58 protein-coding genes and 1 riboswitch (1 of these 59 cut by a window edge) are annotated in these 54,554 nt (G+C 62.8%); of the genes, 27 read left to right on the top strand and 31 right to left on the bottom strand.

Features of this window, described 5'->3' with window-relative positions; translation table 11 throughout:
* Positions 1 to 953 carry the start of an Ig-like domain-containing protein gene (locus J7I86_RS13105; protein ID WP_214820468.1) on the bottom strand. 2,566 nt of this gene lie to the left of the window's left edge, so only the first 953 of its 3,519 coding nucleotides appear in the window; it begins with the start codon at positions 951 to 953; the stop codon falls past the left edge of the window.
* Positions 954 to 1,237: 284 nt separating this feature from the next.
* On the opposite strand from J7I86_RS13105, the gene J7I86_RS13100 reads away from it, so the two are divergent.
* Together J7I86_RS13100 and J7I86_RS13095 are read left to right on the top strand one after the other, a co-directional pair.
* Positions 1,238 to 1,903, top strand: coding sequence for a GntR family transcriptional regulator (locus J7I86_RS13100; protein ID WP_214820466.1), 666 nt, complete (start codon positions 1,238 to 1,240; stop codon positions 1,901 to 1,903).
* A complete protein-coding gene (locus J7I86_RS13095) occupies positions 1,900 to 3,072 on the top strand; it encodes an MFS transporter (protein WP_214820464.1) in 1,173 nt (390 codons plus the stop codon). The genes J7I86_RS13100 and J7I86_RS13095 overlap by 4 nt, the downstream gene beginning before the upstream one ends.
* A gap of 49 nt (positions 3,073 to 3,121) precedes the next feature.
* Here J7I86_RS13095 and J7I86_RS13090 read toward each other — a convergent pair whose 3' ends face one another.
* On the bottom strand, positions 3,122 to 3,820 hold the full coding sequence (locus J7I86_RS13090; protein WP_214820462.1) for a YafY family protein: 699 nt from the start codon (positions 3,818 to 3,820) through the stop codon (positions 3,122 to 3,124).
* Between the two features lie 73 nt (positions 3,821 to 3,893).
* Here J7I86_RS13090 and J7I86_RS13085 point away from each other — a divergent pair, with 73 nt between their 5' ends.
* Entirely contained in the window at positions 3,894 to 4,634 is a 741-nt protein-coding gene (locus J7I86_RS13085) for an alpha/beta fold hydrolase (protein ID WP_214820460.1), read from the top strand.
* Positions 4,635 to 4,658: 24 nt separating this feature from the next.
* Here J7I86_RS13085 and J7I86_RS13080 read toward each other — a convergent pair whose 3' ends face one another.
* Complete coding sequence (locus J7I86_RS13080; RefSeq protein ID WP_214820457.1) at positions 4,659 to 8,114, bottom strand: DEAD/DEAH box helicase; 3,456 nt, start codon at positions 8,112 to 8,114, stop codon at positions 4,659 to 4,661.
* A 165-nt stretch (positions 8,115 to 8,279) separates the two neighbouring features.
* Between J7I86_RS13080 and J7I86_RS13075 the strand changes: the two genes are divergently transcribed.
* From J7I86_RS13075 to J7I86_RS13055, 5 genes are all read left to right on the top strand, one after another.
* Positions 8,280 to 9,128 carry a hypothetical protein gene (locus tag J7I86_RS13075; protein ID WP_214820456.1) on the top strand — a complete coding sequence of 283 codons (849 nt, stop codon included), beginning with the start codon at positions 8,280 to 8,282 and terminating at the stop codon, positions 9,126 to 9,128.
* 167 nt (positions 9,129 to 9,295) lie between these two features.
* The gene (locus J7I86_RS13070) at positions 9,296 to 10,090 is read left to right on the top strand and encodes an ABC-2 family transporter protein (protein WP_214820455.1); all 795 of its coding nucleotides are present in this window, start codon (positions 9,296 to 9,298) and stop codon (positions 10,088 to 10,090) included.
* A complete protein-coding gene (locus J7I86_RS13065; protein WP_309476729.1) occupies positions 10,083 to 10,937 on the top strand; it encodes an ABC-2 family transporter protein in 855 nt (284 codons plus the stop codon). The genes J7I86_RS13070 and J7I86_RS13065 overlap by 8 nt, the downstream gene beginning before the upstream one ends.
* Position 10,938: 1 nt before the next feature.
* The gene (locus tag J7I86_RS13060) at positions 10,939 to 11,916 is read left to right on the top strand and encodes an ATP-binding cassette domain-containing protein (RefSeq protein WP_214820454.1); all 978 of its coding nucleotides are present in this window, start codon (positions 10,939 to 10,941) and stop codon (positions 11,914 to 11,916) included.
* Between the two features lie 448 nt (positions 11,917 to 12,364).
* Positions 12,365 to 13,312: a type IV toxin-antitoxin system AbiEi family antitoxin domain-containing protein gene (locus tag J7I86_RS13055; protein ID WP_214820453.1), complete on the top strand. Its 948-nt coding sequence runs from the start codon at positions 12,365 to 12,367 to the stop codon at positions 13,310 to 13,312.
* A gap of 101 nt (positions 13,313 to 13,413) precedes the next feature.
* On the opposite strand, the gene J7I86_RS13050 is transcribed toward J7I86_RS13055, so the two are convergent.
* Entirely contained in the window at positions 13,414 to 13,953 is a 540-nt protein-coding gene (locus tag J7I86_RS13050; protein WP_214820452.1) for a hypothetical protein, read from the bottom strand.
* Positions 13,954 to 14,098: 145 nt separating this feature from the next.
* On the opposite strand from J7I86_RS13050, the gene J7I86_RS13045 reads away from it, so the two are divergent.
* Positions 14,099 to 14,596 (top strand): sigma-70 family RNA polymerase sigma factor, encoded by a 498-nt coding sequence (locus J7I86_RS13045; RefSeq protein WP_214820451.1) that lies wholly within the window; start codon positions 14,099 to 14,101, stop codon positions 14,594 to 14,596.
* Positions 14,593 to 15,267, top strand: coding sequence for an anti-sigma factor (locus J7I86_RS13040; RefSeq protein WP_214820448.1), 675 nt, complete (start codon positions 14,593 to 14,595; stop codon positions 15,265 to 15,267). Before J7I86_RS13045 ends, J7I86_RS13040 begins: the two co-directional genes overlap by 4 nt.
* A 3-nt stretch (positions 15,268 to 15,270) precedes the next feature.
* On the opposite strand, the gene J7I86_RS13035 is transcribed toward J7I86_RS13040, so the two are convergent.
* From J7I86_RS13035 to J7I86_RS13020, 4 genes are all read right to left on the bottom strand, one after another.
* Positions 15,271 to 15,765, bottom strand: a complete 495-nt coding sequence (locus J7I86_RS13035) for a type II toxin-antitoxin system RatA family toxin (protein ID WP_214820446.1) — start codon at positions 15,763 to 15,765, stop codon at positions 15,271 to 15,273.
* Complete coding sequence (locus tag J7I86_RS13030) at positions 15,766 to 16,158, bottom strand: hypothetical protein (protein ID WP_214820443.1); 393 nt, start codon at positions 16,156 to 16,158, stop codon at positions 15,766 to 15,768.
* Between the two features lie 21 nt (positions 16,159 to 16,179).
* On the bottom strand, positions 16,180 to 17,085 hold the full coding sequence (gene trmB, locus J7I86_RS13025) for a tRNA (guanosine(46)-N7)-methyltransferase TrmB (protein ID WP_214820441.1): 906 nt from the start codon (positions 17,083 to 17,085) through the stop codon (positions 16,180 to 16,182).
* 155 nt (positions 17,086 to 17,240) lie between these two features.
* Complete coding sequence (locus J7I86_RS13020) at positions 17,241 to 17,654, bottom strand: hypothetical protein (protein ID WP_214820439.1); 414 nt, start codon at positions 17,652 to 17,654, stop codon at positions 17,241 to 17,243.
* Between the two features lie 135 nt (positions 17,655 to 17,789).
* Between J7I86_RS13020 and J7I86_RS13015 the strand changes: the two genes are divergently transcribed.
* The gene (locus J7I86_RS13015) at positions 17,790 to 19,067 is read left to right on the top strand and encodes an MFS transporter (RefSeq protein ID WP_214820437.1); all 1,278 of its coding nucleotides are present in this window, start codon (positions 17,790 to 17,792) and stop codon (positions 19,065 to 19,067) included.
* A 72-nt stretch (positions 19,068 to 19,139) separates the two neighbouring features.
* Here J7I86_RS13015 and J7I86_RS13010 read toward each other — a convergent pair whose 3' ends face one another.
* Positions 19,140 to 20,432, bottom strand: a complete 1,293-nt coding sequence (locus J7I86_RS13010) for an MFS transporter (protein WP_214820435.1) — start codon at positions 20,430 to 20,432, stop codon at positions 19,140 to 19,142.
* 30 nt (positions 20,433 to 20,462) lie between these two features.
* Entirely contained in the window at positions 20,463 to 21,680 is a 1,218-nt protein-coding gene (locus tag J7I86_RS13005; protein ID WP_214820433.1) for a M20 family metallopeptidase, read from the bottom strand.
* Positions 21,681 to 21,821: 141 nt separating this feature from the next.
* Between J7I86_RS13005 and J7I86_RS13000 the strand changes: the two genes are divergently transcribed.
* Positions 21,822 to 22,853 (top strand): Lrp/AsnC family transcriptional regulator, encoded by a 1,032-nt coding sequence (locus J7I86_RS13000; RefSeq protein WP_214820431.1) that lies wholly within the window; start codon positions 21,822 to 21,824, stop codon positions 22,851 to 22,853.
* Between the two features lie 28 nt (positions 22,854 to 22,881).
* Here the strand turns inward: J7I86_RS13000 and J7I86_RS12995 are convergent, their stop codons facing one another.
* Positions 22,882 to 23,595, bottom strand: coding sequence for an SAM-dependent methyltransferase (locus tag J7I86_RS12995; RefSeq protein WP_396019875.1), 714 nt, complete (start codon positions 23,593 to 23,595; stop codon positions 22,882 to 22,884).
* A gap of 45 nt (positions 23,596 to 23,640) precedes the next feature.
* Positions 23,641 to 24,096, bottom strand: coding sequence for a redox-sensitive transcriptional activator SoxR (gene soxR, locus J7I86_RS12990; protein WP_214820429.1), 456 nt, complete (start codon positions 24,094 to 24,096; stop codon positions 23,641 to 23,643).
* Between the two features lie 68 nt (positions 24,097 to 24,164).
* Here soxR and J7I86_RS12985 point away from each other — a divergent pair, with 68 nt between their 5' ends.
* Together J7I86_RS12985 and J7I86_RS12980 are read left to right on the top strand one after the other, a co-directional pair.
* A complete protein-coding gene (locus J7I86_RS12985) occupies positions 24,165 to 25,559 on the top strand; it encodes an MFS transporter (RefSeq protein WP_214820428.1) in 1,395 nt (464 codons plus the stop codon).
* A 350-nt stretch (positions 25,560 to 25,909) separates the two neighbouring features.
* Positions 25,910 to 27,631, top strand: coding sequence for a DEAD/DEAH box helicase (locus J7I86_RS12980; protein ID WP_214820427.1), 1,722 nt, complete (start codon positions 25,910 to 25,912; stop codon positions 27,629 to 27,631).
* Positions 27,632 to 27,698: 67 nt separating this feature from the next.
* Here the strand turns inward: J7I86_RS12980 and J7I86_RS12975 are convergent, their stop codons facing one another.
* The 5 genes from J7I86_RS12975 to J7I86_RS12955 all read right to left on the bottom strand — a co-directional run bounded on the left by J7I86_RS12975 (position 27,699) and on the right by J7I86_RS12955 (position 31,089).
* Entirely contained in the window at positions 27,699 to 28,349 is a 651-nt protein-coding gene (locus tag J7I86_RS12975; RefSeq protein ID WP_214820426.1) for an MBL fold metallo-hydrolase, read from the bottom strand.
* 9 nt (positions 28,350 to 28,358) lie between these two features.
* Positions 28,359 to 29,366: an aldo/keto reductase gene (locus J7I86_RS12970; protein WP_214820425.1), complete on the bottom strand. Its 1,008-nt coding sequence runs from the start codon at positions 29,364 to 29,366 to the stop codon at positions 28,359 to 28,361.
* Positions 29,367 to 29,616: 250 nt separating this feature from the next.
* On the bottom strand, positions 29,617 to 30,000 hold the full coding sequence (locus tag J7I86_RS12965; RefSeq protein ID WP_286179733.1) for a multidrug efflux SMR transporter: 384 nt from the start codon (positions 29,998 to 30,000) through the stop codon (positions 29,617 to 29,619).
* A 2-nt stretch (positions 30,001 to 30,002) separates the two neighbouring features.
* The gene (locus J7I86_RS12960) at positions 30,003 to 30,317 is read right to left on the bottom strand and encodes a multidrug efflux SMR transporter (protein ID WP_211713729.1); all 315 of its coding nucleotides are present in this window, start codon (positions 30,315 to 30,317) and stop codon (positions 30,003 to 30,005) included.
* Between the two features lie 10 nt (positions 30,318 to 30,327).
* Positions 30,328 to 30,393, bottom strand: a riboswitch (guanidine-III (ykkC-III) riboswitch).
* Positions 30,394 to 30,450: 57 nt separating this feature from the next.
* Positions 30,451 to 31,089, bottom strand: coding sequence for a HutD family protein (locus tag J7I86_RS12955; RefSeq protein WP_214820424.1), 639 nt, complete (start codon positions 31,087 to 31,089; stop codon positions 30,451 to 30,453).
* Positions 31,090 to 31,186: 97 nt separating this feature from the next.
* Here J7I86_RS12955 and J7I86_RS12950 point away from each other — a divergent pair, with 97 nt between their 5' ends.
* From J7I86_RS12950 to J7I86_RS12940, 3 genes are all read left to right on the top strand, one after another.
* Positions 31,187 to 31,783 (top strand): phosphoribosylanthranilate isomerase, encoded by a 597-nt coding sequence (locus tag J7I86_RS12950; protein ID WP_214820725.1) that lies wholly within the window; start codon positions 31,187 to 31,189, stop codon positions 31,781 to 31,783.
* Positions 31,784 to 31,892: 109 nt separating this feature from the next.
* Positions 31,893 to 32,345 (top strand): SRPBCC domain-containing protein, encoded by a 453-nt coding sequence (locus J7I86_RS12945; RefSeq protein WP_214820422.1) that lies wholly within the window; start codon positions 31,893 to 31,895, stop codon positions 32,343 to 32,345.
* A 135-nt stretch (positions 32,346 to 32,480) separates the two neighbouring features.
* Positions 32,481 to 32,882 carry a YccF domain-containing protein gene (locus tag J7I86_RS12940; RefSeq protein ID WP_214820420.1) on the top strand — a complete coding sequence of 134 codons (402 nt, stop codon included), beginning with the start codon at positions 32,481 to 32,483 and terminating at the stop codon, positions 32,880 to 32,882.
* Positions 32,883 to 33,021: 139 nt separating this feature from the next.
* On the opposite strand, the gene J7I86_RS12935 is transcribed toward J7I86_RS12940, so the two are convergent.
* Together J7I86_RS12935 and J7I86_RS12930 are read right to left on the bottom strand one after the other, a co-directional pair.
* Positions 33,022 to 33,891 carry a DUF4031 domain-containing protein gene (locus J7I86_RS12935; protein WP_214820418.1) on the bottom strand — a complete coding sequence of 290 codons (870 nt, stop codon included), beginning with the start codon at positions 33,889 to 33,891 and terminating at the stop codon, positions 33,022 to 33,024.
* A gap of 131 nt (positions 33,892 to 34,022) precedes the next feature.
* Positions 34,023 to 34,172, bottom strand: a complete 150-nt coding sequence (locus J7I86_RS12930; protein WP_214820750.1) for a hypothetical protein — start codon at positions 34,170 to 34,172, stop codon at positions 34,023 to 34,025.
* A gap of 270 nt (positions 34,173 to 34,442) precedes the next feature.
* Here J7I86_RS12930 and J7I86_RS12925 point away from each other — a divergent pair, with 270 nt between their 5' ends.
* The 4 genes from J7I86_RS12925 to J7I86_RS12910 are packed head-to-tail and all read left to right on the top strand — an operon-like array spanning position 34,443 to position 37,549.
* On the top strand, positions 34,443 to 34,853 hold the full coding sequence (locus J7I86_RS12925) for a molybdopterin-binding protein (RefSeq protein WP_214820416.1): 411 nt from the start codon (positions 34,443 to 34,445) through the stop codon (positions 34,851 to 34,853).
* Entirely contained in the window at positions 34,850 to 35,650 is an 801-nt protein-coding gene (gene modA / locus J7I86_RS12920) for a molybdate ABC transporter substrate-binding protein (protein WP_214820415.1), read from the top strand. Before J7I86_RS12925 ends, modA begins: the two co-directional genes overlap by 4 nt.
* Positions 35,651 to 35,666: 16 nt before the next feature.
* Complete coding sequence (locus J7I86_RS12915; protein ID WP_214820414.1) at positions 35,667 to 36,479, top strand: ABC transporter permease; 813 nt, start codon at positions 35,667 to 35,669, stop codon at positions 36,477 to 36,479.
* Complete coding sequence (locus J7I86_RS12910; RefSeq protein WP_214820413.1) at positions 36,476 to 37,549, top strand: sulfate/molybdate ABC transporter ATP-binding protein; 1,074 nt, start codon at positions 36,476 to 36,478, stop codon at positions 37,547 to 37,549. Before J7I86_RS12915 ends, J7I86_RS12910 begins: the two co-directional genes overlap by 4 nt.
* A 40-nt stretch (positions 37,550 to 37,589) precedes the next feature.
* On the opposite strand, the gene J7I86_RS12905 is transcribed toward J7I86_RS12910, so the two are convergent.
* A complete protein-coding gene (locus J7I86_RS12905; protein WP_214820412.1) occupies positions 37,590 to 38,207 on the bottom strand; it encodes an MSMEG_1061 family FMN-dependent PPOX-type flavoprotein in 618 nt (205 codons plus the stop codon).
* Between the two features lie 150 nt (positions 38,208 to 38,357).
* On the opposite strand from J7I86_RS12905, the gene clpB reads away from it, so the two are divergent.
* Entirely contained in the window at positions 38,358 to 41,021 is a 2,664-nt protein-coding gene (gene clpB / locus J7I86_RS12900; protein ID WP_214820411.1) for an ATP-dependent chaperone ClpB, read from the top strand.
* Positions 41,022 to 41,025: 4 nt separating this feature from the next.
* On the opposite strand, the gene J7I86_RS12895 is transcribed toward clpB, so the two are convergent.
* Entirely contained in the window at positions 41,026 to 41,967 is a 942-nt protein-coding gene (locus J7I86_RS12895; protein ID WP_286179732.1) for a septum formation family protein, read from the bottom strand.
* Positions 41,968 to 42,210: 243 nt separating this feature from the next.
* On the opposite strand from J7I86_RS12895, the gene J7I86_RS12890 reads away from it, so the two are divergent.
* From J7I86_RS12890 to J7I86_RS12880, 3 genes are all read left to right on the top strand, one after another.
* Positions 42,211 to 42,435: a DUF3073 domain-containing protein gene (locus tag J7I86_RS12890; protein ID WP_214820409.1), complete on the top strand. Its 225-nt coding sequence runs from the start codon at positions 42,211 to 42,213 to the stop codon at positions 42,433 to 42,435.
* Positions 42,436 to 42,619: 184 nt separating this feature from the next.
* Complete coding sequence (locus tag J7I86_RS12885; RefSeq protein ID WP_214820407.1) at positions 42,620 to 43,402, top strand: VOC family protein; 783 nt, start codon at positions 42,620 to 42,622, stop codon at positions 43,400 to 43,402.
* Positions 43,399 to 44,169 (top strand): VOC family protein, encoded by a 771-nt coding sequence (locus J7I86_RS12880; protein ID WP_214820405.1) that lies wholly within the window; start codon positions 43,399 to 43,401, stop codon positions 44,167 to 44,169. The genes J7I86_RS12885 and J7I86_RS12880 overlap by 4 nt, the downstream gene beginning before the upstream one ends.
* Positions 44,170 to 44,240: 71 nt before the next feature.
* Here the strand turns inward: J7I86_RS12880 and purM are convergent, their stop codons facing one another.
* From purM to J7I86_RS12845, 7 genes are all read right to left on the bottom strand, one after another.
* Entirely contained in the window at positions 44,241 to 45,389 is a 1,149-nt protein-coding gene (gene purM / locus J7I86_RS12875) for a phosphoribosylformylglycinamidine cyclo-ligase (RefSeq protein ID WP_214820403.1), read from the bottom strand.
* Positions 45,386 to 47,017 carry an amidophosphoribosyltransferase gene (gene purF, locus J7I86_RS12870; RefSeq protein WP_214820401.1) on the bottom strand — a complete coding sequence of 544 codons (1,632 nt, stop codon included), beginning with the start codon at positions 47,015 to 47,017 and terminating at the stop codon, positions 45,386 to 45,388. The genes purM and purF overlap by 4 nt, the downstream gene beginning before the upstream one ends.
* 135 nt (positions 47,018 to 47,152) lie before the next feature.
* The gene (locus tag J7I86_RS12865) at positions 47,153 to 47,485 is read right to left on the bottom strand and encodes a hypothetical protein (RefSeq protein WP_214820399.1); all 333 of its coding nucleotides are present in this window, start codon (positions 47,483 to 47,485) and stop codon (positions 47,153 to 47,155) included.
* A 91-nt stretch (positions 47,486 to 47,576) separates the two neighbouring features.
* The gene (gene uraH, locus J7I86_RS12860) at positions 47,577 to 47,918 is read right to left on the bottom strand and encodes a hydroxyisourate hydrolase (RefSeq protein ID WP_214820398.1); all 342 of its coding nucleotides are present in this window, start codon (positions 47,916 to 47,918) and stop codon (positions 47,577 to 47,579) included.
* Entirely contained in the window at positions 47,915 to 48,424 is a 510-nt protein-coding gene (gene uraD, locus J7I86_RS12855; protein WP_214820397.1) for a 2-oxo-4-hydroxy-4-carboxy-5-ureidoimidazoline decarboxylase, read from the bottom strand. The genes uraH and uraD overlap by 4 nt, the downstream gene beginning before the upstream one ends.
* Before the next feature lie 155 nt (positions 48,425 to 48,579).
* Positions 48,580 to 49,410: a phosphatase PAP2 family protein gene (locus J7I86_RS12850; RefSeq protein WP_214820396.1), complete on the bottom strand. Its 831-nt coding sequence runs from the start codon at positions 49,408 to 49,410 to the stop codon at positions 48,580 to 48,582.
* Between the two features lie 80 nt (positions 49,411 to 49,490).
* Entirely contained in the window at positions 49,491 to 49,952 is a 462-nt protein-coding gene (locus J7I86_RS12845; RefSeq protein ID WP_214820395.1) for a helix-turn-helix domain-containing protein, read from the bottom strand.
* 64 nt (positions 49,953 to 50,016) lie between these two features.
* On the opposite strand from J7I86_RS12845, the gene J7I86_RS12840 reads away from it, so the two are divergent.
* Together J7I86_RS12840 and J7I86_RS12835 are read left to right on the top strand one after the other, a co-directional pair.
* The gene (locus J7I86_RS12840; RefSeq protein WP_214820394.1) at positions 50,017 to 51,258 is read left to right on the top strand and encodes an MFS transporter; all 1,242 of its coding nucleotides are present in this window, start codon (positions 50,017 to 50,019) and stop codon (positions 51,256 to 51,258) included.
* 26 nt (positions 51,259 to 51,284) lie between these two features.
* The gene (locus tag J7I86_RS12835; protein WP_214820393.1) at positions 51,285 to 52,379 is read left to right on the top strand and encodes an alanine--glyoxylate aminotransferase family protein; all 1,095 of its coding nucleotides are present in this window, start codon (positions 51,285 to 51,287) and stop codon (positions 52,377 to 52,379) included.
* A 125-nt stretch (positions 52,380 to 52,504) separates the two neighbouring features.
* On the opposite strand, the gene J7I86_RS12830 is transcribed toward J7I86_RS12835, so the two are convergent.
* The 3 genes from J7I86_RS12830 to J7I86_RS12820 all read right to left on the bottom strand — a co-directional run.
* Entirely contained in the window at positions 52,505 to 52,777 is a 273-nt protein-coding gene (locus J7I86_RS12830) for a hypothetical protein (RefSeq protein ID WP_214820392.1), read from the bottom strand.
* Between the two features lie 8 nt (positions 52,778 to 52,785).
* On the bottom strand, positions 52,786 to 53,871 hold the full coding sequence (locus J7I86_RS12825; protein WP_214820391.1) for a C2 family cysteine protease: 1,086 nt from the start codon (positions 53,869 to 53,871) through the stop codon (positions 52,786 to 52,788).
* Positions 53,872 to 54,554: hypothetical protein (locus J7I86_RS12820; RefSeq protein WP_286179730.1), on the bottom strand; the 683-nt coding region annotated here is incomplete at its 5' end. It abuts the gene before it with no gap.

Raw genomic sequence — 54,554 nt, 5'->3', positions numbered from 1 at the left:
GTGGGATCGGTCTCGTCCATCGCGGAGATGACGGCGTCCGTGCTGCCCTTTTCGAGTTCCGCGGCCAGCAACTTGGTCACGCGATCCTGGGCGGCGGGATAGATCAGCGCGCCCTCCTGTTTTTGCGTGTACGTGGTGGGCGGCTTGCCGGTGGCGGCGTCAATGTCCGTACCCCAGTAACCCGAGTTCGGCTCGTTGAACGGATCAACGGTGTCCACTTTGATGCCGCTGCCTTTTTCGAGAAGCTCGACGGCGTTCCTCATGTAGGCGGCGAACTTCGCCTCGGCTTCGGGCAGCAGATTCTCGCCCTTATTGGTGTTCACTTGGCCGGACACGTAACCGCTCTTGGTCATGAACCACGGAGGGGAGTTGCTGAAGGCTTCCCAGTGGGTGATCTGCTGGTCCGCGGCGAGGCGTTCCACCCACCAACGCTGATTCTCGTCGGCGTCGGGGTTGTAGGAGGCGGGGTCGTCCGGATCCCACTCGTTCAGGAACGCGAGCTTGTTGGCCTGCGTCTTGTCTACGGTTCCGTCCGGGTTGTAAAGGTTCGACGCCGGCTGACCGGGTTGCGCTTCAGCCACCGGCTTCCACCATCCCTCCACAGCGCTGCCGTCATTCAGGTAGTCGGCGACGTCCGAGGCGTTGCCACCACCCACGTTGTACCGGGCGATGTTGAGGTTCAGCCCGTTCTCGCCAAAGACCTTCTGGTACAGCTCCTCACGCAGCTCAGGCGAGTAACCCGCCGTCGCATTCGCGAACCAGACCAGGCTGGTGCCCCAACCTTCGAACGCTTCGCCACGGCTGGCCGGGTTCGGAGTGATGGTGACGGCGGTTGTATCGGCCGCGTGTGCTTGCGGTGTAATTGCGGGCATGAGCGCAAGGCCGGCCGCTGCAGTGACAGCTGCCGCCAGCACTGCCACAGGCCTTCGGATTCTTCGAGCGGTAAACGCCATGGGTGGACCTCATCGTCGCGGGTTTCATCGGGTGCTGCCCGGTTTCCGGGAAGGCCGGGCAAGCCGAGACTATGAGGCTCTTGGCGCGGCAACAAGGCATTCGAACAGGCTCGTTCGTGGTCAGTCAGAAGTGGTCACCTCCATTCAAGCAACGCGGGGTCACTTATGGCCCCTTTTGGGCGCTGGAAGGGGCCATAAGTGACCCCGCGTTGCTGTGGTTGCGGGGCGCTCAGGAGATAGTGGATACTTGTATACAAGTACACTTCTTTGACGGGCGGCCCAGCATGGCGGATACACAGCCAAGAAACACAGGGGCACACGTTGTCTACGGCGAGCTGAAGCGCCAGATCCTCAGCCTCGAACTCAAACCTGGTGAGCGAATCTACGAGCCCGTCATGGCCGCAGCCCTGCAGGTCAGCCGCACCCCGCTACGGGAAGCCATCCGGCGGCTCATTTCGGAGAGCCTGCTCGAGCAACAAGCCACCGGCGGTGTCATTGTTCCGGTGCTGGACGAGACGGCGATTTCGGAGCTGTACGACGTCCGTGCTGCCTTGGAGTCGCTGATGGCACGGGAAGCGTGCGCCAACGCGAGCCCGGCAGACCTTGAAGAACTTCGGGGAATTGTTGCGCGCAATGCCGCACTGGTGGAGTTCGCCGATGAAGCCATGAAATATGGGGTAGCCCTCCACGCAGCCATCGCCAGGATCGCTCGAAACTCTTGGGCCCAGCGCTTTCATGAGCAGATCACCAGCCAGGTTGAACGCTACAGATACTTCACCAACAACGCCCCCGAACGACGCGATGAAGCACTCGCCAATCACCGGCTCCTGGTCGAAGCCATCGCTTCGAAAGATGCGGAGAAGGCAGCCAAGGTCGCTTTCGATCACGTGATCGGCGCACGTGATGAGACCTTGCGCGTCATCTCAAGCACGGGCCTCGTGGTCGAATGATCGGCGAACTCGGACGGCGTTCGTCCACAGCACTCCTGATTCACTCCGCACTCATTCAGGCTGTCACTTTCCTGGTCCGGCCCGCCACCACGTACCGGGCGCTTGAACTGGACGTTCCCGGGTTCGCGTTGGGTCTTCTCGCCGCGAGCTACGCAGTGTTTCCCCTGTTGCTTGCCCTGCCCATCGGCGGACTGGTGGACCGCCTGGGTGAGCGCAGGCTCATGGCGATCGGGGCCGCCGTCGTACTGGGCTGTTCCGCGTTTCTGCTGTTCTGGGGGACCTCGGTTCCGGCGCTCGTTGCCGGAACAGCGCTTCTAGGCGCGGGTCAGCTGGCCTGCGTGGTGGGGCAGCAGGCGGTGGTGGCGAACAACGCTGCTTCCTCGCGCTTGGACTCTGCTTTCGGGTACCTGACCTTCGCCGCATCGCTGGGCCAAGCCTTGGGACCGTTGGCCATTTCCGTAGTGGGTGGTGCCTCTGTTCGCCCGAACACGCAGGCCATCTTCCTGCTAGCGACGGTCATGAGCTTGGTGCTGTTCCTGACCACGTTCGTGATTTCTTCAAGGGTCAGCCAGGGGAGGCGCACCGCCAAGGGAGGACCGAAGGGCAGCGCTGTGGCTCTCCTCCGGACCCCGGGGGTGGTCCGTGCGTTGGCAACCAGCGCCACCGTCCTGGCAGTAGTAGACCTGACCGTTGTCTACCTGCCGGCACTAGGCGCGGAGCGGGGCCTGACCGCAGCCACAGTGGGCCTCATGCTGACCGTTCGAGCCCTGTTCTCCATGGTTTCGCGGCTGGGGCTGGGCAGCATGTCCCGCAAACTGGGCCGGATGAAGCTGTTGGTCCTCAGCCTGGCCATCTCCACAGTTGCCCTGGGTGTCGCGGCCATTCCGATGCCGGAGTGGTTGTTGTTCATCGTCATGGCGTTCCTCGGCTTGGGCCTGGGAATCGGTCAACCCCTCACCATGTCCTGGCTCTCGGCTCAAGCCCCCGAAGGCCAACGCGGGCGTGCGCTCGCCCTGCGGTTGGCCGGAAACAGGGTGGGACAAGTGATCCTGCCCAGCGCAATCGGTGTTGTGGCGGTGGGCCTTGGCGCGGCGGGCGTGTTCCTGGCCTCCGCAGTTGCCGTGGGCGGAACCATGTTGCTGCTGCGGGGCGTGCGGCTGGACGACTAGGTGCACTGACCTGACAGAGTGATTGAGCCGGAGAGATTGTTTGAGCGACTCACACGCCCTGACCATGCACAGGTTTGGCGTTCGCCGGGGGTTCTCCGACCTCGTGGATAGTATGGCCGCCGCAAGCCGCCTTGGTTACGCTGGCTCGCTCGATGTGCGACACGATGAACCATCGGATGGCGTTGCGGAGTCGACACCACCCGACCAAGTACCACTGGCCGTTCGTTGAGGCGAACAGCACGGGTTCGACGTCGCGGATGGTGCTGTTCCCATCTTTGGAGGTGTAGCGGATGCGGACTACACGCTGCTCAGACATCGCCTCCTCCAGGGCCGATCTGATGGTCCGCGAGGAGGGGGAAGGCGCATTGACCCAGACGCGGCCGGCCAGTTCGTCGGCTCTGGCCCGGGTCCTGGGATCGAGTACATCTACGATCTTCCGGATCCCGGCTGCTGCCAGATCGGCATAGGGGGCATCGGGTGCAGCGGACACGGCTGCCATGAGCGCTACGGCCTGCGCTGGGGACAGGCTGACAGGCGGCAGGGAAGCGCTGGCGGCCAATCCGTAGCCGCCACCAGGTCCTGGGCGCGACCATAGGGGCGCACCGCTGTTTTCGAGCGCAGCGAGGTCCCTCTTGACGGTGCGCACGGAAACGCTGAACTCTCTGGCCAGCCGATCGGCGGAGCACCCCCGGGATCCGTGACGACGCAGCATCTCGGAGAGGGCAAGAAGTCGTTCTGCTCGCTTCACCGTTCAGTGCCCACAAAATTCATGACATAAATAGTGACATACACCTGCCCATAGGACCTACAAAGGTAGTGATATGACAACTACTACGAGCAGTCAGCCCATCATTCTCATCGCCGGCCACTGGCTGGGCGCTTGGGCGTGGGATGAAGTCCTTGAACACCTGGAAACCGACCACTCCCGTGCAGTTGCAGTGACGCTCCCTGGGCTCGATAGGGATGATCCTGAGCGGGCGACGAAGACCCTCGACGATCAAGTTGCATCGGTCCTGGACATCTTTGCCCGACTCGGCGTTTCCGAAGAACAGCCCGCGATGATCGTCGCTCACAGTGGTGCCAACGCCCCTGTCAGCCTGGTCCTTGACCGACACCCTGAGCTTGTTCACCAGGTGGTGTGGGTCGACTCCGGCCCTGTGTCCACAGGAAACGCGTTCGCTCCGGATCTCCCGAAAGAAGTGGAGGAGCTTCCGCTGCCATCCCTTGAAGTACTCGCACAGCAGGCAAGTCTAGAAGGCCTGACCCCAGAGATCCTTGAGCGTTTTCGGGCCCGCGCAGTGCCTGAGCCCGGCCCGGTGCTTCGTCAGCCCGTCGAGCTGCGGAATGATGCCCGCCGCAAGGTCCGGACCACCCTGGTGTGCTGCTCGATCTCTGGCGCGCAGGTGCTGGAGTTGGCCCACACCGGCCACGCCATGTTTGCCGAGGTGGCGAATATCGAGCAGCTCGAGGTCATTGACCTCCCCACGGGACATTGGCCTATGTGGAGCCGCCCCCGGGACCTGGCCAAGATCATCCAGTCCAGTTCCTCACGAGCGAACTGAACCAGTGCGGGCTGTTCGGGGAGATTACTCCGCGAACAGCGCCGCCAGGTCGTCCGCCGTCAACGAGCCGCCGGTCAACGCATCGCCTTCCATCACGTCCGCGAACAGCTGTGACTTCTTCGCCTTCAACGCCATGACCTTCTCTTCGATGGTGTCCTTCGCCACCAGTCGGTAGACCATAACGTTCCTGGCCTGCCCAATGCGGTGCGTGCGGTCCACTGCCTGCGCTTCGGACGCCGGGTTCCACCAAGGATCCAGCAGGAACACGTAGTCGGCCTCGGTCAGGTTGAGCCCGAAGCCACCGGCTTTCAACGAGATCAGGAACACCGGAGCGGCGCCGTTTTTAAACTCACTGACAACATCGCCGCGGTTCCGGGTGCTGCCATCGAGGTAGCAATACTCCACGCCCTCGGCATCCAAACGCTCCCGCACTTTGCCCAGGAACCCCGTGAACTGGCTGAAAATCAACGCCCTGTGTCCCTCGGAAATGAGGTCCTCCAGTTGTTCGAACAGCACGTCCAGCTTGGAGGAACGAACCCCGGACAGTGACGAGTCCACCAGCGACGCATCCAGACTCAGCTGCCGCAGCAACGTCAGCGACTGGAAGATCGTGAACCGGTTCTTGTTCACATCGTCAATCAGCCCCAGGATCTTCTGCCGTTCGCGCTGCAGGTGAGTTTGGTAAACCTTTTGGTGCCTCGGGTTCAGCACTACTTCCAGGATCTGCTCCTGCTTGGGCGGCAGGTCCTTGATGACTTGCTCTTTGGTGCGGCGCATCATGAGCGGACGCACACGACGCCGGAGCTTGCCCAGCTGCGCCGAGTCACCATTCTTTTCCACCGGCTTTTGGTAGTTCTCCGCGAAGCGTTTGGGGCTGGGGAACAGTCCCGGAGCCACAATCGAGGTCAGCGCCCAGAACTCCATGAGGTTGTTCTCCAACGGCGTGCCCGTGATGGCCAATTTGAAACGGGCCGGCAGTTTCCGCGCGCACTGGTACGCCTTGGACTGGTGGTTCTTCACGAACTGCGCCTCATCGAGCATCAGCCCCGCCCACTGGAAGGAGGCGTAGGCGTCGTAGTCAATGCGGAACAAGGCATAGGAGGTAATAACGACGTCGGCACCCGCCAACGCTTCGGACGGTGCCAGGCCGCTCTTGGCAAAGGTCTCACCGACGGTCCGCACCGCGAGGCCCGGTGCAAAACGCTCAGCTTCGGCCGCCCAGTTGCTCACCACACTGGTGGGCGCCACAACAAGGAAGGGTGCCCGGGGCGTCACCTCGGAAGAGTCACCCTGTGCTGCGGCAGCGGTGGATGCCGCCAGGTCCTTCGCCGCACAAATCAGCGCGATAGCCTGCACGGTTTTACCCAGGCCCATGTCGTCAGCCAGAACACCGCCGAGGCTGTGCTTGTACAAGAAGCTGAGCCAGTTGAAACCCTCGAGCTGATACGGACGCAGCTCAGCGTTAAGTCCCGCCGGGAGCGGAAGCCCGGTCACGCCGTCGTCGAGCAGTCCACCCACGGCCTCACGCCATGCGGCGGCTTGTTCGTCCACGATTCCCAGCTGCGCCAACTCGTCCCAGAGCCCGGCCTGGAAGCGGCTGATCTGCAGGGTGCCGTCCTTGTTGTCCGGGTTGTCCTGCAGGGAGCGGGCTTCATCGATCAGTGCGCGGAGCTGGTGAAGTTCGGGAAGGTCCAGCGAGAAGTAGGCGCCGCTTGGCAGCAGCATGCGGCTCATTCCGGCGGCAAGCGCGGAGAACACAGCTGCGAAGGAGACGGGTTCGCCTTCCAGCGTGATCACGATGCCAAGGTCAAACCAGTCGCCGCTTGCCGTTTCTTTCGTGGAAATGGACACCACCGGCGCTTCGGCGGCCTCACGGTAATCGGCGATGTCGCCGGACGTTTCAACCACGACGTCGGGCAGGTCCTTGAGCGCGGGCAGCACCTCTTCGGTGAACGCCAGCGTGTCCAGGCCGCTGAGCTCAGCTGAGGCAGCGATGCGGGGCGCACCCCAGCCGCCCGTTGCCGATTCGGCCAGTGCAGGCACCATGTCCCACGGCCGCCCGAGCGACTCCAGGATGCGTGCTTCCTCGAGGTCGTCCCGATAGCCCCGATCGTCCGGGTGCCGCCACAACGGCTGTGCGGTGACCAGGGTGCCCGATTTGTAGTGCCACTCCCAGTGCAGCCGGACCTTGTGATCGTTGCCGTAATTGGCCAGCAGGGACAGTGTGGGGACGGCCAGCGTGGGCAGCTCCACCGATTCATCCGCGGCCTGCACGGGTGTCGACTGCCGCAGCTTTGGGTAGAACGAGGTCAGGAACCGGCTTTCATCTTCGGCCGGGATCTGAAGTGTGTCGCCGTCCATGACGAACTCCAGCAACTCGTCACTGATGCCCCCCTCAATGGGCGCTAGGGTGATGAGGTTCTTTTGCTGGGGCACTCCGGGCAGGGTTTCGCCGGAGTGCGTGAAGAAGATTCCGTTGGCCGGCTTGCCCAGGAAACCCACTGATCCGGGATCCACGGGCTCCCCGGCGATGGTTACCGACGGCGCAAGCTGCAGGCCGCCGTCGGGCCCTTCCGGCGCGGTGGTCTCCGGAGCAGCGTCCAAGCGCGCCAAACTGAGTCCGACGACGGCGGGTTGCGTCTCTACGCGGACAGGCTCGGTACCAGCGGAATGAATGAGCGGGATGCCGGCCTTGGTGGCGTCGGCGAGAAGGGTCCAGAGGTTTTTGGCCGCGAAGTCGTTCAGGCTCAACCACATGGCACCGGAAGGTTGTTGCCGGCCGTTGCTTGAACCGTGTGCGGCCAGGAAAGTCTGAAGCCATTCAACGTGGACCTCGTTGAATTCACGCCGGAAGCTGACGTAGCTGAGGTTGTTCCAAGAGACGTCGCCGCGGATCCACTTGCCCTTGGCACCCATCATGACCGGGCGGGCCTTGAGTTGACGGACGCTGCGCATGGGATCGCGGCGGCCTGTATAGGAGAAGTGCGCCGCCGGCTCTTCCACCTCGAACTGAAGCGCCAGCTGGATACCCGCAGCGCTGGGCGCCGTGCCTGGCTTGGCGATCAGCCTGTTGAGGGCTTGTTCCCAGGCAGGACGTGCCGACCCGCCCTGCTGGCCCGAGCCAACCCTTGAGGTTTGAACTCCGGGGGCTTGGGAGAGGAGCTGGGCGCGGATGGTGGGATGGTCCTCGGCAGTGAAGAGCAAGGCGGCCACGTGCTTGCAGTCCTTACGGACCGGGCAGCTGCAGATACCCACGGTGCAGCTCCAGCCGCTGGGCTTACGAACCAGTTTTGCCGACGTCGAATACGGCTGCGGACCGGTGCCGCGAACCTTGCCCATCAAGAGGCCCGTGGCCGCGTCAAAAGTAATCCCGTTCACGCGGCTGCCCATGGCATAAGCCAGTCCGGCCGCGAGCGAGCGGTCCGTGATGGCTGGAGTCTGAATGGCCAGTTCCCAGTTTTCGTCTGTGTGGGACGGCATGCGCAGGGCTACTTTCGGCAGGAGGATATCTGTTCAATCTTAGTCAGCAGAAAACGGCTCCCAAACTTCGCCCTCCGTTAACCTCATCCTCGATTGCCGCGCCGCTCCCGCGCGTACGTTGAAAGTGTCCGGAGCACCATCAGCTTTCAGCAGTGAGGATTTCCCATGACTACCAACGAGTACCCCGTTGTCCTGAACAAGACCAGCTTCGAAACCGGCAACGCGGATGTGGTGGATTCCAACGTCAACGTGGTGAACCATATGTACCAAGAGCTCCTCAACAGCGACGAAATCGCGACCCCTGCGCTCAACAGCTACTTTGTGGATTTCTACCTCACCCAGGCACTGTCCGGCGGCTTCGCCCAGTACGTCTTCACCGCACCCGAGCGTGAAGAAGTGGACGCCTACATCCGCGCTGGTCTCGAGGGCATGGGGGCCACACGGCACCTCGACCTCTTCAACCGCACCGCCGCCGCGTACGACGCTCTCACGGAAGAAGAAGCCGAGGCCTACCTCGACGGCGAACTGGACGAGTCCGAAACTCCGCCAGCTTCCCTTGTCGCCTTGGACGAGCTCGACGGCGAATTTGAAGCACTGGTCGAAGAAGAGGACATCATCGAACTCAACGCTGCCTACCTCCGCGAACAGTCAGCGCTGCTTGCTCTCACCGACGATGAAATCGACGAGCACATTGCACAGCGCGTCGCCCTCATCCCGGACCTCGCCGAGCGCCAAGCCGAAGCCGACGAAGAAGCCCTTGCCAACGCTCCCGAGTTCGAGGTCATCATCCGCGAGCTGTGCGACGTTGCCGGCTACGCCCTCGAAAAGATCACCATGGGCGACCCCAACTACGAGCACGACGGCGTCAAAACCCTCGCCTGGCACTTCTCCACCGACCACGGCGACTACCTCATGATCGAAGACGACGACGAGGCCTACATGATCCACCCGGCGACCAAGGAAATCATCGCGGCCGTAGAGTTCGAGGAATCCGAGGAATTCGCCGACGCGTAAGCCTTGTTGGCTGGCCGGCCGGCAGACATCCTCCGCGTGCTGCTCCTTCGTCGCTTTGACGCACGCTTCCGGATGTCTGCCGGCCGGCCGCTGGGCCGCGAACACGCCGTGTCGACGAATTCACGGCCTTTGTTAGTTGGGTTGGTGTCCGTGAGTAGACTCGACCAGTGCGTGCGTATTGGGAACTGGCCAAGTCATCATTCCGCCGCCATTCCACGTACCGTACTGCCGCCGTCGCCGGTGCTTTCACCAACTCGGTGTTCGGGCTCATCCGGGCGTCGCTACTTCTGAGTGCAATTACGACGGCGGGTGGCGCCATTGGGGGATACTCGGCCATGGAGGCGGCCACTTATGTGTGGCTGGGCCAGGCGCTGCTGGCACCTTTAGGGCTCTTCGGGACCGCTGAGTTGGCCAATCGCGTGAAGTCGGGGGACATCGCCGTCGACCTTTCCCGGTCCGTGAACCTGACCGCGTCCTATTGGGCGCAGGACCTGGGCCGCGCCGCGTTCGACGTTCTGCCGCGCGGGTTACCGCCGCTCATCGTCGGCGCCTGGGTGACGGGGCTGGCGATGCCCGGAACTCCCGGGCCCTACCTGTTGGGATTCGTGTCCATCCTCGCTGCCGTATCCCTGAACTTCCTGGGCTTCTTCGCCATCAACCTGCTGTCCTTCTGGGTGCTCGAAATTCGGGGATTCTGGATGCTGTACATGGTGGTGATGAACCTGTTGTCCGGGTTCCTGGTGCCCGTGACCTGGTTCCCGGGGTGGCTGCTCGATTTCGCCCGGGCCACCCCGTTCCCGTCGATGCTTCAGACCCCGGTGGACATTCTTGCTGGAAGGACCGACGGCGGTGAGAGCCTCGCGATGGTGGGCCTCCAAATCCTCTGGTTGGCGGTGCTGCTGGTAGTTGTGCAGATGATGGTCCGCTTCGGTTCGCGGCGGTTGGTGGTGCAAGGTGGCTAGCTCCCGCGCAATCCGTTCTGGTGCAGGCCGCGATCCCCAGGCTCCGGTCACCAACCTGGTGCTTCTCAGGCTGTTGGTCTCCGCGAGATTGCGCTCGCAGCTCGCCTACCGGGGCAGCTTCCTGTCCGACGTCGCGGGCCAGATCCTCCTGGGCCTGACGGAGTTTGTTGAGCTGTACGCGATTGTGCACAACGTCTCCTCGTTCGGCGGCATGACGTTTGCGCAGACACTTCTGGTGTTCGGGCTCGCATCCGTAGCGTTCGCGCTGGGTGACTTGCTCCTAGGGGAGACGGACTCCATGTCCGAGACCATCCGGTCCGGGAAGTTGGAGGTGCTCCTGGTGAGGCCGCTTCCCGTGCTGCTTCAGCTCGCCACGTCCGACTTTCAGCTGAGACGCGTGGGCCGTCTGATCTTCGCTCTGGCGGCCTTGGCTGCGGCCTTGCTGTTCGCCGACATCACGTGGGATCCAGTCAAAGTGCTGCTCGCCCTGATCACGCCGCTGGCTGGCGCGGCAATCTTCTGTGCTCTCTTCCTTGGGGCTGGAGCCATGCAGTTCTGGATTCTCGATGGCAGGCAATTCGCCAACGCGTTCACCTACGGGGGCCGGTATGTTGCCTCCATGCCCGGGGCGGCATTGTTCTTCCCCATCCAGATCTTCTTCACGTTCGTCATCCCCGCAACATTGGTGGCCTACGCTCCCAGCCTGGTCATCCTCGACCTCGACGGCCCCGCTGGAATCCCGGTCTGGACCGGTTGGCTGGGACTGCCGGCCGCCGTCGTCCTCAGCGGACTCATGCTGCTCCTTTGGCGGGCGGCCATCAAAAAGTACACCGGCGCAGGAGGCTGACATGCCCATCATCAACGTGGAAAATCTGAGTCGCGAGTTCCAGGTCATGGAGCCCATGGGCCGGTTCCGGCGACGCAAAAAGACCGTTCACGCAGTCCGGGGGATCCACTTCAGCGTGGAACCGGGGGAGGCAGTGGGCTACATCGGAGCCAACGGTGCCGGAAAATCCACCACCATCAAGATGCTGACCGGCGTGCTGGTGCCAAGCTCGGGACAGGTGAGCGTTTGCGGGTTCAACCCGGTGCCGCAGCGTAAAGCGCTGGCCCGGAAGATCGGCGTCGTGTTCGGGCAGCGCTCGCAGCTCTGGTGGGATCTGCCGCTGCAGGATTCATACCCGATCCTCGGAGCCATGCACCGCATGCCTGAGGCGGATTGGAGGCCCAGGTTCCGCGAACTTGCCGAGCAGATGGATTTGGGGGCGTTCCTCACCACGCCCGTGCGGCAGCTCTCGCTGGGGCAGCGTATGCGCGGCGAGGTTGCCGCTGCCCTGCTGCATCGGCCGGAGTTGGTGATCCTGGACGAGCCCACCATTGGCTTGGACATGATCAGCAAGGAGAAACTCCGGCAGTTCCTGGACGCCGAGCGCCGGAAAAACGGCACCACGCTGCTGCTGACCACCCACGACATGAGCGACATCCAACGTTTGTGCCAACGCGTCCTGGTAGTCGACGACGGCGCCATCGCCTACGACGGTCCGCTTACCGGTTTGGCTGACGTCGCCGGAGCGGTGCGCACCATGGTGGTTGACCTCGCCGCCCCCGTGCACTCGGCTGATCTATTTTTGCTGCCTGACGGCGCGGTCCACGAGGGCATTGAGGCCGATGGCATCCGGCACAGCGTTTCCTTCGACCCCCGCAGGCTCTCAGCGGCCACAGTCCTGGCGGCCATCTCGAACACTGCCGAGGTAGCTGACCTCTCCCTCCACGAGCCGGACATCGAGCACTTGGTCCGCGAGCTTTATGGGAGTGCGCGGCGGTAGGGTCGGGCCTTCACTGCCGAGATCGGCGCTAGCTTGCTCGGGTTCTCCGCAACTTGACGAAGCCCCAAATGATGGACGTTTGCCAGCCGACAAGCAAGAAGATCCAAATCCAGTCGAAGCCACGGTTGCTTGAGTTGAGAAGCATGGCTGTGACCCCCAAGCACCATGCGATCTCTTGGCTGACAAGAAACGCCAAGTTGGGCGGATTCTTCGTTTTTGTCTTCTGTGCCATCGTCTCTCCCCCTGAGTGGCTTGCAGTCTAGCGGATCGGGTCCAACGCCGTGGTCTGCCACGTCTTCGCAGCTTCGCGTGACTTCGCGGGAACCCCGCGAACGCGTGCGCAAACTTCCGGCGTATTCGCACCGTTCCCGCAGTCTCGGCGCTCTGGTTTCCACATAGCGGGGCAGCCCCCTTCAGCGACTCGATGTGTTGTCGCCATGCTGAAACGATGGATCCAACATCAACTGAAACTGCCGTCATGACAGTCTCCGCGCTACCTTTGCGCGGGTACATGTGGAGAACCGACGAGTTACTCCGGTTCGGTCTCAACAGTCGAAATATCAAGGCGCTAGTGGACTCCGGCGAACTGCATCGCTTGAGATATGGCTGTTACATCAGGGCCAACACGTGGAACGCCCTGGGCCCGAGGAGGCAGGCCAAAGAGCGGATTGTGGCGCATGCCCATGGCACGCTGACAACGTCAACGGGTGGTTTCGTCTATAGCCATTTGTCGGCGGCGCGACTCCATGGTCTATTCGTGTGGGGTGTTGATGACAAGGTTCATGTCCTGCACCGGGCCAGGCCTTCCTCCGACCGTTGGGGCAAGGATGTTCGGGGACACACAGAAAGCTTCACTGAGGACGATGTCGTGGTGATTCAGGGTCTGCGGGCGACCACACTTGATCGCACGGTGTTTGACTGTGCCAGGATGCTTAGCTATCCGAAAGCGCTGGTGATCATGGACCATGGTTTGCGTGTCGGTGCCGATATCAGCGTACTTGCTGACTTGGCAGCGGTCTCGGCGGGCAAGCGGGGTGTCCGCACGCTGCGCAAGGCCTTGGACAACGCGGATCCGCGCTCCGAGTCCGCCGGCGAGACGCTGACCCGGGAGTTGATGCAGAGGCTGCGCATCAAGCCCCCGCAGCCACAATTCGAGGTGCAGTCCCGCTTGGGTCGTCATCGCATGGATTTCGCTTGGGAAGAGGAGAAACTGGCTCTGGAGTTCGACGGGCGAACAAAATACTTCGATTTCAACCCTACAGATGAGGTCATCTTTCAAGAGCGGCGACGAGAAAAGGCGCTCGTCGAGGAGGGCTGGCGGTTTATCCGAGTCGAGTGGAAGGATCTGTTTCAAGAGCGCGCCTTCAAGGAGCGCATCCTTCGGGCGTTCAGGTGATGTCGCCTAAGCGCGAGTTCGCGGGAACCCTGCGTGCTCGCACGGAACCTTTCGGCGATGCGGCAGGCTTCCCGCGACCTCGGCGGCTCTCAGCGGCAGGCCTACTTGATCATCTCCCCGGTAGGGCTGACCAAGTACCAGACGCCGCCCACGCCCTGCCCTGTGACATCCCCGGGAGCTTTGTCCTTGGCGTAGTAGTAGAGCGGCATTCCGTTGAGGGTTACATGCTTCATCCCGTCCGGTGACGCAATGGTTCCCACAGTTCCCGTGACACCTTCCACGGTGGGGGCATCCGACGTCGTGGTGAAAATTGGCCACGCAACCAGGCAGGCTTCCGTGCAGGCGCTGGTTCCCGAGTCCTTGACGTCCTTAGTGAAGAAGTAGAGGCTCATGCCTTTGCTGTCCGTTACGATCTGCCCGGCGCTGGAAGAGGAAACCTTCATCTCGACACCGGAGGCGGCAGTGCTGGCGTTCATAGTGGGGGAGGCGTCCACCGTGGGGGACGCGGAGGTAGCTGCCGCAGAGGAAGTAGCTACAGGCGGCGGTGCGGAGGTGGTGGCGGTTCCCGGACTTCCACCACAACCGGCCAGAGCGGCGCTCAGGATCAACGCAGCGAATCCAAAACTGAGTGGTTTCTTCATTGTCTAGCTCCTTTGACGAGCCGGCCGGGATGGGCCGGCGCTAACCCCTACGACGCCGGTGGGGGAAGAATGGTTCACGGGGCTGAACCTTTTCCGTGCGCGCGTCGTCGTATAAGTGAAAGGCAGCGGAAAGAGGGAGGTGGCTATGCCGTTGGACGAAGACGTGGTGGCTGCGATTTACCGCGACCACGGCACGGCTCTGAAGCGCTTCGTTCTGAGCTGCACCTCAGATGCCCATCTAGCCGACGACGTCGTTCAGGAAACCATCCTCAAGGTGTGGCAGCACGCCCCGCAGATCACGGGAAGCCTGCGCAGCTACCTCTTCCGGACGGCGCGGAACGTCATCATCGACAACTATAGGAAGGCTCAACGCCGACCCTCCGAAACAGGTGAACAGGACCTTCCGGACCATCCTGCGACGGAGCGCGTTGATGAACTTCTGAATCGGGTGCTCATGGAGGAAGCCTTGCTCCGGCTCAGTCACGAACACCGCCAGGTTCTGGTGGCCCTCCACTATCAGAGGTTCACCGTCACTGAGGCAGCACTGCAGTTGAACATCCCTGTGGGAACAATAAAATCCCGGGCTTTCTACGCTGTGAAAGCTCTCCGAACGATCCTTGATGAAATGGGGGTGGAACGATGAACGGCAACTCTGTCCACCAGTTGCTGGGCGCCTACCTGCTGGGTGGGCTCGAGCCCGAGGAATCACGCACGTTTGAAGACCACCTCGCCAAATGCGCTGAGTGCCGCACCGAGTTGGAGGAACTGGAAAGCCTGCCAGCTCTCCTCGACGCCGTTCCCGCAGCTGATGCAGTCGCCCTCACCGTCGCCGGAGGCACGAACGCGCTCTCTCCTTTGGAACCGAAACCCGAGGCGCTTCCTGAGAAGGTCCTGGTGGACTTGTCGGTCCGGAGACGGAAATCACGACGCCGGTGGGCGGCTTTGGTGGGCGCGGTTGCCGCCGCTTGCTTGGCTGTTGGCTTCCTCGCCGGGCCACTGCTGAATCAGCCGCCGAAACCGGATGCCAGCTATTCGGTGCAGTCGGACACCGGGCTGCAACTGACCGTGGGGATGGTGAAGAAGAACTGGGGCACGGAGCTGGAGGTGGAGGGACGGTCCATGCCGCTGGAAGGCACCCTTTACTTGTGGGTGAAGGGCCGCGACGGCGCTGAAGAACGCACGTGCGGATGGACGGCCACTCAGAGCGGCCGGATCAAAATCACAGGTGCCACGCCGGTGCAGTTGGCCGGCATCGCCGGTGTTGAGCTTCGCGATGAAGCCCAGAAGACGGTGGCCTCGATTTCGGTGCCGTAGACCTTAGCGGTCCGTAACCTCGTTGCCCTTGGCGCGCAGCTCAGCGACCAAGGCCTGGTCTTCGCAAGCCCGGGCAAACGCCTCGATCCGACGCTCAATCTCCCGTCCCAGGACCCAGCTTCCGATCCTCTCGGCCAGTGGCTTCAAGAAAGCGGGGCGGCAAGAAAAGGTGTACTTCCAGACTGCCCGTGTGCCGCCGTCGTCCGGGGTGAAACGCCAGCCTCCTCCGAAGTTCTTAAAGAACCATGGTCCGGAAACCATGGTCATGCCAACGTTTTTGGGAGGCATGTAGGAGACATATTCACTGACCATCTTCAGGCCCATGCGGGAGACAGTCCGTGTTTTGACCCCCTTGCCAGCCGTCTTGGCCCCATCCAAGAAGGCTTGGGCAGAAATGAACGGATCCCATTTGAGTCGGAATTCTCCGGTGGTCTGGGAGAGGGCGAAAGCTGTTTCCGGATCCAGCCGGATGAACCGTTCGGCGCGTACCTGCGGCATTTAGAACCCCTGACCTGAGCCGAGCACCAGGAACACCACGAAGACGATGCCGAAGATGTTGACCGCCATGATGGCCAATCCGATGATGCCCGTGATGCGTCCCGCGTTCATGCGGCCGGCACGAAAGACGGCGATCAGCCCACTCACCACAGCAACAATGGCCAGCAGCACCGCAATCCCTGCCAGGATAAGAGCACCAACCCACCACGCGTCATTGCCCTCGTTGTAACGGCTCATCGCCGATGCTACGGCTGCGATGCCCAAGGGAATGCTCACAATTGCCGCGACCGGCGAGAGCACGGCAGCGACGATGCTTGTGATGCCTGCACCCAGCCCCCGGTTCCCGGAACGTTGCGGTTGCTGGTAGTACTCGATCGGTGGCTGATAGCTCATGATTCCCCCAAAGTCCGTCGGCTAAAGCTTGCGGTATGTGAGGTCAAAGATCATGCGCCCGGCCTCGTGGGCTTTGTTCTCAAAGCTTGTCCGAATACGGCCATCGAACCGTGGAGCCCAACCGCCTTCATCATCCACGCCCTGATTCGGCCCGGTGTGCTCGGTGCTGACGGGCGCGCGGCCTTCCCTGACGGGCGCACCGCCCACAACAGACTCGACGCCGGACTGCCACACTTGCGTCAGCGGGCTCTCCTCGCCGCTGCGCTCGCCTTCGTGCATGTTCTGGAACTCTGTGGATTCAGCCAGAACCTCGCGGACGTGTACTGCGTAGTTGGACCAGTCAGTAGCGATTCGCCAGTAGCCGCCCTTTTCGAGTGCCTTGGCAGCCACCGAAGCGAACGCAGGCTGGATGAGGCGACGCTTGTGGTGGCGGGCCTTATGCCACGGATCCGGGAAGAACACCCAGAGTTCTCTGACCGATCCTTCCGGGAGCATGGACTCCAGAACCTCGGGGGCATTGGCTTCCACCACGCGCACGTTGGTCAGACCGCGGCTGTTGATCTTGATGATGGTGTTGGCCAGACCCGGGGTGTAGACCTCCACCGCGAGGAAGTCCTTGTCCGGGTTCTGCTCTGCGGCGTGAACCACAGCGTCACCCAGGCCGGAACCAATCTCCACGATCAGGGGTGCTTTGCGCCCAAACACTGCCTCGGCGTCGAACGTGTAATCAGGGTGAACCGAGGTGTTGGCAACATGGCGTGGGACTTGAATGGCCCAGCGCTCGGCGTGCTCTTCCCAGGCGGCCTGCCTACGTCCCTGCAAACGGGTGCCGCGGCGCACAAAACTGACCGGTCGGCCACCATAGGTGCCGAAGGAGGCTTGGCTGCCGGGGGTGACGGGTCGCGGGGTTTCTGGGGTTTCACTCATCCTTTCCAGAATACTTTGGTTCGGCTGAGTAGTTGGGCCAGGTAGTTGGGCCCGGCGAGGTAGCCGGTGGTGAGGATTCCAGTGTTCGCCCGGCGGCTTGGCTCGCCGGGTATGTGGGCATGGAGGGCCCGGGCGTTCGAGGGTGGAGCCGAAACTCAGCTGCGCATCAAAGGCGCCAGCACCATCAGTCCTTCGAATCCTGCAACAAAAAGCCCGAGGACCCCAAACATCCAGGCGGTGGTCCGCTGCCCATCGGTATCGCTGTGTTTGGCCAGCCTGAGACACGCCAAACCACAAACCACTGCCGCGAGCCAGCAAGCCCCTACAGGGACCAAGAAAACGGTCTGCGCCGCAAGAATATAGGCGCGTGCCTCAGCGCCGAACGCGAAGTACATTCCCACAGGGAAGACGATCATGAGGACAATCGGCACCGCCATGGCCAATGCCAAGCTCCAGATGCCGGCCCGTAGTCCTGGTGGGCGCAAGTACCTCGTGGCCGAATCTTCAGAAGCCGGCAAAGGAAGTTCGGAAGTAGTTGAGGAAGGCGAAGGTTCCAGGGTTTTGTTCATGCCCTCAACGCTATGGATCGCCGAACCCCGGAGGCAGTGGAAATCGTGCCTATGTGGATAATTCCGCAAAGTCTCACCACGGGTCACATCGCGGCCAGCATGCCCTGGCCAGGACCGGCTGACAGAATAGGACGTGTGACCTCCTCCAAGACCCCCGGCTACCCAGAGAAGTCTGTCCTCCCTGAGATCGCGGTGGACGCTGAGATCGACGAAGAGCCTGCACCCGATCCCACCCAGCTCAGTGGTAAGCGGGGACTCGTTTACCTCGGCATTTGCCTGGTCCTGATCGGGCTGAACCTTCGAACCGTCTTCTCCAGTTTCTCGGCCGTGCTTCCGGAGATAACGTCCGACGCCGGGCTGCCGGGTTGGTCGCTGGTGGTCCTCACCACCGTTCCGGTCACCCTTCTGGGTGTCTTCGCACCGCTTGCCCCCATTCTGGCCCGCAGGTTCGGTGCGGAACGTGTGCTCCTCGGAGCCATGGCAGTCCTCACCATGGGCTTGCTCCTGCGGCCCCTGGAGTTCCCGGGGATGGGTCACTTGCCCGCACTTCTTGCTGGAACAGCTGCGTGCGGTGCCGCGATTGCGCTCTGCAACGTTCTCCTTCCGGGCGTGGTCAAACGGGATTTCCCGCACCGCCTTGGCCTGATGGGTGGCCTGTACACCACTGCGATTTGCGCGTCGGCGGCCCTTGGTGCGGGCTTCACGTATCCGGTGTTTACGGCAACCGGCCACTGGACGTCGGCGCTGTGGTTCTGGGCGGTGCCTGCCGGCGTCGTGCTTTTGCTCTTCCTGCCGCTGGCAATCCGCCAGCCCTCCGTAAAACATCAGGCAGTTCACGGCGGCGTGAACGTGTGGCGCTCGGCCGTGGCGTGGCAGGTGACCCTGTTCATGGTGCTGCAGGCCATGATGTCCTTCAGCGTGTTCGCGTGGATGGCGCCCATCCTCCGAGGCAGGGGGATCGACGGCGGGACGGCAGGCCTGATCGTCTCGGTGTCTATAGTGCTGCAGATGCTCGGCTCACTGTTTGCCCCTGCGTTGGCAACGCGCTTCAAGGACCAGCGGATCATCAACATGGTGGTGGCGCTGATGACCGGAGGCGGTTTCGCGCTTACCATCTTTGGCCCCACGGAGCTCATCTGGATCTGGACGGGGCTCAACGGGCTAGGCCAGGGGTCGCTCACTGCGGTGGCCCTGACCATGATTATGGTCCGCACCCGTGACGCCCACACTGCGGCACACCTGTCCGGAATGATGCAGGGCGTCGGCTACGGGGTGGGTTCGGTAGGCACGCTGATGGTAGGCCAACTTCATCAAGCCACGGGCGGATTCCAGGCTGCTGGAATCCTGTTCCTGGTGGTCGGTTCGCTGGCAGCGTTCTTCGGCTACCGGGCAGGCCGCGACCGCTTCGTTTAACGTTGTGAGGCCCACTCTGCGTCCCAAAAACCCAGGGAAGAGCGCAGAGCGGGCCTCGCGACGGAAGAGAACTCAGACAGTGAGGTCCTTGCCCTTGGTCTCCGGGATGGTAAAGGCGAACGCGATACCCACCAGGAGCAGGACCACCGCGTACACGTTGAACAGTTGAGCCTGTCCGATGGTGCCGAGCCAGGTCTGCAGGTACGGAGCCGTGCCACCGAACAGGGCGACGCAAATGGAGTACGGAACGCCGACGCCGATGGTGCGGATGTGGGTGGGGAACAGTTCGGCGTAGACGGCAGGGACGATCGCGGCGCTACCGGCGATGAAGAACAGCATTACGGACATGGACACTGCCAGCTGCCACGGCGAGTCTTTGAGCAGCCACGTCATGGGGAAGTGCATGAGCGCGGCACCTGCGGAGGAAGCGATGATCACCGGTTTCCGGCCGATGCGGTCGGACAGTTTGCCCCAGAACGGCAGGGCGGCAATGAACACCACATTGGCCACCACGCCGGCCCACAGCGCCTCTCCGCGGTCCATTTTCAGTGAGCTTGCGGCGTAGCTCGGAGCCACGACACCCCAGATGTAGTACACAACCGTCAGGCCAACGGTGAGGCCGATAACCTGCAGCGCCTGCTTACGGTACTTGATGATCTGGGGGAGGATCGGGAGGCGCTTCTCCTTGGGTGCCTCGGCCTCGAAAGCCTCGGTTTCCTTCATCTTGGCCCGCATGAACAGGGCGTAGATACCCAATGCGCCACCGATCAGGAACGGGATGCGCCAACCCCAGGCGGTCATTTCGTCCTTGCTGAGGGTTGCGGTGAGGATGGCGCCCAGCAGTGTTCCGGCCAGGATTCCGGCGGTACCGGAGGTGTAAATGAGGGTGGCCCAGAAGCCACGGTGTTCCTTGGGTGCCATCTCGGACAAGTACGTTTGCGACGACGGCAGCTCACCACCGTGCGCGAGGCCCTGGATGAGCCGGGCCACCAGCAGCATGACCGAAGCGAAGACTCCTACGGCCTGGAACGTCGGGGCAATGCCGATGAGCAGGCTGCCCACCGCGCCCAATGCCACGGCTACGGTCATGGACGTCTTCCGCCCGATCCTGTCGCCGATCCAGCCGAACACAAACCCGCCGAACGGACGGGCAACGAATCCGACGGCGAAGATCGCCAAAGTGGACAACATGGCCGAGGTGGGGTCGGCTTGGCTGAACAGGGCGCTGGCGATGAACGGCGCAAACGTTGCGTAAATTGCCCAGTCGTACCATTCAACGGCATTGCCGATGCCGGTGCCTATCAGCGTGCGCACGTGCGATTTGTGGACCTTGACGTCCGGGGACGTTCCTGCGGTGGTGGTCATGTGGTTCTCCAAGATCAGGCGGGCCGGGAGTTAGTTGCCGGCGAGGGCAGCGATGCGGGATACGGCGAGTTCGGCGTACAGCGCCGCGCCATCGGTGAGGACACCGTCGTCGAACATTGCGTACGGCGAGTGGTTGAACGGCGACGTCGTATGGTCGGCGCCGGGGGCAACAGCACTAAGCCCCACGAAAGTGCCGGGGACTTCGGCGAGGACCCGGGAGAAATCCTCGGAGCCGCTCAGGGGAGTGGCCATCCGGGTGTGCCGGGACTCACCGAACATTCCGGCGATGACCTTCTCCGCTGTGGTGGTTTCATCCTCGTCGTTGATGGTGAGGGGGTATTCCTCCTGGTAGTGCACATCCGCCTCCAAACCATGGGCTGCGGCGATGCCGTGGAGCAGCCTGGGTACTGCTTCCATCATCTTCCGCCGGGACGCCTCGGAGAAGGTCCTGATGGTGGCTTCGATCCGGGCGGTCTCGGGGATGACGTTCCGCTTGGTTCCTGCGTGCAGGACGCCGACGGTGAGGACCACGGGATCGAACATGTTGAACTGGCGGGTGACCATGACTTGCAGCGCGGTGACCATCTCGGCAGCTGCAGTGACGGGGTCCTTGGCGGAGTAGGGAGCGGAACCGTGGCCGCCCGCGCCCAGCACCGTGACAACAAGGCCGTCGGAGGAGCTGAGCATGACGCCCGGCTTGGTGACGAACTGGCCATGCGGTTCGAGCGCGGAGAACACGTGCATTCCGTAGGCGGTGTCAGCGCGGCGGCCTGCCGCGTCCAGGACGCCTTCCTTGATCATGTAGCTCGCACCGTCGAAGCCCTCTTCACCGGGCTGGAACATCAGGATGACGTCCCCTGCCAACTGATCACGGCGCTCGGCCAGCAGGGTTGCGGCACCGGCCAGCATGGAGGTGTGGAGGTCATGGCCGCAGGCGTGCATGGCGCCGTCCACACGGGAGGTGTAGTCCACGCCAGTGGTTTCCTGCACAGGGAGACCATCCATGTCAGCACGCAGCAACACCACGGGCTTCTCTGCTGTTGCGTGAGCAGCACCGCCCCGCAGAACCGCGGTGACCGACGTCGTTTCCTTACCCAGCGTGATCTCGTACGGGAGTCCGTCCAGGGCCTTGAGCACCTTCTCCTGCGTGCGGGGGAGTTGCAGGCCGATTTCCGGTTCGCGGTGAAGGTCGTGGCGGAGGCGGACGATGTCTTCCTGCAGTTCCTTGGCGTCTGCGGCGATGGTCATAAGTTCTCCTGGTCTTTCCCGGTGGCTGGTTCCTTATGCCATTCTCAGGTGACGCGCTTCACACGAGCTCAAACAACTGCAAATATGCAGTAGCCGCCGATTTCCTGCAGAAATCATGCATCGTTCTGCCACACTGTACTCATGGAACTCAGCGAGGAAGACCTGCGCCTGGTCAACGCCCTTCAGATCTCGCCCCGGATCAGCTGGTCCGACGCCGGAAACGTGCTGGGCGTCCATGCCACCACGCTGGCATCCCGGTGGGAGCGTCTCAAAGGAGCCGGCGCCGCATGGACCACCGCACACCTCATGGGCGACCCCAAAGACATGTGCCTGGCCATGGTGGACATCGACTGCGAAATGCACCTCAGGCCGGACGTTACCTCGGCGGTGGCTCAGCTTCCCGAGGTGATCACCGTGGAAGAAGCTGCCAGCAACCGTGATCTCACGCTGACGGTCATCACCCAGGACCTGGGGCAATTCAGCACTCAAGTGCTGCCCAGGCTCAAGGAAATTCGAGGACTCACCAAGTACCACACAGCCCTCTGCACACGGATTCACACCAGCGGCTACGCCTGGCGGCTCAACGTCCTCAGCAAGGCGGAACAACAAGCGCTCAAGGCGCTCGCCGGACCCGAATCAGCAAACCCGTACGACGCCACGGTGGCCCCTCTCCCGGATAACCACTTGGCACTCATCCCGTTCCTGGCTCGCGACGGACGGGCCACAGCAGCAGAAATTGCCCGTGCCCTGGGCAGAAACCCCGCCACCGTCCAACGGCAACTGGGCAGGGTCCTCAACAGCCGGATGCTGTCCTTCCGCTGCGAAATCGCCCAACAATTCTCCGGCTTCCCCATCACGGTTCAATGGTTCGCCAACGTTCCCGCAGGTGAGCACCAAGCCGCAGCCACAGAACTGCGGGCCATCCGGAATGTCCGCTTCTCCGCATCCACCACAGGCCGCACCAACTTCACCATGATCATGTGGCTGCGCTCGCTGGCGGACGTGATGGAAATGGAGCTCACCATCCAGCAGCGGATCCCGGGCATTCAACTCGTGGAGAGCGTCGTCATGCTGAACACGGCCAAACGTGTGGGATGGATGCTGAATCCGGACTCGACCGCCACAGGGACAGTGGTGCCGCCCTACGGGGAGCTGCTGCCGGCTGGTATATAGGCGCTTCGGTTGCCTGGCGTGCCGCTATTCAGGCGTGCTTTGTGGCCCTCAGAACCGTGTCCAAGGTGGTGCCGGACTCGCCGTTGGGCCCAGTGACAGTCCGAGCGCGGTCTGTGAGGACATTGACGAACCACGGCTCACGATCCAGTCGCAAGGCACCCGCCAATTGCTCAGGCGTGAAGAACATGCCCGACTCGTGGTGATGGCTCCACGAAGGGAGTCCGTGCGGGTGATGCCCCACCACCAATAACGTCCCGCCGGGTGCCACAGCCGCCGCCGCTGATGTCACGAATTCCCGCCACGGCAGGAGCGGAGAGTGCAGGAACTGGGCCGAGACCAGATCGAAGACCGGTTCAGGCTCCCACTCAGTGAGGTCCTGTTGCTGCCAAGTGATCCGGTCCGCATGATCGGTTTCCGCTGCATGGGCGGCTGCCCGTTCAAGCGCGACGGCGGACACGTCCAACGCGGTGACGGTCCACCCCTGCTGGGCCAACCAGATAGCGTCGCCGCCTTCCCCGGAGCCCAGGTCCAGCGCTTTCCCCGGCTTCAATCCACTGACCTCGGCAACCAGCTGCGGGTTCGGATTCCCACTCCAAATTCTGGCGCGTTCCCGGTACATGCCGTCCCACATGTCCACAGCATTGTCGGCGTCCTCATGGAGGTTTAGGCCGCTCTGCTGAGCACCCTCATGGGTGGGTTGACCGTGGTGGTGAGTGCCGGCGTCGTGCACGTGTTCTGTCATAACCCAAGCGTGCCGTGAGGCTGCGTTCAAAGGCAATGCCTGTTGCTATTCCGGCAAAGTCCAACGCTGGGCGCCCGCGCCGGAGGCCCCGAGTTCGTCCGACGGGTTCTGCAGCGTGCAGGATTTTAGGCTCAAGCAGCCACAGCCGATGCACCCATCGAGGTCGTTCCGAAGGTGCTGCAATGCCGCGATCCGCTCGTCCAGCTCCTTGCGCCATCGCAACGACAACTTGGACCAGTCGCGCTTGGTGGGGGTCCGGCCGTCGGGTAAAGAGTCCAGCGCCTCGCGAATGTCCTTCAGTGGCAAGCCCACCCGTTGTGAGGTCTTGATGAACGCGACCCGCCGCAGCGTGTCCCGCCGGTACCGCCGCTGGTTCCCAGCCGTGCGCTCTGCTTCGATCAGCCCGTTCCGTTCGTAGAAATGAAGGGCCGACGCCGATACTCCACTCCGTTCGGACAGCTCACCGATAGTGAGGGGCCGGTGCGTTTCGACTGACGGCATGGCCTTGCTTTCGTTGGGGCGCGTGGTGGATTGACCTCAACAATAGTTGAGGTTCTAGGCTGGCGTCCATGACCTCTGACACCTCAACGGCCGGGATACTCCGCCGTCCATACCTGCTTGCCACCGTGGGGGCGTGCGCACTCGTGTTCCTGAGCGCGTTCGAATCCCTCGCGGTGACCACCATCATGCCGCTCGTCAGCCGCGACCTGGACGGGGCCAGCCTGTACGCGCTGGCCTTCGCTGGACCGCTGGCCACGGGCGTCATGGGCATGGTGGCGGCAGGCAACTGGTCAGATCGTCGTGGTCCCGCGGCGCCCCTGTACTCCTCAGTTGCGTTGTTTGTGCTTGGCCTGCTCATCGCCGGCACAGCAGGGACCATGGAAATCCTGGTGTTGGGCCGACTTGTTCAGGGCCTCGGGGGCGGTGCGATGACCGTGGCCCTCTACGTCCTGGTTGCCCGCGTATACCCGCCGGCGCTGCACCCCAAGATCTTCGCCGCCTTCGCTGCTTCCTGGGTGGTCCCTTCCCTGGTTGGCCCATTCGCCGCCGGAGTGGTGGCCCAACTCAGCAGTTGGCACTGGGTGTTCCTCGGCGTTGTCGGCCTGGTTGTTCCAGCGTTGCTGATGGTTGTCCCCGCCGTGCGTGGCATGAACACCGAACCCGCTGCCGAGCCTGTTCCGTGGGCCTTTGGCCGGATGGGATGGGCAGCGCTCGCAGCCGTCGCCGTCCTCGGACTGAACCTCTCCGCCGAGGTGCCGGGCATCGGTGGGGTGATTGCCGTCGTCGCACTTGTCATTGCATTGGTGGCCGTCCGCCCACTGGTACCGCGCGGAACGTTGACTGCACGCCGAGGCCTTCCCAGTGTGATCCTGGTGCGCGGCCTGGCGTCGGCGGCGTTCTTCGGGGCCGAGGTATACCTGCCGTACCTGCTGACTGAGCGCTACGCGTTCACGCCCACCTTCGCCGGGCTGACACTGACCGGTGCCGCGCTGGCATGGGCCGGGGCGTCGGCAATCCAGGGGCGGCTCGGTGCCCGGCTGGCGGACGATCTCGCTGTGAAGATCGGAGCTCTTTTGGTGCTGATAGCCGTGATCTCTACCCTGGTGACCGCGGCGTTCGCACTGCCCGCAGCCGTGGCCATTGCCGGGTGGATCCTGGCTGGCGGCGGCATGGGGCTCATGTACCCGCGGCTTTCGGTCATGACGCTCGCGCTCTCCACGGAGGAAAACCAGGGCTTCAACAGCGCGGCCATGTCCATCTCCGACTCTCTCGGCGGCGCACTGTCGCTTGCGGCTACAGGCTTGGTTTTCGCGGCATTTACGACGACGAACTCGTTTGCGGGGGTCTTCGCACTAACGGCGATCATCGCCGTCGTCGGGGTCGTCATAGCGCCCAGGGTCGCCGCCGGCGCGGCTTCTGCGGGGGCCTCGGATGCGCAACCCGAACTTTCGCGCCACTACTGACCCGTTGTGAGGCCTGCGCTGCGCGCTACGGAGGCCCGGAAGCGCGCAAAGCGGGCCCCGCAACGGGGGTCTGAGCAGCCCCGATGCAGGCCCGCAGGAGAAACACTGCTAAGCTAGGAACACTTGATGTGCGGTGACGCCCTGAAGCAGGTGGCCTGAAAGGCTACGCGGCGGGGCATTTTTCATGTGAGAGGCACATCCTGCGTCGATGAACGCGTTCCATTTGGTCCCGGCCACAGCTCTCGAAGCGAACCGGTAGACCACCTGACTTTTCCTCGGCGAACCCCTGGCCCAACCGGCGTCGGGGGCCGATGTCCGCACTTGGACACCGCCCGAAAGACATGAAGTTTATGACTACTTTTGCTGCCCTTGGCACGCCCAAGCCCATTGCTGAATCCCTCGCCGCAGATGGCATCGAAGAGGCATTCCCCATCCAGGTCAAGACCCTCCCGGATACGCTCGCAGGCCGCGACGTCCTGGGCCGTGGCCGCACCGGTTCCGGCAAGACCATCGCTTTCGCCATCCCGCTCGTAGCCCGCTTGGCCGAGCGCGAAGCAAAGCACTTCCGCAAGCCGGGCCGCCCCATGGGCCTCGTTCTTGCGCCGACGCGTGAACTGGCAACCCAGATCAACGCCACCATCGAGCCGTTGGCCAAGGCCATGGGCCTGAACACCACAGTGATATACGGCGGCATCTCCCAAGCACGCCAGGAAAAGGCGCTGCGCGCCGGGGTCGACATCGTCATCGCCTGCCCGGGCCGCCTCGAAGACCTGATCCGCCAGCGCATCCTCACCCTCGAGGCCGTTGAAGTCACCGTGCTGGACGAGGCCGACCACATGGCTGACCTCGGCTTCCTCCCGGTGGTCAAGAAGCTCATGGACATGACCCCCACCCAGGGTCAGCGCCTGCTCTTCTCCGCAACGTTGGACAACGGTGTTGACAAGCTGGTCAACCGTTACCTTTCCAACCCGCTGACGCACTCCGTGGACGATCCCCAGGCCGCTGTCACCACCATGGAACACCACGTCCTGGTGGTCAACGACCAGACCGTCAAGAAGCAGCTCATTGTTGAACTGGCCTCCGGCGCCGGCCGCCGCGTCCTCTTCATGCGGACCAAGCACCACGCCCGCAAGCTTGCCAAGACCCTCACGGACGCCGGCATCCCCGCCGTCGACCTTCACGGCAACCTGTCGCAGAACGCCCGCGACCGCAACCTTGCCGAGTTCTCCAACGGTGACGTTCGCGTCCTGGTGGCCACCGACGTCGCAGCCCGCGGCGTGCACGTTGACGACGTCGAACTCGTCATCCACGTGGACCCGCCCACAGAGCACAAGGCATACCTGCACCGCTCCGGCCGTACGGCCCGCGCCGGTTCCGATGGCACCGTAGTGACTTTGACGCTCCCCGAGCAGCAGAGCGACGTCAAGAAGCTCATGAAGGCTGCCGGCGTTGACGTCAGCTTCGAGCGCGTCACGGCCAACTCACCCCTGGTTTCAAAGCTGGTGGGCGACATCGCTGACAAGGTTGATCCCCGCACCCGTGCGGCCCTCCTCGCGGCCAAAGCCCCGCAGGGTGGCGGCACGTCTACTGGCGCCAACGCCCAGCGAAAGCGCGCACGCCGTTCCACGCAGGCTGCTCCCACCGCTGGTGGCCGCGGCGGTCGCAACGGACGCGGCAAGGTTGGGGCTGAGCCGGTTCGTACGGACACCAACCGTGCGGATCGCCGTGCAGCAATGAACGACGACGTCGCCCGCAGCCCCCGTGGTCGCGGCAAGGCCGGCGCTACTCACCGCAATGACGTTCCCGGCTCGCAGGGCCAGAACGGCCGCAGCGGTCGTCCGGCTACCGGCCAGCGCTCGGCTTCGGCTCCGCGCACGGCATCCACCACGAGCACCCGTACCGGCGGAAACAAGGCCGTATGGTCTTCCGCAACGGGCGCTACGTCCGGCGGATCCTACGGTGCAGGGGCCTCAGGTAACTCCGGTCGCGGTGGTTCGGGTGCAGGTCGTCCGGCACGCAGCGGCCCGCGTCGTGCATCGGCTCCGGCTTCGAACGAGCGTCGCGGCCGCTAACCTCACGTTGTGAGGCCCGCTCTGCGCGCTATTCCTTGGGAATGGAACGCAGAGCAGGCCCCGCAATTCACCAGCCTCGGGCGCGCCACTCCGCAAGGTGTGGCCGTTCGGCGCCAAGGGTTGTGGGCAAGCCATGGCCAGGGTGCACCAGGGTTCCATCCGGGTAAGCGTCGAACAGCCGCTCCGACACGTCGTTCAACAGAGAAGTGAAACGTGAAGGATCGTTCTGAGTGTTGCCGACGCCTCCCGGAAACAACGAGTCCCCGCTGAAAATGTGGGCCGGTCCGTCAGGATCCTGGTACACAAAAGCGATCGAGCCCGGGGTGTGTCCGCGCAGGTGGACCGCCGTAAGCTCCAAGCCATCAAACCGCTCAACGTCGCCGTGACCGAGCCGGACATCCACTGGAACCGGCAACGCATCGGCGTCGTCCGCCCCAGCTGAGGTGCTTGCGCCGGTGACTTCCACCAGTTCCGCCAGAGCCCGGACGTGGTCCCAGTGCTGGTGGGTGGTGGCAATCCTGGCCAGCTTGGTCGGGGCCGGCGAATCAGTTGCAGCGTCCTCAAGAAGCTGTTGAATGGCCGGAAGGTCGTCGGCGGCATCGATCAACAACTGCGCACCTGTGGACTTCGAGGTCAACAGGTACGCGTTGTTGTTCATCTCGCTGACCGAAATGCTGCGGATAGTGACGTCACGCAATGAGTGAATAAGCGAATCCATCGCTTCAGTCTATGCAGTGGTGGTGTCGTCTTCGCGGCCCTGGGACACCCAGTTGGGGTCCGCGGAACGTGAACCCACGACGGCGGCCGCAGCTTGGTTGAGCACCTCAAGTTGTGCTGTCCCCAGTTGCAGGGACAGTGCCCCCAGGTTCTCGTCGATCCGGTGCGTTTTGCGCGTGCCGGGGATGGGGACCACAGAAATCCCGAGGCGCTGACCTTGGGTGAACAGCCAAGCCAGGGCTACCTGGGCCGGAGTTGCATCCAGCCCGCTGGCTACCTCGCGAACCGCAGCCACTACGGCTTGGTTCGCATCAAGTGCCTCGTCATCAAAACGGGGGATCTTATGGCGGAAGTCATTTTCCCCGAGATCGCTCGCGCTGACGGTTCCCGTAAGGAAGCCACGGCCCAGCGGCGAATAAGGCACGAACCCGACGCCAAGTTCCTTGGCTGCAGGAACAACGTTGAGCTCAACATCCCTGCTCCAGATTGACCATTCACTCTGGACAGCGGCAATGGGATGGACAGCGTTGGCCTGCCCGAGCTCCTCGGCTGTCACCTCAGACAATCCGAGGTGCCGGACCTTGCCCTCTCGGACCAGCTCCGCCATGGCCTCCACGGTTTCCACTATCGGAACGCGGAGGTCACGGCGGTGCATGTAGTAGAGGTCAATCACATCAGTGCCCAAGCGGCGGAGGCTCGCTTCCACCGCCTGCCTGATGTAGGGCGCATCCCCGCGGACTCCCGTGTACCCGTCCGCGGGGTTGCCCTCAATTCCAAACTTCGTGGCCACTTGGATCTCGTCGCGCCGCTCCTTCAAGAGCCTGCCCACGAGTTCCTCGTTGCTGCCCGCGCCGTACACATCCGCGGTATCGATGAACGTGATACCCGCATCCACCGCATGCCTGAGCGTTTTCAGGCCTTCCTCGGGATCTATTCCGCCATAGACCGGGGTGAGGGCCATTCCCCCGAAGCCGAGGGGGCTCACTGTGAGGCCATCGCCGAGCTGAACTGCAGTCATGAACTTCTCCAATGCGCGTTTGGATGCTCTTGAAGGGTGAACCCGGAGGTTGGCGTGCGTATTCCTGCTGGGGCCCGGACTGTGCCGGCCGGCCCGTCCCTTGTCCGATTCGGGGGTTCCCTGCCAGACGTGCCGGGCGAACGGCATGGCGTGCAGGGAACCATCGAAACGGACGAGCCTGCGGAAACGTACGAGCCTGCGGCGGCACAGAGGGCTACGCCAGCGGGGGCAGGAACCTGGGGGAGTTGCCCTACTCGGCTTGGGCGGTAGGCTTCTCAGCGGGCAGGGCCTTCAAACCGGCAGCACAGCCCACGATTCCCGCAATGAACAGCAGCTTCAGCGGACTCGCGGACTCCACACCTGTGATCATGGCCCAACCCACAGTCAGCGCAGCTCCGATTCCCACCCACACTGCATAGGCAGTGCCGAGGGGGATCCGTTTCACTGCGATACCCAGTCCGAGCATGCTCAGGACGGCAGTGATAGCGAAAACCACGGTGGGCATGAGTTGAGTAAAACCGTTGGAGAGGCCCAAAGCTGTGGCCCATACAGCTTCGAGCAGCGCTGAAGCCAAGAGGATGATCCAGAAGATTCCGTTGCCGGTGTTCTTGATATTTCCAGTGTTCTCAGTCATGGCTATGCCACCACCTTCAGGCCAACTACACATGCGCCGATTCCCGCGAGCAAGAGCAGCCGGGCCGTCGTCGCACGTTCAACTTTGGTCACCATGGCGTAGGTGGCTGTCAGAACGACGCCGACGCCAACCCACACTGCGTAAGCCGTGCCGGTAGGGATGGATTGCATCGCGATGGCGAGGCCGGCCATGCTGGCAATGACTGATACCAGGAACACAACGGTGGGGACTGGTTTACGAAAGCCCTTGGACCGGTGAAGAGCTGCGGCCCAGACGGCTTCGAGTGCTCCGGAGAAAATGAGAATTAACCACGACATGACATTTTCCTTTGGCCAGTCTTGTCGCGTGCCGGGTACTGAACCGTCGTCCGGAGGTTCCAGAGGGGAACCTTCATTTCAGGCTAGCAACTCCTGTGCGGAGGGGCCACCTCTGGTGGTTAAGGTCACCAGCTCAGGTGTGCGATGGCTCCACCTGGTCGATCGAGATTACTGCCACGAAGCCCCGGCCTGATATCTCCGGGCTGCGCGTATCCGAGCCCACCACGGTGTCGTAACGGGACAACTCGATAGGTTCGCCGGCGCCTGGAGCGGCGTCGCTCAACGCTTCCTCAGCAGTCTGTTCCTCCACAGCAGCGCCGGGCGCAACCGTGGCTTTACCCTCAAGCAGGACGGCCAGTTGGCCCTCGAAGACCGGGTGCGCGCGCTTCTTGGAGATCTCGACAATGGAGGTGTAGCCCTTGAAAGCGCCGGTCCGCGCTATGACGTTCAGATCCCTGACGTTGCCGGTGGGGAGCGTTGCCGATGATGCGGCTTCCCCCGAGAAGCGGAACGGACGGTATTTCTCGAGCGGGTGCTCCGCGCCGTCCACGGTGAGGAGCAGCAGTTCGCCGTCGATGATGGTGATTACACGATCCATCCCCGGGAAGGTAGAGAACTCGCCCGCTTTGGAAACGTCTGCAATGCTGACCCGCCAATCCCAGGCGCCGTCCTGTGCGGAAGCGGCCTTCGGATGGCTGGAGAGTTCGCGCGTCACCCCGCCCCCGTTGCGCCACGGTTCGGGACAGATGTCTGCAAAGCGGATAATCTCCATTCGACCAGCCTAGTGGTGGACGCCGCTTCTGCGTTGGCATTGCGGCTTGCTAACGTCATATGTGGAAAACGTTGTGATTACGGCTGGAGGCACGGGAATGTTCGTCAAAGTGTGCGGCTTAAGCACGCCCGAATCCGTACGTGAAGCGGTGGACGCCGGTGCGGACGCGATCGGTTTCGTCCTCACCTCCAGTGCCCGCGAAGTCACCCCGGACCAGGTACGCATCTTGCTGCCGCTGGTGCCGGACGGTGTTCACGCTGTGGGTGTTTTCCGGCATGAGGACGCCGCTGATGCGGTGGCTACGGCACGTGCCGCCGGCCTCGAATGGGTGCAATTGCACGGTCACCGCACAGCCGACGATGTCACAACAGTGCACGACGCCGGGATGCGGCTCATCCGGGCCGTCACCATGGGTGCCTCGCAGGATGAGTTCGCTGATCTGGGCGAGGACATTTTCTTGATCGATGCCGCAGTTCCAGGCTCAGGGGAGTCTTGGGACTACGCCTCGGTGCGCGCCAAAGGCCTTGATGGCCGGGAGTGGTTGCTCGCAGGAGGACTCGAACCCGGGAACGTCGCATTCGCTGCAGCAGCGGCCGGCGCATGGGGAGTGGACGTGTCGTCGGGCGTTGAGGCATCCCGCGGAGTGAAGGACCTGGCCAAGATCCGGGCTTTCGTCGAGGCTGCGAAAGCTTAGATTCACTCATAGTGTCAGCGGGGCCGACCAGGCTCGCTCACGACGACACATTTACCTTGACGAACCACTACTTGGATATCGAGCATCACCGAAACCAGGAGTTAAAGCAATGAGCACGGAACAGCACACCCTGACCATGAGCCGCGAATTCGATGCTCCCCGCCAGAAGGTTTTTGAAGCCTGGATGGAGCCGGACAAGCTCACCCAGTGGTTTGGGCCGGTGGATGTGGAGGCTCCCCGCGACCAGATCATCGTTGAGCCCAAGGTTGGCGGGATTTGGCAGGTAGTGATGGTGTGGTCGGATGAGAACGGTGAACAGTCGGCGCCCATCGAGGCCACCATCACCGAGCTCAACAGCCCGGCTCTCTTGGTGGCGCAGGCCAAAGCTGCCCCCGACGCTGACCACGAGTACGAGGAAATGCACCTTGAGTTTGAGGACCTCAACGGACGCACCCGCATGAATCTCACCCAGGGGCCGTTTGCGTCCGAAGAGTGGGTAGAAATGACCCGCGACGGCTGGGCTACCTCATTCGACAAGCTGGACGGCATCCTGGCTGGTTGAGCCGGTGCCCCGGTGCCCCGGTGCCCCGTGGCGTAGCACAGCAGTGCGCGCACCACGAGGTGCTCCTGGAAGTCAGGGAAGATTCAGGGCAGACCCCTAGGCTTTTTGTCGGTCCCGCAGGGGAGAATGAAGACTATGAAAACGCTCCTTAACGTCATCTGGCTTGTCTTCGGTGGGTTCTGGCTGGCCTTGGGCTACTTCGCAGCAGGCATCATTTGCTGCGTGCTCATCGTGACCATCCCGTGGGGCATCGCTTCGTTCCGAATCGGTGCTTACTGCCTGTGGCCGTTCGGCCAAATGGTGGTTGAGAAGCCGGGCGGTGCCGGGGTGTTTGCGCTCCTGGGCAACGTGATTTGGCTTCTGGTTGCAGGCATCTGGATTGCGATCGGTCACGTGGTCACGGCAGTTGCCATGGCCATAACCATCATCGGAATCCCGCTGGCCATCGCCAATCTGAAGCTGATCCCGGTGTCGCTGATGCCCCTCGGCAAGCAGATTGTGCCCACCAGCCAGCCGTTCGTCAGCACCTACCGCTGAGCCGGCGCCTTCCATCCATATAGACGACTCGCTGCGGGGCAGACGACTCCTACCGTCTAGCCAGCAGCGAATCATCTAATCGGGGAGAGAACTTACGGCAGCTGCCGTTGCGGTGCACCGGGTTCGCTGAGCGAACCGCTCACGCGAGTTCGCCGGCGAGGTTCCTACGCGCAGCCTGTGACCAGAGCGCCTTGGCGCGTTCGCCGTGGAACAGCGGGTCAAGGCTGAGGAGGTGACGTACGACGGCGGCGCGACCCTTCGCGAAGTCCGGGTCGCTGACGTGGGCGTAGTCTTCACGGACGGCGGCAAGGTAGCGAGCATAGGACTGCTGGTCGCCGCCGAGCACTGAGAGGTCGGCGTCGCACAAAAGCGCACCCGCGTAGTCGCCAGTCTTTGGGCTGTGAGTGGCGGTGAGCCGTACCAAGCGTGCCACCTCGGCCACCTCGTGCGGAGCCAAACCGGCAGCCGTGAGCCGTTCTTCGGCCAAGCGTGCGGACTCTTCTTCGTCCTGCCCGGCAACTCCTTTATAGATGGCGTCGTGAAACCACGCAGCCAAGACCACGGTTCGGGCAGGCTGCTCCGGTTCCGCCAGCACATCCAAGGCCTCGAGGACTGCCAGGAGATGTGTCCGGCTGTGATACTTCCGGCGGTCTTCTCCCCAGCGTTCCAGCAGCTCAAGGCCCAGCTCCTCATGGCCGGGGTAGGTGCTGTTCCAACGTTCCATCAACGGTACTGTCAAGGCCTTGCTCCGTTCACGAGCCGGGATGCGTAGTCCGCTGGCAATGAGCTTGCGGACCAGGATGCGGGCCTCCACAGGGATGGCGCCCGCAGAAATGAGGTCGTCGTATCGGCGTTCGGGGACGTCGTAGTGGTCTCCGTCGAAGGCTCGCTCGGGAACTCCGGCGGCGGCCGCGAATGCATGCAGCTCGTCCAGCGACGTGTCCGAAACCAGGTGCGAAAAGACGGTTCCATGCGCTGGCCACAAGGGCGGATCGACGTAGATGGCCATTGCCAAAGTGTACCCATGTGATCCTTCCCAGTTGCCGGCCATCGGGACGTCTACCGCCGTGCTGCCGTCCCGGAAGTACAGGCTTCACTGCCCGCGCTGATCACGGCAACTGGGAAGGAGCGTAGGTCAACTCAGGGCATGTTCTGCCCATACCTCCGTGCCTCAGCTACCTTGCCGGGATCAGGGTACTTGCCGATCACAGCTGGCTCGTGGCCGATCATCGCGTTGAAGAGTTTTCGGGCTTCGTCGTAGTACGGGCTGTTCAGACGAATCCATGCCATGAACGTTCCTTTGCGTCGGAAACTCTCCCCTAGAACAGGGTACGGCGGCGGGTCTCCCGCGGCTAGAGGACGACGACGGCGGCGCACCACTTTCCGCCATGCGCACCAGAGTTTACGGGTGCGTCGTGCGGCACCGGGTGCGATGGGAACGCCAAAGAGGTGCAGACGGCGGTAAAGGGTGCGGACGTAGGCGCCCCTCTCGCACATTCATATTTCGTCTGCGGATCATTAGAGAACATTAATCCGCAAATGCGGCACTAAGATGCCTGTATGCCGCAGATACGAATTTCGGATGCCGCCCGTTTCCTTGGCGTCAGCGATGACACCGTAAGGCGGTGGACGGAGAACGGAACGCTTACCGCTCGCAAGGACGCAGCCGGGCGCTTGGCAGTGGACGGACTGGAGCTGGCCACGCTTGCCCGGGAACAGTCCCATCTTCCGGATGATCGCTCCCGGGCAGCAAGCTCAGCCCGCAACCGCTTCGTCGGCCTGGTCACTGGCATCACAACTGACAAGGTCATGGCACAAGTAGAGCTTCAGTGTGGTCCGTTCCGCGTGGTGTCGCTCATGAGCAGCGAAGCCGTTCGGGAGCTCGGCCTTGAACTGGGCTCGGTGGCCACAGCCGTGGTGAAGGCCACCACCGTCATCATCGAAACACCGCAGGGAAAGAGCATCATATGAGGATCACCCGCAAGCCTTTCGCCACAGTGCTTGTTGTGGGTGCCTTGGCCGTGAGCCTGGGGGCCTGCGCGTCCGGCACCACACGCCCGTCCACGGGCTCGGCCAGCCCGGGGTCCTCCACGTCTGGAGAGATCACTGTTTTTGCTGCCGCATCCCTCAAGACCACCTTCACCCAACTGGCCAAGGACTTCGAAGTCCAGCACCCGGGCACCAAAGTGACGCTCAGCTTTGCGGGCTCCTCCGATCTGGTCACACAGATCACCCAGGGTGCTCCCGCGGACGTTTTCGCTTCGGCGGACACCAAGAACATGAGCAAGCTCGCCGATCAGGGCCTCGTGGACGGAACCGCAACCAACTTCGCTACCAACGTCCTTGAGATCGCCGTCCCGCCCGCCAACCCGGCGTCGATCTCTTCCTTTGCGGACCTTGCCAAGTCCGGCGTTAAAGTGGTGACCTGCGCAAGCCAGGTTCCCTGCGGCGCAGCAACCGAGGCCGCTGAAAAGGCCGCGGGGACTATGTTGAAGCCGGTCAGCGAGGAATCGTCCGTGACCGATGTCCTCGGCAAAGTCACTTCGGGCGAAGCCGACGCGGGCCTGGTCTACGTAACGGACGTCAAGGCGGCCGGCGACAAGGTCAAGGGCATTCCGTTCCCGGAATCGGAGAAGGCCGTCAACACCTACCCGATTGCCACGGTTGGCACCAGCAAGAACAAGGAACTCGCAGCTGCTTTCATCGCGAACGTCACCAGTGAAGCAGGCAAGAAGGTCCTCCGGGACGCCGGCTTCGGAACGCCGTAGCGGAGGCCACCCGGGCATGATCAAGCGCAGCGGCTACTACGGCATCCCGCGATGGATTTATGTCATCGCCGCTGTGGGTGGACTTCTGATGGTGCTTCCCTTGGTGGCGATGCTGCTGCGGGTGAATTGGCCACAGTTCATTCCACTCATTACCTCGGATTCTTCCATTGCCGCGTTGGGCCTGAGTTTGAGGACCTCCGCAGCCAGCACCGTTCTCTGCATCGTCTTGGGAGTTCCCTTGGCTTTGGTGCTTGCCCGCGGCGAGTTCCCCGGACAGAGGCTTCTCCGCTCGTTCGTCCTGTTGCCACTGGTGCTGCCCCCCGTCGTCGGCGGCCTCGCGCTCCTTTACACCTTCGGCAGGCAGGGCCTCCTCGGAAAGTCCCTCGAACTGGCCGGAATTCAGATCGCTTTCTCTACTGCGGCGGTTGTTCTGGCTCAAACTTTCGTGGCTTTGCCATTCCTGGTGGTCAGCCTGGAAGGCGCGCTCCGATCAGCAGGAAGCAGGTACGAGGCTGTCGCGGCGACCCTCGGCGCGAGGCCCACCACCGTTCTTCGGCGGGTCACGCTGCCGCTGGTCCTGCCAGGGCTCGCGTCGGGGGCCGTACTGTCGTTCGCGCGCAGCTTGGGTGAGTTCGGCGCCACTTTGACTTTCGCAGGCAGTTTGGAGGGTATTACCCGTACCCTTCCACTGGAAATCTACTTGCAGCGCGAGACTGACGCCGATGCTGCAGTCGCACTTTCCTTGGTGCTGGTGGTGGTAGCAGTTGCGGTGGTTGGGCTCAGCTACGGTCGCCGACGCAGCAGTGCCCCAGCGGAGGTTCAGCCATGAGTTTTGAGCTGCAGGCCAGCCTCCGCGACAGGAACTTCGACATGGCCGTAAGCCTGGCGGACGGAGAAACGGTAGCAATTCTCGGGCCCAATGGCGCCGGAAAGTCCACTCTGCTGAGTGTGATCGCGGGTCTGCTGCGGCCCAACGCCGGCTCGGCGCGAATCGGCGACAAAGAGCTGTTCACGCTCGACGACCGCACCCACTTTTGGACCCCGCCCCACCTGCGTGGAACTGCACTGCTGGCCCAGGAAGCGCTCCTGTTTCCGCATCTGAATGCCCTGAACAACGTGGCATTCGGTCCGCGCAGTGCGGGCGCTTCCAAGGCTGCCTCGCGGGAATCTGCGCAGCGCTGGCTGACCGAAGTAGATGCGCTGGACTTGGCAGACCGGAAGCCTGCGCAGTTGTCCGGCGGGCAGGCGCAACGCGTTGCGGTGGCACGCGCTTTGGCTGCTGAGCCCGAGCTCCTCCTGCTCGATGAGCCCATGGCCGCCCTGGACATCCACGCAGCGCCCTTGCTTCGCCGTGTCCTCAAACGGGTACTGAAAAACCGGAAAGCCATCATTGTCACGCACGACATTCTGGACGCCTACATGCTCGCCGACCGGGTCATTGTGGCGGAGGGCGGCCGCATCACGGAGGAAGGACCCACGCGCCAGGTTCTTGAAAGGCCAAGAAGCCACTTTGCTGCCGGGCTCGCAGGACTGAATCTCGTGGCCGGGGCCACTACATCCGAGGGAATTACGACGCCGGATGGCCGGGTTTTCGCTGGCCAGCACGACCCCCACTGGACACCCGTTCCCGGTCAGGCGGGCGTGGCGGCCTTCCCGCCGTCGAGCGTTTCCGTCTTTCTGGGCGACGTGCACGGGAGTCCTCGCAATTCGTTCCCGGTGACCATAACGGACCTGGAACCGTACGGGGATCAGATCCGCGTCCGGGCCAGCAGCGGGCCACCCGCTCAGGCTTTGTCAGCCGATATCACTCCTGCGGCGTCCGCTGACTTAGGTCTGGTGCCGGGTATGGAAGTCAGGTTTGTGGTCAAATCTGCGCTGGTTTCGGTCTACCCGGCCTGAACACCTTGGACTGGATGCCCCAGGCTGCATGCCCCAGGCGCTACTCCCGGTACATTCGTTCTGCATACGAGGGCCCGTAGTAAGACTCCAGGTCCTCCAGTGGCGTTTCGGGTTGCGTATAGGTTTGAGCCAGTACGGCGATGCTCGGCAAACCGTCAGGGCCCCAGGTTTCCGGTTGCCACAGCCCGCTCCGCATGAAGGCTTTGCCACAATGCGTGAACACTTCTTCCACCGTAACCACAACGGCGGCACGGGGCCGGTGCCCTTTGACCACCATGAGATCGAAGAAGTCGGCGTCGCGGACAATCTGTGCGGTCCCGTTGATCCGGAGGGTATCCTCACGGCCCGGAACCACGGAAAGGATGCCGACGTTCGGGTTTTCCAGGATGTTGTGGAAGCCGAACACCAGCTTGTTGCCGGGCCGCTCCGGGATGGCGATGGTGTGTTCGTCCAGGACCTGAATGAAGCCTGCGGGATCGCCCTTGGGTGAGGCGTCCACGCGACCCTGTGCGTCGGTCGTCGAGATCACGCAAAAAGGGCTGGCTGCCAGCCATTGGCGGTCGAAATCGCTGAGGGAGGTGCGCACCTTCTTCCTGGTGCGATCGAGGGGTAATCCGATGAGTTCCTCAAGTTCGGCCGCGGTTGAAATGGTGTTCATCGCCCCAGCCTACTTTCCCCCGAAACCGGCGGACTCTGGACAGCAGTTTCGCCGTGGGCAAACATGGAACCCAGCGATCTCCAAAGCAAAGTTGAGCGTAGTAGACTCAACTTTGAAACCATAGGCATCACTCCAGAAAGGGAGCACTCTTTGGACGTCAAATTCACCACCAAAAGCCAGGAGGCCCTTTCTGCGGCCGCCATGAACGCTTCGACTGCCGGTAACCCGCAGCTTGAGCCCGCCCACCTGCTGAAAGCCCTCATGGACCAGCGCGAGGGCGTTGCTGTGGCGTTGTTGCGCGCCACGGGCGCCGATCCCGACGCCGTTAGCGTCCAAGCCAGCTCGGCCATCAAGTCGCTGCCATCATCCTCGGGCAGCTCGGTCCAGCAAGCGCAGTTGTCCCGCCAGTCCATGCAGGCCATCCAGGCTGCCCAGAACGAGGCCGACAAACTCGGCGACTCTTTTGTTTCGACGGAGCATTTGCTGCTGGGCCTCTCGGCCGGAAGTGACGCGGTGGGCAAGTTGATGCGCGACGCCGGAGCCTCCCATGAGGCGCTGCTGGCCGCCCTGCCGGGAGTCCGGGGGGACAGGAACGTCAACTCCCCGGATCCGGAGAACACTTTCCAAGCCTTGGAGAAGTTCGGCACGGACCTTACTGCCGTGGCCCGTTCCGGCAAACTGGATCCCGTGATCGGCCGTGACAGTGAAATCCGGCGCCTGGTCCAGGTCCTGAGCCGCCGCACCAAGAACAACCCCGTTTTGATTGGTGAACCGGGCGTTGGCAAGACTGCCGTCGTCGAAGGGCTTGCCCAGCGCATGGTGGCCGGAGACGTTCCGGAAAGCCTGCGCGGCAAAACCCTCATCGCTTTGGATCTCGCGTCCATGGTGGCCGGCGCCAAGTACCGTGGCGAGTTCGAAGAACGCCTGAAGGCTGTCCTGGAGGAAATAAAGAACTCCAACGGGCAGATCGTCACGTTTATTGATGAGATCCACACGGTCGTGGGTGCCGGTGCCACTGGTGAGAGTGCCATGGATGCCGGAAACATGCTCAAGCCCATGCTGGCCCGCGGTGAGTTGCGCCTGATAGGGGCCACCACCTTGGACGAGTACCGTGAAAACATCGAAAAGGATCCTGCTTTGGAACGCCGTTTCCAGCAGGTCTATGTTGGCGAACCCAGCGTGGAGGACACCATCGGTATCCTCCGTGGTCTGAAGGAACGTTACGAGGCACACCACAAGGTGGCCATTGCCGACTCCGCACTGGTCGCAGCCGCAACACTGTCCAACCGGTACATCTCCGGCAGGCAGCTTCCGGATAAGGCAATTGACCTCGTGGATGAAGCCGCTTCCCGACTCCGCATGGAGATCGACTCCGCGCCCGAGGAAATCGACCAACTCCGCCGTGCCGTGGACCGTTTGACCATGGAGGAACTGGCCCTGCAGGGCGAGACGGATCCTGCCTCAGTGGAACGGCTGGCAGCGCTGCGTGCGGACAAGGCCGATAAGAACGAGGAACTGAGCGCCTTGAACGCGCGCTGGGAAGCCGAGAAAGCCGGGCTGAACCGGGTTGGTGATCTCAAGGCGAAGATCGACGAGCTGCGTTCGGCTGCGGACAAGTCCCAACGCGAGGGCGACCTCGAATCGGCGTCGCGGATTCTTTACGGCGAACTGCCCGCGTTGGAGCGGGAACTGAGCGCTGCTGCAGAGGAGGAGTCGGCCCGGAGCGATTCAAAACCGGAACTGATGGTCGCCGAGGACGTCACTGCGGATGACATTGCGGAAGTCATTTCGGCGTGGACGGGGATTCCGGCCGGTCGCATGCTTCAAGGTGAGTCGCAGAAACTGCTGCACATGGAAGAGGAGCTCGGTAAGCGCCTCATCGGGCAGAGCAAAGCCGTTCAAGCTGTATCCGATGCCGTCCGCCGTGCCCGTGCCGGCATCAGTGATCCCAACCGTCCCACGGGTTCCTTCCTGTTCCTGGGGCCCACAGGTGTGGGAAAGACGGAGCTGGCCAAGGCCTTGGCGGACTTCCTCTTCGACGACGAACGCGCCATGATTCGGATCGATATGTCCGAGTACGGCGAGAAGCACTCGGTAGCTCGTTTGGTGGGCGCCCCTCCGGGATACGTGGGCTACGAGGAAGGCGGCCAACTGACTGAGGCTGTTCGTCGCAGGCCATACTCCGTGGTGCTGTTGGATGAGGTGGAGAAGGCCCACCCCGAGGTCTTTGACATCCTCCTGCAGGTTCTGGACGATGGCCGCCTGACAGACGGCCAGGGCCGTACTGTGGACTTCCGCAACACCATCCTGGTGCTGACCTCCAACTCCGGAAGCCAGTTCCTTGTGGACCAGTCCTTGGATGCCAGAGCCAAGCGGGAAGCTGTGATGGCGGTGGTGCAGGCGTCATTCAAGCCCGAGTTCCTGAACCGCCTGGATGAGATTGTCCTCTTCGATCCGCTGTCCGTGGAGGAACTTGCCCGGATTGTGGAGCTGCACGTCGCCGAGTTGAGCAACCGGCTCCGGGATCGTCGGCTTAGCCTGGAAGTCACCGACGGCGCACGTGCCTGGTTGGCCATGTCCGGCTTCGACCCCGCTTACGGCGCGCGGCCACTACGCCGGCTTGTCCAGCGCGAAATCGGCGACCGTCTGGCTAAGGAGATCCTGGCAGGCGAGATCATGGACGGCGACACAGTGCTGGTGGACACTGCCGCTGACCTTGACGAACTCACCGTTGAGGGCTTCGAAGCGCTGACGGGTCCCGACGGCGGCACTCCCGCCGGTACGGGACTCACGGTCCGCAGGAAGCAGGGATAGCGGGCTACTTCTTGAGGAGATCTTCGTTGATGGTGTTGCCTGAATCCACCACGATGAAGCAATCAACGCGGCGGTCGCCCCGATCCCAACTGGTGGTGCTCGGGTAGACGTTCTGCTGGAGCAGTACGTAGTTGTCGGCCGCCTCGTTGAGCTTCACGCTTTTGCAGACTTCGCGTCCTTTGTCCTTCAGAGCGTTGGTTCCAGGGAAGGACTCCTCAGCCGGGTAGCTGAACACGGCGCCCAGCTGGGCCGAGTGTTCGGTATCGCAAGCCACGGCTCTGGCTTTTGAGGAATTGGCATCAAAGTCTGAGAAGCAGTCGCCCACCTGGAAGTCCTTGGCCTCCGCGTCGCGGGGGAGAGGGCCGGCTGTAGGAGCTGCGCTGGGCGAAGATACTGATGCTTCGGGTCGCGTCCCCAGCAGGTTGAGCAGGACCCAAATGACAACACCAATGAGTATCAGAACGCCAACAACGATTCCGCCGATGACCCATCGTTGCCGTTTGACCGGATCCCCGTGGGGTTCCGGCGGCGCATCGGGCCCCGGCTGCCCGTTGGGCCGTGGCGGCCATTCCTGGCCAGGGTACGGCTGCTCGCCGGCGTACGGCTGCTGCCCCGCGTAGGCCTGTGGCCCTGAGTACGGCTGTTGGCTGACGTCAGGCTGCTGGCCTGCATAAGGTTGGGGTCCCGCGTAAACGGGTGCGTCGGCGCTCTTGCTTGACCCGGCATCCGTGGGCGGCAAAGCGGGGTCGGGCTGGTCTGCCGGGTTGGGGACGAAGTCGGGGTCGAGGTCAGGGGCGGGATCCGGTTGCAGGCCTGAGGGCGGCGTCCACGGAGCTGCCGGCGGTTGTTGGCCCGCTGATGACGGCTTCTGGGGCGCGGAAGGTACTCCATCCTGGCCTTGTTCGCGTGGTGCGCCATCGCGGGGTGAAGTGTTGTCCTGACTCATATTCCGGGGTGTGCCTTCCTGCTGTGGAGCCGCATTGAGGCAGACTCTACCCAATTTTCGCCCCTCTTGGAGGTCTATGGGCGTGGTTTCGGCTGCAGTCGGCCCGGACGCAGGGTCCAGGTGGCACGCAGGCACCCCCGAAAGCATGTAATCTAGACATACGACAAATTGACCAAACATTCCGGGGCCTCACCGATAGCCAAGGTGACCACCTCCGGTCCAAGTACAAAAGGGGGTCACGCCATGGGGCGCGGCCGTCAAAAGGCAAAAGCTACCAAGCAGGCTCGGGATATTAAGTACTACTCCCCGAACACTGACTATTCGGCACTTGAGCGGGAGCTCACGGGTCCGTCCAGTCGTGTAAAGAGCCACTTCCCCGACGATCCCCCGGAGCCGGACTATTCGGCCTACGAGGATAAGTACGCGGAAGATGACGACGACGAGGTAGACACCCGTTGGATCGGATAGCTGTCGCAACCAACAGGTGCCTTGGGCACTGAGTTGCGGACCGCCGTCGTACATCAGGTCATCGCGCATTTCCGAATGCCGTATATCTTTTGAAAAAGGGCCTTCAGGCCACGCCATTCGTTGGCGTACCCTGAGGGCCCTTTTTTGCGTAGGCTGGAGTTCGAGCGCATCGAAAGGGTAATCCATGCCGGAGGTCCAGAGTTATCAGCAGGGAACACCATGTTGGGTGGACCTGTCCTCCACCGACATTGATGTTTCCAAAAAGTTCTACAGCGACCTCTTCGGATGGGAGCTGGACGCCATGGATGCCGGAAATGGCATAACTTATTACATGGCCAAACTAAAAGGCCGCTACGTCGCGGGAATGATGCAGCAGCTACCCGATTCCCCGCCGGGAATGCCGTCGTACTGGGCGAACTACCTTGCCGTTGATTCTGCGGACGAGGCTGCCCGGCGCGTGGAAGCAGCTGGCGGAACCCTCCTTTCCCCTCCTGACTCGGTCCCTAACGGCAGCGGACGTATGTTCTTCGCCACAGATCCCACCGGTGCGCAGATTGGTTTCTGGGAGGCCGGCAACCACCCGGGTTCAGGTCTGGTGAACGAGCCCGGAGTCATGATTTGGAACGAGCTGCAGACGAATGACGTCCCCAAAGCCGTGGCGTTCTATGAGGCTGTGACTGGCTGCAGCAGCGAAATCGAGCCGGCCGGTGACTTGCAGGAGTACACGAGTCTGCTGGTGAACGGGCGACGAATCGCGGGCGCGCTTACGTTGCCCATTGAGGGGCTGTCGCCGTTCTGGATGACGTACTTCAACGTGGTGGACATTGACGCCACGGTGCAGCAGGCAGTTGAGTTGGGTAGCCACGTCATCGCCCCGGCTTTCGATGTGCCCGGGGTTGGGCGAATGGCAGTGCTCATGGACCCGGCAGGCGCAGCGTTCAGCATCATGACAGGCCTCGCAGCATGACCGCTCGCAAGCATTACGCCAGCGGCGAGCCGTGCTGGGCCGACCTTCAGACCAGGGACGTCGAGGCAGCCAAAACATTCTATGGGCAGGTGTTCGGATGGACCTACAAGGACCTCCCGACGCCGGACGGCCGCAGCTATGCGCAGGCGTTCGTCAAGGATCAGTTGGTGGCCGTGATCGCTCCGCAGAATCCCATGCAGGAGGCTGCAGGAACGCATGGCCAGTGGAACATTTACATCTCGGCCACTGACACGGAGGAAATCGCCGAGGAAGCGGTCCATGCAGGTGGGAAGCTCCAGTTTGGTCCCGAGGCGGTGGCCGACACGGGCGTCCTGGCGTTCATCGAGCCACCGGGCGGTGGAACCACCGGTATCTGGCAAGCCGGAACTCACACAGGTAGTCACTTGTTCAATGAACCCGGCGCGTTTGCGTGGGCTGAATTGTTGACGCCTGAGCCTCAGGCCGCCGTCGCGTTTTTCCAGCAGCTTTTCAGGCATGAAGTCACCGAATATCCCCAGGACGACGGCGGCAGCTACAGCACGCTGATGATCAACGGTGACGAGGTGGCCGGTGTTGTTCCTGCCGACGAGGGTGAAGAGGCCGGCTGGCAGATTTACTTCGGGGTAGCGGATCTGCGCAAAGCCGTGGAAGCGGCAGCTGCCGCGGGAGGAGAGCTTCTGGTGGAACCGGAAGACCAACCCGAAACAGGGTCCCTTGCCACCCTTCAGGATCCGCAGGGCGGGGTGTTGAGCCTGATCCAGGTCTAGGAAGGCGAACAGCAACAGAAGAGCGGCCGGGCAGTCTGCCCGGCCGCTCTCTTTACGAGGCGATAAACCGCTTAGGCGTAGGCGTTCACCAGGCGGACAGCGCCGCCGTCGACGCCCTTGGCGCCCTGGACGTAATCCGGGCCGGTCTTGTCGATCGAGTCGCTGTCAGCCGAGACCGTACCCATTACCCAGGACGGCAGACCGCGGTCGTGGAGACGGGCCACAGCTGCGTCGGCTGCTTCGGCAGAAACAATGGCAACCATGCCCACACCCAGGTTCAGCGTGCGCTCCAGGTCGGCCAGAGGAACGTTGCCGAGTTCGGACACCAGCTTGAAGATGGCGGGCAGTTCCCAGGTGTTCCGGTCTACCGTGGCCACAAGGCCCTGCGGGAGGACCCGGGCCAGGTTGGCGGCCAGGCCGCCACCGGTGACGTGGCTGAAGCCGTGAACTGCTGCGCCACCCGTGACCGGGAAAGTGCGCGCGAGGTCAAGGCAGTCAGCTGCGTAGACACGGGTCGGCTCCAAGAGCTCTTCGCCCAGCGTGCGGCCTAGTTCCGAGACCTGGCGGTCCAAGGCCCAGCCGGCGTGGTTGATGACGCGGCGGACCAGGGAGTAGCCGTTGGAGTGAAGGCCGGAGGAAGCCATGCCGATCACGACGTCGCCGGCGCGGACACGGTCCGGGCCAAGCAGGGCGTCGGCCTCGACGATGCCGGTAGCGGCACCTGCCACATCGTATTCGTGCTCGCCCAGAAGGCCCGGGTGCTCAGCGGTCTCGCCACCCACCAGGGCGGTGCCGGCTACGGAGCAGGCAGCAGCAATACCGCGGACGATGTCAGCGATGCGCTCCGGGACAACTTTGCCGCAAGCGATGTAGTCGGTCATGTAGAGCGGCTCAGCACCCACCACAACGATGTCATCCACCACCATGCCCACCAGGTCGAAACCGATGGTGTCGTGGATGTCCATGGCTTGCGCGATAGCAACCTTGGTGCCAACACCGTCAGTGGACGTTGCCAACAGCGGCTTCTTGTAGGTCAGCAGCTGTGAGACGTCGTACAGGCCAGCGAAACCGCCGACGCCGCCGATCACCGACGAGTTGTGAGTCGCCTTGATGGCGCCCTTCATGAGTTCGACTGCGCGGTCTCCCGCTTCGACGTCGACACCCGCGGAGGCGTAGGTGATACCGGAGTTGTTCTCAGCGGCGGGTGTTGCGGAGCTCATACAGACTCTTTCTTGTCGGCGTCGGTCAAACGATCAGCGTCGGTAAGGAGGTTTTCGAATTCGGCGTCGGGTCCGGGATCGCAACCCGTGGCTCCCGGCTTCTCGGCAGGGTCCTCGGAATCGTCCACGGTCTCGGACTGAGCGGCCGGTTCCAGGCCACCAAGATCGGTCCGCTCCAGGAGGTTCTTGCCCAGCTTGTCCGCGTGCGGCAGTTCGATGGGGTACTTGCCGGTGAAGCAGGCGGTGCAGAGGCGTTCGCGCGGCTGCTGGGTAGCGCCGATCATGCCGTCCTCGGAGATGTAAGCCAGCGAGTCCGCACCGATTGCCGTGGAAATTTCCTCGATGGTGGCACCGTTGGCGATCAGTTCCGCGCGGGAGGCGAAGTCGATGCCGTAGAAGCAAGGCCACTGAACCGGGGGAGAGGAAATCTTGACGTGCACTGCGGCGGCACCAGCTTCGCGGAGCATCCGTACGATTGCACGCTGCGTGTTGCCGCGCACGATCGAGTCATCCACCACAACAATGCGCTTGCCGCGGATCACCGATTCCAAAGCGTTGAGCTTGAGCCGGATGCCCAGCTGGCGCAGTGTCTGCGAGGGCTGGATGAATGTGCGGCCCACGTAGGCGTTCTTGACGAAGCCGTGAGCGAACGGGATGCCGGACTGCTCTGCGTAGCCAACAGCGGCGGGTGTGCCGGACTCGGGAACAGGAATAACGAGGTCTGCCTCGTGCGTGTTTTCGCGGGCCAACTGGCGGCCCATCTCCACGCGGGCCTCGTACACGGAGCGGCCGGCGATGGCTGCGTCCGGGCGGGCGAGGTAGACGTATTCGAAGACGCAGCCGGCGGGGGTTGCCTCGGCGAAGCGCTGCGAACGGACGCCGTCCTCGTCAATGGCGATGAACTCGCCGGGCTCGATCTCGCGAATGAAGCTTGCGCCAACAGTGGCCAGGCCTGCTTGTTCGGAAGCGACAACCCAGCCGCGCTCCAAACGGCCCAGACACAGCGGGCGGATGCCGTAGGTATCGCGGGCTGCGTAGAGGGTTCCTTCATCCATGAAGACGAAGCAGAAGCCACCCTTGATCTTGGGCAGCAGCTCCAGAGCGGTCTGCTCCAGGGTTTTGCCCTCTTCACCCTCAAGGAGAGCGGTCACCAGCGCGGTGTCCGAGGTGTTGCCCTGTTTCATCTCACCGGTCAGCTGGCCATCGTTGCGCTCAAGGATCATTTCCCGGAGCTCAGCGGTGTTGGTCAGGTTGCCGTTGTGAGCCAAGGCCACCGTGCCGGTTGCTGTTGCACCCAGGGTTGGCTGCGCGTTGGCCCAGTGGCTTGCACCGGTGGTGGAGTACCGGCAGTGGCCAACGGCCAAGTGCCCGGTAAGGGTGTTCAGGGTTGTCTCATCGAAGACTTGGGACACAAGGCCCATGTCCTTATAGACGTTAATGCGCTTGCCGTCACTGGTAGCGATACCAGCCGATTCTTGTCCGCGGTGCTGCAGCGCATACAGCCCGTAATAGGTGAGTTTTGCTACTTCTTCACCGGGAGCCCAAACCCCAAAGACGCCACAAGCGTCCTGAGGGCCTTTTTCGCCGGGGAGAAGATCATGAGAGAGTTTTCCGTCGCCACGTGCCACTGGTCGATTGTCTCATGATGTCGGCGTGGTACGTTCCCCCGCGGACTATGTGACCCCTTGAACTGGCGTGTTCCCGCGAAAATGCGGTGTGTCTCACATTGCCGGCCCCGTAAAGAGGCGGGTCAGGCGCCTGACTTAGCGGACGTCGTCGTTCTCTGGTCCTTCGTCCGGAACCGAATCCGGAACGGGCTCCACCACGGCGCGCTGGGTCCGCTTGACGCTGAAGCGGTCCAGAATCAGGGCGAGAATCGAGAAGAGGATGACGCCGCCGCCCGCGCAGACGACCAGGAAGAAGCCGAACACTGTGCTGGCGTCGAAAGCGGGGTCGGCCTGGCGGCCGTAGGCGATGATTGCGGCCACGATTGCACCAACCACGGCTCCCAAAATCATGAAGGGTACAAACTTGGGTGCCCGGCGAACCGTGATCTCGCGGCGGGCGGAGTTGGGGGTGGTGTCCTCTGAAGCCATGCCTTCAAGCGTACCGTTCCCTGCCCAAGTGACAGTTAATGCCAATGTCCTTGCGGAACATTGGCATTAACTGTCAACTCGGCGCGGGGCGTTAGCTGCCGCGGTACGTGGAGAACGCGAACGGGCTCAACAGGAGCGGCACGTGGTAGTGCTCGCCGGCGTCGGAAACTGTGAAGTTCAGGTCAACTTCAGGGAAGAACGTCTCGGTGCCCAGGCCCTCGTAATACGCGCCGGTGGCGAAGTTCAGGCGGTACGCGCCACCGGGAATCCGTTCCGGACCAAGGGTCTTGATGCGGCCATCGGCATCGGTTTCGCCCTTCGCCACCAGAGACCAGTCGTCGCCTTCGCGGACGTAAAGTACGACGGCGACACCCGCCGCCGGGCGTCCGGAACCTGTGTCCAGGATGTGGGTTGTGACTTGTGAAACGCTCATGCGTTGACTCCTTCGCTGATCAGTCCGGAGAGGCGCAGCAGTGCGATCTCCCGCAGCTGGCCGGCCACGATTGTGTCTTCTTCTTCGGGGGTGTGGGTGAGGCGTTCCTGGAGGGCGCCGAGCATTTCCTGTGCGCTGCGACCCGCAGCGCGAATGAGGAAGACCCTGCCGAACTTTTCCTCATACGCCCGGTTTCCCTCGGCGAGGGCAACTGTTGTTTGGTTGTCGCCGGGGTCCACTCCTGCCTGCTCCGAACGCGACATGGCCGCCTCGGTGGTCTGGGCCTTGGGGCGTTCGCCGATCCGGGGGTGGTGCGCCATGGCGGACTCCACCTCGGCTGCGGTGAACGGCTCGGCGGCACGCTGGGCTTGCCCCAGCAGTTCGTCGACGCTGGCGTAGGGGCGCGCGTCCACGATGGTTTCAACCCAGCGGCTGATATCCAGGCAAGGGGTGAGGGTCCTGATGGCCTCGTCCCGGTCAACACTGTTGAATACTGCAAGCTCCATGCTTGTGTCATCCTCATGCAAAATGCTGGCATCCATGGTGTGGGCTATGCGGAACTCCTGCTGGTGCCGGAGGAAGCCCGTGCTTCACGCTTCCGCATCATGGAACTGTTATTTCAGCATACGTAATTCAGTTAAGCCGAGTAGGCATGCTGGTGTCAAGAGACTACCGCTCCGTGGCGGCGTGTTCTTACCGTGAGATAAAGGCGGTGGGCCGTTATCACCAGTGCCAGCCAAGCGATGCCGATGGCCCACGCCGCCAGGACATCCGTCAGCCAGTGGTGGCCCAAATAAACGCGGCTCAGGCCCATGGTGAAGGCGAATGCTGCCGCCACGAGCACCGTGATGACCCTCGCTTTGGTGGTCTTGAGCCTAAGGATGATCAGGTAAGCCACAATTCCGGCGATCACGATCGAATTGAGCGAGTGGCCGCTGGGGAATGATGCTGAGTGTTCGTAAGGCGGAATGGCGTCCGCGATGTCCGGGCGGCTGCGGCCGAAGATCGGCTTGCCCAGAATGGTGATGACCAGCGAACCCAGCCCGGCTGCGAGCATCAGGATGACCGGTGTCCACGACCTTCGTTTGGTGGCCAGGAAGATCATGATGCCCACGGCAATAAGGGGCATGCCCACAGTTCCGCCAATATTTGTGTAGGCCGTGGTGGCCATGTCCAGCGCGGGGGAGCGCACTGTCTTGGCTGCTGCCAGTACGGGATCGTCAAGCCCGGCCACGCCGTCCGCCTCTGTCACGGACTCGTAGACCTCGCCGAACACCAAGGCCAGCGACAAAGCGATGGCAAGTCCAACAACAAGGGTGATGATCAGCGCTGCATAGGGGCCGAGCAGGGAAGTGACTTTTTCGGCACCTCCGGCCAGCACCCGGCCGACCGGGGATTTCCAGCGCGTCAGATCCTGGCCGGCGACGAACCGGTCCTGGCTGACTTCGCCCGTGACGCCCTGCTCGGGCGTCTCTTTTCCTTCAGTCGTCACTCGCATCCCCTATCCGTGGCGGCCTCAGTATTGGTGAGTAACCTTAGCAGTTTGGGCTTGGAGGATCCCCGGGTTGGGCTTTACGGGGTCGATTCGCCAACCTTGACCAGCTGCGTCTGTTCCGGTGTGAGCTCTGCGCCGCTTTCCCGGAGTGGGCGGAGCTGGGGGACGGGCTCACCCGTCGCGGGGTCAACCAGGGTGGAGTGAGCTTCGTCGGTGCTGAAGGCGTTGCGTTCGCCCCATTGCCGGAGGCTGAGGATCAGGGTGAAGAGGTCCCGTCCTGCGCTGGTGAGCTCGTATTCGCTCCGGGTGCCGCGGTCATTTGGGATTCTGAGCAGGATGCCCCTGTCCACGAGGAGGCGAAGACGGTCCGAGAGGATGTTCTTCGCCACTCCCAGCGACCTCTCAAATTCCGAGAAGCGACGCTTGCCGTCCAAGGAGTCGCGAATGATCAGCAGAATCCACTTGTCACCCACCAGGTCGGCTGTCCTGGCTACGGGGCATTCGGGGTCAGTCCAGTCGACTCCACTTGGTTGCAACATGAAACCATTCTGCCATAGGCTCAGTTGGTTGCATATTGAAACCAATTAAACGAAGGCTGGCACCATGAGCGCTGAGCAACGAACGAAATTCACCCAGGGACTGAGCCGCGGTCTCCTGCTTCTGCTCGCCGTCGTGGCCGGGTTCATGGTGTCGAACATTTACTACGGGCAGCCCCTTCTGGAGCGCATGGGGACTGAGTTGGGTACCTCAATGGCCAGCATTGGATGGATCGTGGCGTCGTCCCAAGCCGGGTATCTCCTGGGACTAGTGCTTCTGGTGCCACTGGGGGACATGGTGGACCGCCGCATTCTCATCAGTGTTCAGGTGGCGGCCAGCGCCGTGGGCGCAGTTGCCGTGGCCCTTGCTTCTTCCCAAGCGGCCTTGTTGGTTGCTTTCGCTGTCCTGGGGTTGGCCTCATCCGTGGTGCAGACCATCGTGGCGTACACGGCCGCATCCAGTAGACCGGACCAAAGGGGAGGAAACATCGGTACCGTCACTGCCGGCGTCGTGAGTGGCCTCATCCTTGCGCGGACCGTGGCGGGAGGTATGACCGAGCTGTGGGGATGGAGGTCTGTTTATGTTTTCGCTGCAGCGGCGGCTGTGATTTTGTCGCTGTCAGTCCTCCGGGCACTCCCGCGGGAGCATGCCAGCAGAGGGAAGGCGCACTACTGGCGGGCTGTTTCGTCCGTTGCGGTCCTGACACGAAGCCATCCAGTTTTCCGGACGCGTGCGCTCATCACCATGCTGCTGTTTGCGTCTTTCGGGGTGTTATGGAGCGGAATGTCGCTGCTGCTCAGCGGTCCTGCCTGGAATCTCCCGCCGGGCATCGTCGGGCTTTTCGGGCTGGCTGGCCTGGTGGGGATCTTGGCAGCGTCCAAAGCTGGTGCTGCTGCGGACCGCGGATGGGGACAACGGGTCACAGGCATGAGTTTGGCTGCGCTCCTGGGCTCGTGGCTCGCATTGTCCTTGGGCAGCTGGTCGCTGCTCTGGTTCATCGCTGGCATCGTGGTGCTCGACGCCGCGGTGCAGGCTATCCACGTCAGCAGTCAAACTATGATCGTGGCGGGCGCCGAAGAGCCAGCCAGCAGCATCATCGGAAGCTACATGGTGTTCTACTCAGTGGGCAGCGCCATAGGGGCGGCAGCTGTTGCGCCGGTCTTCTCTGCCTTGGGCTGGACCGGTGCCAGCGTTCTGGGGGCAGTGTTCGCGCTTCTCGCGGTTGCCGTTTGGTGGACGGATCGGCTCCGGCTTCGCGGTGCTGGGGCGCGTTTGGTTCGCTCCTCACAGCCCGCTGGGGCAGAATGACCTCAACCAGCTGAAGGAGTTCGCACATGCCGCACATTCTGACGTCCAGGTTCCTGTTCGGGCCCGGCCCAAGCAATTGCTACCCCGAAGCCATGGCCGCTCTGGCGTATCCCGTGCTCGGCCACCTTGACCCCGTGTTCATTGAACGGCTGGACCACACCTGCGAGGGCCTTCGAACTGTGTGGGGTACGTCCAACGCGCGGACTCTTCCGTTGAGTGCCACCGGCTCCGGCGGGATGGAAGCGGCTTTTGTGAACACCGTGTCCGACGGCGACGTGGCAGTGATCGCTGTCAACGGACTTTTCGGGGTACGGATGTGTGAGGTCGCGCGGCGTTGCGGGGCCACGGTGGTACGCGTTGATCACGAATGGGGCCAGCCCGTAGATGCCGAGCGTGTGCTCGCGGCCCACCCTCACCCGAAGGTGATCGCTGCCGTACATGCCGAGACTTCGGTGGGCGTGCTTTCCGACATCGCCGCGTTGGGTGCCGGCAAGGGTGACGCGCTGTTGATTACCGACGCCGTCACGTCCATCGGCGGACTGGAGCTCCGGGCGGACGACTGGGGGATCGACGTCGGATACGCCGGAACGCAGAAATGCCTGGGTGTGCCTCCGGGACTTTCGCCCTTCACAGTGTCTGACCGTGCTTTTGAGCGTCGCATCAAGGATCCGCGCTCCTGGTACCTCGATATCGGGCTGCTCGGCGGCTACGTCGGGGCGGCCAGCGGTGCCCGGACGTACCACCACACCGCGCCGGTCACCATGATCGCCGGCCTCGAAGCTGCCCTGGACCGCATCCTCGCCGAAGGGCTGGACGTTGTGCAGGCCCGGCATCGTGCCGCCGGGGCCGCTTTGCAGACCGGACTGCAGGACATGGGACTGGAACTGTTCGCCGCCGAAGGCTCCCGACTGCCGAGCCTCACCACGGTCAAAGTGCCCGACGGCGTCAACTCGGCTGCCGTCCGCGCCTACCTTCTGGAGAACTTCAGTATGGAAATCGGCTCGGGTGTGGGGGAGTTCGCGGACACCGTATGGCGCATCGGCATGATGGGCCCGAACGCCAACCCCGCTTCCGTGACCCTCGTGCTGGGCGCCCTCAAAGAGGCGATCGCTAAGGCCTGACCCTCTATCACATCCCGCGTGTTTGAGGCGGTCGCTCTCTCACATCCCGCGTGTTTGGGCGGGTTGCTCTATCACATCCCGCGGGCTTGAGGCCGTCGCTCTCGCACCCGTCCCGCTGCCGACGGTCAATCGGTGACGTGACCGGCGTCGTACGATAACGTCGCCGAAGCCGCGGTGGTGCCTTCGGCGGGCTGGATCGCGGTGACCGTCAACAGGCCGGCGCCCGGAAGGGTGATCGACTGGCCCTCGCGGCAGGCCTGCTTTCGCTGCTGTTCGGCGGTCCGGATCCAGAACTGGATGGCGGGAGCACCATCGGCGATGCCGATCTTGACCACTCCCACCTTGACGCCATCGAAGGTGGGCTGCATGCCTTGCTTGACTGTTACGAGCTGTTCCACGGCCATCCTTACTTCACGTCCACGGAGTACACGGAGTCGAAGTTTTCCTTGTACTCATCTTCGGTCAGTTCCAGCGTGCCGGACTTGAGGTCGTCGTCGCCTTCCATGTAACCGCCGGAAGGTCCCCACGGGTTGGCCAGGACGATCACTTTCTCGCCGTCGTCGTTGGTTTTCACATCAACCACAACGTACGCGTGGTTGGGCACGACGTCGGTGCGGTTGACTTCGTCGGACTCCCAGACCCAGTCGAAGTCGTCATCCTTGACGTCCTCGGTGCCCACGGAAATAGCTTGGCCGTCCGAAAGTTTGTCCTCGATGTCATCAAGGTTCAGCTCGCCGTCCTTGTCGGCGGACTGCCCTGTCATCAGCTCCATGGCTTCGTTGCTGAAGCCGCCGTCGATGTCGTCATAGGACCCGCCGCGGTGCTCGGCAGCTGCGCGTTCGTAGATGGAAAGCCAGTTGGGCTCGCCGTCAGCGCCCCGGACTCCACCGTCAACCGACTTGGCCTCCACAGTGACTTCCACGGGCTCGCCGTCTTCGTAAAGAGTGACGACCCAGTGCGTTGGCGGGTCGCCCACGGGACGCATGTGCTCTTCGAGGAATTCGTCCAGTTTGCCTTCACGCTCCAACACTTGGGCCACCGAGCCGATTCCAGCCAATAGCCAGCAGTCGCCAATCTGGCCTTGGTTGATATCGCTGGGGTCACCGGCGTCAGGGTCCTCGCGGACGTCGCCGGGCACATCGACGTCGGGCTTGTCCGGATCCAGCGGTCCAGGGTCACCGGGAGGGTTTGAATCTCCCCGCCCGGAACGATCGGAGCCCGTGGACCCCGAGCTGGACTTGTCCTGCTGGTCGGCATTGCGGATCAGCTCTTTGGCTTGGTTCTGCAACTCGCTGGAGATCTTTTTCAGCATGGGACGGTGCTGGGAGTCCCAAGAGGCGCGGAACATCACGGCGTCGCGGCCATCCCACGGAGCGTTGTTGATAAGGTTGCCCAGTTCCATGGACAGCGAAGTCATCCGCTCCGAATGCCGCGACATCGTCTTGGCGAGTGCCCGCAATTGAGCAATATCAGCACCGTAGAATCCCGTCATTTATCTGTCCCCCTGAGGAATTTCGTTGGTATCGCAGTTCTCGGACTTAACCGGAACAATGACGTCGAGGTTGGCCGGGAATTTCGATTGGATGGTCACCGTGGCGCCCGCGGCATCCGTGCTGCGCGTGACCACCCATCCACCCGGCACGGGATCGATTCCGTCGAAGGCAGGGAATCCGTGCTTTTCCAGGACGGGGTCCGTCACAGCGAAGACGTCCTTAAAGTGTTTGGATGGCTCCACGATGTCTGCGCTGCTTTTCATGCTCCGTGGGGAGAGCATGCATCTGCCGTCTTGGGTGCGGTTCAAGCGTGCCGGATCATCCACGGCCCAGGTGATGTCCGGCATCTTGGCTTCCATGGCGGCAACAAGGTCAGCGGTCAGGGCGTTGTACTTGGAGGCGCTTTCAGCCACAGGTGCGGGCTCGGAAGTAACGGGCGGCGCCTTGCTCGGTTCCCGTTTGGGGCCGTCGGGGGTGCTGCTGCAGCCTGCAGCAACAGTCACCACCGCGAGGGCAGCAACCAGCGCCCAGGCGTTACGGTACGTGCGGCGGTTCATTTCTTCCCCGGTTTCATTAAGTGCTCGACGGCGGATCTCACCGAATGCTGTCACGCTCAGTTGCCCTTGGCCATGGGCAGAACAACCCGGGGCCCTGGAAGCAGGTGGGATGTGAGAGATGGTTC

The sequence above is a fragment of the Arthrobacter sp. ISL-95 genome (genome assembly GCF_018613695.1).
In the GTDB taxonomy this organism is placed as follows: Bacteria; Actinomycetota; Actinomycetes; order Actinomycetales; family Micrococcaceae; genus Arthrobacter.
Note: the sequence above shows the minus strand (reverse complement) of the source record. Positions and strands in the feature narration are given on the sequence as shown.

Excerpts from the sequence above, each read along its gene's own strand:
- J7I86_RS12955 (WP_214820424.1), bottom strand. The coding sequence starts at position 31,089 with ATGGAGATTATCCGCTTTGCAGACATCTGTCCCGAACCGTGGCGCAAC.
- soxR (WP_214820429.1), bottom strand. The coding sequence starts at position 24,096 with ATGCCGTCAGTCGAAACGCACCGGCCCCTCACTATCGGTGAGCTGTCC.
- J7I86_RS13020 (WP_214820439.1), bottom strand. The coding sequence starts at position 17,654 with ATGAACAAAACCCTGGAACCTTCGCCTTCCTCAACTACTTCCGAACTT.
- J7I86_RS13060 (WP_214820454.1), top strand. The coding sequence starts at position 10,939 with ATGCCCATCATCAACGTGGAAAATCTGAGTCGCGAGTTCCAGGTCATG.
- J7I86_RS12885 (WP_214820407.1), top strand. The coding sequence starts at position 42,620 with ATGCCGGAGGTCCAGAGTTATCAGCAGGGAACACCATGTTGGGTGGAC.
- J7I86_RS13030 (WP_214820443.1), bottom strand. The coding sequence starts at position 16,158 with ATGAGCTATCAGCCACCGATCGAGTACTACCAGCAACCGCAACGTTCC.
- J7I86_RS12935 (WP_214820418.1), bottom strand. The coding sequence starts at position 33,891 with ATGGCCATCTACGTCGATCCGCCCTTGTGGCCAGCGCATGGAACCGTC.
- modA (WP_214820415.1), top strand. The coding sequence starts at position 34,850 with ATGAGGATCACCCGCAAGCCTTTCGCCACAGTGCTTGTTGTGGGTGCC.
- J7I86_RS12905 (WP_214820412.1), bottom strand. The coding sequence starts at position 38,207 with ATGAACACCATTTCAACCGCGGCCGAACTTGAGGAACTCATCGGATTA.
- J7I86_RS12915 (WP_214820414.1), top strand. The coding sequence starts at position 35,667 with ATGATCAAGCGCAGCGGCTACTACGGCATCCCGCGATGGATTTATGTC.
- J7I86_RS13055 (WP_214820453.1), top strand. The coding sequence starts at position 12,365 with ATGGATCCAACATCAACTGAAACTGCCGTCATGACAGTCTCCGCGCTA.
- J7I86_RS12965 (WP_286179733.1), bottom strand. The coding sequence starts at position 30,000 with ATGACTGAGAACACTGGAAATATCAAGAACACCGGCAACGGAATCTTC.
- J7I86_RS12985 (WP_214820428.1), top strand. The coding sequence starts at position 24,165 with ATGACCTCTGACACCTCAACGGCCGGGATACTCCGCCGTCCATACCTG.
- J7I86_RS13080 (WP_214820457.1), bottom strand. The coding sequence starts at position 8,114 with ATGCCGTCCCACACAGACGAAAACTGGGAACTGGCCATTCAGACTCCA.
- J7I86_RS12950 (WP_214820725.1), top strand. The coding sequence starts at position 31,187 with ATGTTCGTCAAAGTGTGCGGCTTAAGCACGCCCGAATCCGTACGTGAA.
- J7I86_RS13045 (WP_214820451.1), top strand. The coding sequence starts at position 14,099 with ATGCCGTTGGACGAAGACGTGGTGGCTGCGATTTACCGCGACCACGGC.
- J7I86_RS12960 (WP_211713729.1), bottom strand. The coding sequence starts at position 30,317 with ATGTCGTGGTTAATTCTCATTTTCTCCGGAGCACTCGAAGCCGTCTGG.
- J7I86_RS13040 (WP_214820448.1), top strand. The coding sequence starts at position 14,593 with ATGAACGGCAACTCTGTCCACCAGTTGCTGGGCGCCTACCTGCTGGGT.
- uraD (WP_214820397.1), bottom strand. The coding sequence starts at position 48,424 with ATGGAGCTTGCAGTATTCAACAGTGTTGACCGGGACGAGGCCATCAGG.
- uraH (WP_214820398.1), bottom strand. The coding sequence starts at position 47,918 with ATGAGCGTTTCACAAGTCACAACCCACATCCTGGACACAGGTTCCGGA.
- J7I86_RS12980 (WP_214820427.1), top strand. The coding sequence starts at position 25,910 with ATGACTACTTTTGCTGCCCTTGGCACGCCCAAGCCCATTGCTGAATCC.
- J7I86_RS12945 (WP_214820422.1), top strand. The coding sequence starts at position 31,893 with ATGAGCACGGAACAGCACACCCTGACCATGAGCCGCGAATTCGATGCT.
- J7I86_RS12975 (WP_214820426.1), bottom strand. The coding sequence starts at position 28,349 with ATGGATTCGCTTATTCACTCATTGCGTGACGTCACTATCCGCAGCATT.
- J7I86_RS12880 (WP_214820405.1), top strand. The coding sequence starts at position 43,399 with ATGACCGCTCGCAAGCATTACGCCAGCGGCGAGCCGTGCTGGGCCGAC.
- J7I86_RS13000 (WP_214820431.1), top strand. The coding sequence starts at position 21,822 with ATGGAACTCAGCGAGGAAGACCTGCGCCTGGTCAACGCCCTTCAGATC.
- J7I86_RS13050 (WP_214820452.1), bottom strand. The coding sequence starts at position 13,953 with ATGAAGAAACCACTCAGTTTTGGATTCGCTGCGTTGATCCTGAGCGCC.
- J7I86_RS13100 (WP_214820466.1), top strand. The coding sequence starts at position 1,238 with ATGGCGGATACACAGCCAAGAAACACAGGGGCACACGTTGTCTACGGC.
- J7I86_RS12925 (WP_214820416.1), top strand. The coding sequence starts at position 34,443 with ATGCCGCAGATACGAATTTCGGATGCCGCCCGTTTCCTTGGCGTCAGC.
- trmB (WP_214820441.1), bottom strand. The coding sequence starts at position 17,085 with ATGAGTGAAACCCCAGAAACCCCGCGACCCGTCACCCCCGGCAGCCAA.
- J7I86_RS12910 (WP_214820413.1), top strand. The coding sequence starts at position 36,476 with ATGAGTTTTGAGCTGCAGGCCAGCCTCCGCGACAGGAACTTCGACATG.
- J7I86_RS12930 (WP_214820750.1), bottom strand. The coding sequence starts at position 34,172 with ATGGCATGGATTCGTCTGAACAGCCCGTACTACGACGAAGCCCGAAAA.
- J7I86_RS13095 (WP_214820464.1), top strand. The coding sequence starts at position 1,900 with ATGATCGGCGAACTCGGACGGCGTTCGTCCACAGCACTCCTGATTCAC.
- J7I86_RS12940 (WP_214820420.1), top strand. The coding sequence starts at position 32,481 with ATGAAAACGCTCCTTAACGTCATCTGGCTTGTCTTCGGTGGGTTCTGG.
- J7I86_RS12835 (WP_214820393.1), top strand. The coding sequence starts at position 51,285 with ATGCCGCACATTCTGACGTCCAGGTTCCTGTTCGGGCCCGGCCCAAGC.
- J7I86_RS12840 (WP_214820394.1), top strand. The coding sequence starts at position 50,017 with ATGAGCGCTGAGCAACGAACGAAATTCACCCAGGGACTGAGCCGCGGT.
- J7I86_RS13085 (WP_214820460.1), top strand. The coding sequence starts at position 3,894 with ATGACAACTACTACGAGCAGTCAGCCCATCATTCTCATCGCCGGCCAC.
- J7I86_RS12865 (WP_214820399.1), bottom strand. The coding sequence starts at position 47,485 with ATGGCTTCAGAGGACACCACCCCCAACTCCGCCCGCCGCGAGATCACG.
- J7I86_RS13035 (WP_214820446.1), bottom strand. The coding sequence starts at position 15,765 with ATGCCGCAGGTACGCGCCGAACGGTTCATCCGGCTGGATCCGGAAACA.
- J7I86_RS12845 (WP_214820395.1), bottom strand. The coding sequence starts at position 49,952 with ATGTTGCAACCAAGTGGAGTCGACTGGACTGACCCCGAATGCCCCGTA.
- purM (WP_214820403.1), bottom strand. The coding sequence starts at position 45,389 with ATGAGCTCCGCAACACCCGCCGCTGAGAACAACTCCGGTATCACCTAC.
- J7I86_RS12970 (WP_214820425.1), bottom strand. The coding sequence starts at position 29,366 with ATGACTGCAGTTCAGCTCGGCGATGGCCTCACAGTGAGCCCCCTCGGC.
- J7I86_RS13010 (WP_214820435.1), bottom strand. The coding sequence starts at position 20,432 with ATGACCACCACCGCAGGAACGTCCCCGGACGTCAAGGTCCACAAATCG.
- J7I86_RS13075 (WP_214820456.1), top strand. The coding sequence starts at position 8,280 with ATGACTACCAACGAGTACCCCGTTGTCCTGAACAAGACCAGCTTCGAA.
- J7I86_RS12825 (WP_214820391.1), bottom strand. The coding sequence starts at position 53,871 with ATGACGGGATTCTACGGTGCTGATATTGCTCAATTGCGGGCACTCGCC.
- J7I86_RS12895 (WP_286179732.1), bottom strand. The coding sequence starts at position 41,967 with ATGAGTCAGGACAACACTTCACCCCGCGATGGCGCACCACGCGAACAA.
- J7I86_RS12890 (WP_214820409.1), top strand. The coding sequence starts at position 42,211 with ATGGGGCGCGGCCGTCAAAAGGCAAAAGCTACCAAGCAGGCTCGGGAT.
- J7I86_RS13005 (WP_214820433.1), bottom strand. The coding sequence starts at position 21,680 with ATGACCATCGCCGCAGACGCCAAGGAACTGCAGGAAGACATCGTCCGC.
- J7I86_RS12995 (WP_396019875.1), bottom strand. The coding sequence starts at position 23,595 with ATGACAGAACACGTGCACGACGCCGGCACTCACCACCACGGTCAACCC.